Below are 54,495 nucleotides of genomic sequence, written 5' to 3'. Positions count from 1 at the left end.
GCCCGCTTGCTCGCCAACGGCCATCGGCATTTTCCGGGCCGGCGATTGTTCCGTCTGCAAGACAGGGATCCAGCGGCCCGGGCGTGTGCACGCCATGCCGCGCGGGCACGCAGTTAGGGTGGATCCATGAACCGTTCCTCTTATTCGGACACTTCAACAATCCGTTCGCGACTTGTGACGTCACTGGTCACCGGTGTGGCCAGCGGCGCCTTGACGCTCATTGACCCGGCCAAGCTGAAGCCGGCGACCCGGGGAACCCTCTACGCGGGGACGGGAATCGCTACCGCCACCCTGGGATGGTTCGGTCTCCAGGCAAACGCGGAAACCAGGGATCGCGCCGCCCTTCGCACAGCCGTCGCGCTGGGGCTGGGGACGTTGAGCGCAGCGGGCACCAAGTTCGGCTTTGTGATCGATGCAAGAATTCACCAAGCACTGCTCCGCCGCGGCATCCGGAACCCGCGTCCGGTCATGGCCATCGGTGCCGGGGTCCTCACGACCATGATGGTGCTGTTCGACTCCCCGCCCGCCGGAAAAGACACGGAGCAAGTTCCGGATCTCCCAGAAGAGGCAACCCAAGACCCGGGCTTGGCGTAGCCGTTCCGGACACCCCTCCTTGGGCCCGCTCGCGGAAGCCGGAGTGCCACGGGGCGTCCATTTTGGCCTGCCGTCCTTCCGGGGCAAGCGAGTAGCATGGGCGCCATGACGCGCTTTGCGATCGACCCACAGACCCTTTTGCATCTGGCCGAGATCGGTTACGAACTGGACCCGACGGACCAATTGGTTGCGCCGAATGCGATCCGTCCAGCGGCCATGGAGCTGCTCCTGCGCAAGGTGCGCAAGGGCGAGATCACCGAGTCCCGGGCACTGGAGATCCATGAATTCATCACCGCACTGAAGATCCGTGCGCTCGGGGACCGGGTGTCACGGCGCGTTGCGTGGGATCTTGCCCGCGAGCACGACTGGGAGTCGACCATGCTCGCGCAATACCTGTCCGTGGCCAAGCTGCAGGCAGATGTGCTTGTCGCCCTCGATCCGGAACTCATGGCAATCGCCGCCGGAATCGTTCCACTGGCCCCGGTCTCCGCATTGCTTCCCCGGTAACCCCGTCTATCGGTCCTTCGCGCGCATGGGTGCGAACCCGGTCGAGGGAATCAACGCCGGCCGGCCGCACCCAACGGCACGGGCGGCAACGCGGGCCCACACAGGTGGGCCCCGGCCGCTAGGACAATTCCTAAAGGCCCTTGCCGCTCGGCGAGACGAGGATCTTCACGGCCGTCTCGTTGTGGTTGATCAGCGTGTCGAAGCCCTCATCGATCAGGTTCTCCAGGGCGATCTTCCCGGTGATGAACGGCTTGAGGTCGATCTTGCCGCTGCCGACCAGCTCGATGACCTCGGCGTGGTCGCGCACATAGGCGATGGTGCCGCGCACGTCGATTTCCTTGAGCACGATCTTCTGCATGTCCACCGTTGCCGGATGGCCCCAGATGGAGACGTTGACCAGCACGCCGGTGGGCTTGAGCGCATCGAGCAGCGTGTCGAGCACCGCGTTGACCCCGGCGCATTCGAAGGCCACGTCGGCCCCGAGGCCGTTGGTGATTTCCAGGACGCGGGCCTTGACGTCCTCGGTGCTGGGATCCAGCACGTGGTCGGCGACCCCGCTGTCGCGCGCCTTGTCCTTGCGCGCGGCCGAGAGCTCGCTGACGATCACCGTTACTCCCATGCCCTTGAGCACCGCTGCGGTGAGCAGGCCGATGGGCCCGGCGCCGCCCACGAGCGCGATCTGGCCCTGGTGCACACCGCTGCGCACCACCGCGTGGTGCCCCACCGACAGGGGCTCGATCAGCGCCGCCTCGTCCAGCGGGATGTCCCCGATGGGGTGGACCCAGCGCGCGTCGACAACGATCTTCTCGCCCAGTCCCCCGCCGCCGCCGGCCAGCCCGATGAAGCCCATCTTGAGGCAGAGGTGGTAGTTCCCCGCCTGGCAGGAGGCGCACTGCCCGCAGGTGAAGTACGGCTCGACCACGACGTTTTGGCCAACGGCCAGGTCCATGACGCCCTCGCCCACCGCCGTGATGGTGCCGGAGAATTCGTGCCCCAGGGTCACCGGGGCTTCCTCGTGGGTCAACGGGTGCGGGTGGCCCGGGGACGGGATGAAGATCGGGCCCTCGAGGTATTCGTGGAGGTCGGTGCCGCAGATGCCGCACCAGGCGACGTCGATGGCCACCGCCCCGGGGCGCAGCTCGGGCTCGGGGATCTCTTCGATGCGGATGTCTTTTTGTGCGTAGAAGCGTGCAGCCTTCACGGCGGATCCTTTCTCGAACGACCGGACGCGGGGACACGCGCCCGTACGGGTACCATGCGGGCAAAATGGATTGTCCGTGCATGGAATCCGTTCATTCTCGACGCTACAGCCGAGCCGCGGCCGGTGGCTAGTGCCATGCCGACGGCTTTGGGCCCCGAGGCCCTATTTGCGCCCGGTGAAGTGCTCCATGGACTTGTAGACCCCGAACACGCGCCCGGCGACGACGTCCCAGGCCGCAAGCGGCAGCACCCCGCGCAGCGCGGTGCTCAGTTTCACGGTCCAGGGCATCATCAGCATCGGCTGGCCGTCCTTCATGGCCCGCCAGACCCGCTCGGTCACCGGCCCCGGTTCCAGCAGCGGGGTCAGCAGCGGCCCGCGGGCGCCGGCGAACATGCCGGTCTTGATGTAGGAGGGGCAGAAGGTGGTGACCTTGATGTGCGCATGCCCGGCCTGCGCCAGTTCCAGGCGCAATGAATCGGACCAACCGATCACTGCCCACTTGGAGGAGGAGTAGACGCTCATCCTGGGGTTGGCCAGCAGCCCGGCCGCCGAGGCGACGTTCACGATCCGGCTGGTGCGCCCGCCGGAAATCATGGAGGGCAGGAATTCGCGGGTGATGTGCATCAGCGCCAGGGTGTTGATGTTCATGGTCGCGGCGATGTCGGAGCGCTGGTCGTGCTCCCAGAAGTACTTGCCGCGCACGATGCCGGCATTGTTGATGAGGATGTCCGGTGCCCCGACCCCGGCGCGCACCGCCTCGGCGGCTTCCTCGATGGACTCAAGCCTGGACACGTCCACCACCATCGTGTGGATCCGGCTGCCACCTGTGCGCAGCTCGACGGCGGTGCGTTCGAGCTCCGCCGCGTTGATGTCCCAGAGGATCACGTGGCTGGCCCGGTCGCGCACGGCAAGTTGGGCATACATCTTGCCCATGCCCATGGCCGCCCCGGTGATGAGCACGGTCGATCCGGCCAGTGTGTCGATGACGGGGCTCATGGCTTCTCCTTGGTTGGTGCTGCGCCTTTGGCTGCGGGGATGAGTTTTCCGGGGTTCATGATGCCGCTCGGATCCAGGGTTTCCTTGATGCCGGCCAACACCGCGATGCCCAGGGCACCGATTTCCGCTTCCATGTAGGGTGCGTGGTCGGTGCCCACCGCGTGGTGGTGGGTGATGGTGGCCCCGGCAGCGACGATGGCCTCGGAGGCGGCCTTCTTGACGCGGGCGTTTTGCGCCGGCCCGTCCTGCTCCAGCCCGGCCAGGAACGTGAAGTAGAGCGAGGCGCCGTCCGGGTAGACGTGGGAGATGTGGGCCTGCACGTAGCCGGTTCCCCCGCCTTCGCCCAGGGCGTCGAGGATGGCGCCGCGCACCGCGGCGTAGGTGGCTTCGAGCCTGGTCCAGGTCGCGGCGGTTTCCAGGGTCTCGACCAGCACGCCGCGGGTCAGCAGTTCGTCGCGCAGGTAGGGGCCGGAAAAGCGCCCGCGCTCCCAGGCCCGTGCCGGCAGGGGTCCGACACGGATACCTCCGGCGGCGCGCAGGATCCGTGCGCTGCGCCGCTTGCGGGCGGCGGTTTCACGTTTCGATCCTTCCCAGACGAACAGGGCGAGCGCGGGCGTGTGCTGGCCGCGCAGCGCCAGGTACCTGGCCATGGCGGCGGTCTTGGGGCCGCCGAGCTTGAAGGTGGCGGCCGTCTGGTCGGTGTCGCTGAGCCTGCAGACATGGGGCATGTCCCCGCGGACGCCCTCGTGGCGCAGCCGGCGCAGGGCGGCGGCCCCGGCGGCGAAGGATTCGAAGGACCAGGCGCCGTGGCTCCTGGCTTCGGGCAGCGGCTGGACCAGCATCGTGGCGGAGGTGATGACCCCGAGGGTGCCCTCGGATCCCACGACGGCATCCAGGAGCTTCGGGCCGGCGGCGGTCCCGGGTGCCGGGGATCCGACGTCCAGGGGCCCGGCGGGGGTTTCCAGGTGGACGGCCTTGACCAGGTCGTCTGAGCGGCCGTAGCCGGTGGAGGCCTGGCCGGCCGAGCGCGTGGCGACGTAGCCGCCGAGGCTTGCCTCCTGGTGGCTTTGCGGGAAGTGCCCGAGGGTGAATCCCAGTGGTTCCAGGGCCGACTCGATGGCGGGGCCGCGGATCCCTGCCTCGAAGGTGGCGGTGCGCGAGAGCGCATCGAGGTGCAGCAGCCTGTCCATGCGCCGCATGTCGAGCGTGACGACCCCGGAGAAGGGGCCGCGCAGCGGTTCGACTCCCCCGACGACCGAGGTTCCCCCGCCGAAGGCGACCACGGCCAGGCGCCGACGAACGCACAACTCCAGGACCCGGCGCACCTCCTCGGCGCTGCCGGGGAAGAGCACCGCATCGGGTGCCTGCAGCGCGTCGCCGCCGCGGATGCGCAGCAGGTCGGGGGTGCTCTTGCCGCCGGCGTGGAGGATGCGTTCGGTGCGTTCACTCGAGACGTGTTGGGCCCCGCAGATCCCGCGCAGTTCCCCCAGCACCTCCTCGCCCAGGGCGGAAGGGGCCAGTGCGATGTCCTCGAAGTCGACTGGCGGATGCGTGGCCTTCACGTGCTGAAGCCCGAGGGTGGCGCGCAGGTATTCGAGGCCGCCCGCGGACAGCGGCTTGGCCCGGGCCGGGTCTCCCCAGCCGTACCAAACCGAGCGGGGAATCGTCACTGTGCTCTGGGTCACCATGCGATACAGTGTGACACATGACGTCACAACGTACCAGCAGCCCCGGCGACGAGGGCCTCCTGCTGGCCACGCGCGCCTCGGTGGTCCGCCACGGGGTGCGACGCACCACCGCGAACGACATTGCCGAACGGGCGGGGGTCTCCCGCATGACGTTCTACCGCCGGATGGGCTCGGTGGAAAACGCCGTGCTCGCCACCCTGACCCGCGAATTCCGCACCGCCGCCGCCGATGTCCGCGCCGCCTCCCCCGCCGGCACCGGGCGCGAACAGCTGGTGCACTTCAGTATCCAGGCCGTGCGGGTCTTTGCCACCTCGGAGCTCCTGGAATCGATTGCCGAGCGCGACCCCGAGTTCCTCATCCCCTACGTCACCGACAGGTTCGGTGCCAGCCAGCAGCTGATCCTGGCCCAGCTCGAATCGCTGATCGCCGCGGGGCTGGAGGATCGCAGCATCGAGGCGGGCGAGGCCACCGCCACCACGCTGCTGCTCGCCCTGCAGGGCGTGGCGCTCTCGGCGCGGCTGCTGCGCAAGAGCGGCACCTTCGAAGCAGCGCTCGCGGAGCTCGAGAAGATGCTCGTGCGCCACCTCACCCCCGGCGGGGAAGGCGCCCCCGGGGCAGGATCATGAGTGCCCGCCGGCCGACCTGGATCAACGACGCCACCCGGGCCCGATCGCTCGAACACCTGGCCGGGCGGGAAGTGGACGTGGCGGTCATCGGCGGCGGGATCACCGGGGCCGGCGTGGCCCTGGATGCGGTAAGCCGAGGATTGAGCGTGGCATTGCTCGAATCCCACGACTTCGGCTCCGGCACCAGCGGCTACAGCTCCAAGCTCATCCACGGCGGGCTGCGCTACCTGGCCCGCGGAGACTTCCCCGTCGCCTGGGAATCGGCGGTGGAACGGCGCCGGCTGATGCAGGACATCGCCCCGCACCTGGTCCGCCCGCTGGGCTTCATCATCCCCGACACCACCGGTGCCCCACGCACCCAGACCGCCGCGGCGGGGGCCGGCGTGCTGCTCTACGATGCGCTGCGCCGCGCCTCGGGCCTGGGATCCTCCATCCTGCCGCGCCCCCAGCTGCTCTCAAGGCAGGCCGTTGCGGCCATGGCGCCGGCACTGGACACGCCGGGGCTGCGCCGCGGGCTGCTCTACTGGGACGGGCAGGTCATCGACGATGCGCGGCTGGTGCTGGCCGTGGTGCGCACCGCCGCAGGGCTCGGCGCGCACGTGCTGCGCGATGCCAAGGCCACCGCGGTCACCGCCAGCTCAGTGGAGGCCATCGACACCCGCACCGGCGAAACCCTGGGGATCCGGGCGCGGAGCGTCGTCAACGCCGCCGGCGTCTGGGCCGCCGATTTCGATGCCAACCTGGAGCTGGTCCCGAGCCGCGGCACCCACCTGGTGGTGCGCGCCGCACGCCTGGGCAACCCGCATGCCGCCCACACCGTGGCGGTCCCCGGGCACTTCGGCCGGTACGTTTTTGTGCTGCCCCAGCCCGAGGGCACGGTGTACATCGGGCTGACCGACCAGGAGGACCGCGACGCCGACGGCCACCGCCCCGCCGTGCCTCAGCACGACATCGACTTCCTGCTCGGTGTCGTGAACCGGGTGCTCGATCCCCCGCTGGCCCGCACGGACGTGATCGGTACCTTTGCCGGCCTGCGTCCGCTGGTGCGCTCCGCGAGGGCCAACGGGCCCGACGGCACCGCGGACATCTCCCGCCGGCACTTGGTGAAGGATGTTCCCGGGGAACCGATCACCGTGGTGGGAGGAAAACTGACCACCTACCGGGCCATGGCGCAGGACGCGGTGGACGCCGCCGCGGCACGGCTCGGCGTTTCCACCCCGAGCCGGACCAGGCGGCTTCCGTTGGTCGGCGCCGCAGACCGCGACGCCCTGGCCGCGCTCCGGGCCCCGGCACGGCTGGTGGCCAAGTACGGCACGGAGGCACCCGTGGTCCACGCCCTCGCCGGGGAACACCCGCTGCTGGCCGAACCGCTCTTCGAGGGCACCGGGATCACCGGCGCGGAACTGTTCTTCGCCATCCGCGCCGAGGGGGCCACGGGCATCGAGGACCTGCTGGAGCGCCGCACCCGGCTCTCCCTGGTGCCCGCGGACGCGGCCCGGGCCGCCGGCCGCGCCGCCCAGGTCCTGGCACTGGCCGCCGACAGCCCGCCCGCGGAAGGACCGGGCGCATGAAGGCACCCTCGTTCGGACCGGCCCTGCTGCTGGTCAATCCGGCCTCGGGACGCGGCCGCGGCCTGAAACACCTTGAACAAACGGCCGCAGCCCTGCACGCGGCCGGATTCACCCCCTTCGTGCACATCACCGAAAGCCTGAAGGAGGCCACCGACCGGGCGCGCGCGGCCGCTGCCGGTTCGCTGGTGGCGGTGCTGGGCGGGGACGGGTTCCTGGGCGCCGCGGCGGCCGGGGCCAGGGAATCCGGTGCCATCCTGCTCCCGCTGGCCGGGGGCCGGGGCAACGACACGATCCGCCGCCTCGGGCTGGACCTGGACCCGGCCAAGACCGTGAGGGAGCTTCCGCGGCTGCTGGTGCGGGAGCTGGACCTGGGGCTGGTCAACGGCCGCGCCTACCTCGGGGTCGCGAATGTCGGCTTCGACGGGCTGGCCAACGAATACGGCAACGGCGCCCGGATCAACCTCGGACCCTTCGTCTACCTCTACGGCGGGCTGAAGGCCTTCCTCCAATGGCGCAACGTCACGTTCACGCTGAACGTGGACGGGGTGCGAAGCATCGTTCCGGGCTGGTTTGTCGCCGTGGGAAACGTCGGCCAATACGGCGGGGGACTGCACATCTGCCCGCAGGCCAGGGCCGACGACGGCCTGCTGGACGTGGTGTCCCTGGGACAGGCCACGATCCTGGGCGTGGCCCTGACCTTCCTGCGTTCCTACCGCGGCACGCACCTGCGCCAGCGGAACATCACCTTCAGCCGCGGCCGGGAGATCACCATCAACGCCAGCAAGCCGCTGAACATCTATGCCGACGGGGAAAACGTCGGCCCGCTGCCGGCCACGATCTCCATCGCACCGGCAGCCGTCAAGGTCCTGGTGCCCGCCGATTCCCCGGTGTTTGGCTGACCCGCCGCCGGGGCCCTCCTAACTTTTCAGGAAGGCCAGCAGGATCCGGTTGACCTCCTGCGCATGGGTCCAGAGCATGCCGTGCGGCGCTCCCTCGATCTCGTGGAACTGCGCGGCGGGAAGGGCCTTGGCGAAGCGGCGCCCGGTGTGTTCGATCGGCAGGATCCGGTCCGCGGTGCCGTGCACGATCAGGGTCGGCACCTTGATCCCGGCAACATCCTCGCGGAAGTCGGTCAGCCAGGTCGGCTGGGCGGCGACCGAGGCAAACGGCGAGGCCGCATAGGCCACATGCTTGTTGGCCTCCAGCGCCTCCGGGCTGAGCCGGTTGCCCAGGAACTGATCGGTGTTGAAGAAGTTCTTGAAGAACTCGGTGAAAAATGCGTAGCGGTCGGCCTTCACTGCCTCGAGCAGGGGTTCGAAGGTCGAGGCGGGCAGTCCCTCGGGATTGTCCGCGGTCTGCAGCAGGAACGGTTCCAGGGAACCGAGGAACACGGCCTTGGCCACGCGCGCGGCGCCGTGGTTCGACAGGTAGCGGGCCACCTCCCCGGTGCCCATGGAGAAGCCCACCAGCACCGCGTCATACACGTCGATGGCTTCCATCACGGCGTGCAGGTCGGCGGCGAAGGTGTCGTAGTCGTAGCCTTCGGTGGGCTTGGAGCTCTTGCCGAAGCCACGGCGGTCATAGGTGATGACCCGGTAGCCGGCCTCCAGCAGGGCCGCGGTCTGCTTCTCCCACGAGGTGCCATCCAGCGGATAGCCGTGGATCAGCACCACCGGCTGGCCGCTGCCGTGGTCCTCGTAGTGCAGTTCGATTGGCTTGCTGTTCTCGGTTCCTACGCTGATGGTTCCCATGGGGATCTTCCTTTCACCGTGCCGGGGCGCGCGGCGCAACGCCGCACTGCTTCCCACGCTATGCAGGCGGGGTGCGGCTTGGCAAGGACGCCGCCGCACCACCCGCCACTCCCCGCCCGGATCCCGGGGGTCGCAGTGCCTAGCTTTTTTGCTCGACGAGCAGCTCGGTGTGGCCGTGCAGGGTGCCGGTGGCGAAGCCGATTTCCACCGGTTCGGGGGTGCCGCAGCAGGACCCGGCCACAGGATCGGGGGTGCCGGTGGCGAATCCGATTTCCACCGGTTCGGGGGTGCCGCAGCAGGATCCGGCCACAGGATCGGGGGTGCCAGCTGCCGGTGCGTCGCAGGATCCTGCCAGGTCGGTGGAACACACCCCGGTGTCCGGCAGCTCCAGTTCCACTGTCTCGGCTGCGGCGCGGTCCCCGGCCAGGGCGGCGGCGATGGAGCGGACCTGCTCGTAGCCGGTGGCCAGCAGGAAGGTCGGGGCCCGGCCGTAGCTCTTCATCCCGGCGATGTAGAAGTCGGTTTCGGGGTGGGCAAGCACGGAAGCGCCGTGGGCGGAAACGGTGCCGCAACTGTGGAACTCGGGATCGATGAGCGGGCCGAGCTGACGCGGTGCCTCCACGGCCTGGTCCAAGTCCAGGCGCAGCTCCGAGAGCATTCCCAGGTCGGGGCGGAAGCCGGTGGCCGGGACCAGCAGGTCCACCTCCAGCCGACGTCCATCGGCCAGAACCACGCCGAGTTTCTCCCCGCGTTCCAGGGTGGTGACGGCGACGTTTTCGACGATGTCGATGTCGCCGTGCTCCACGAGGCGGCGCAGCGAGGTGCCCAGCTGTCCACGCGCCGGCAGCTGGTCCGCCGGTCCTCCCCCGTACATGCGGATCGGGTTGGCAGCCCCGCGCAGGCCCCACAGGATGCGGGTGTCGGGGTGGCGCTGGCGCAGCCGGCCCAGGCTGATCAGGGTGTTGGCCGCCGAGTGCCCGGCGCCCATGACCAGGATGGTTTTGCCGGAGAACGGCTCGGCGTCGGCGCCCAGCGGGTCAGGCAGCGGAGAGGTGATGAGCCCCGCCGCGTGGGCTTCGGCCTCGCCGATGGCCTCGATGCCCGAGCGGCCCACCGGGTTGGGGGTGCCCCAGGTGCCGGAGGCGTCGATGACAGCACGGGCCAACACGTCCTTGGTTTCGTCTGCGGTTTCGGTCCTGACCAGGAAGAGGGAATCCTCACGATTCTTGGAGCTGGTCTTGTCCACGCCTGCGCCATCCGCCCGGAGGCGGGTGACCTTGGCGACCCGGTGGCCGTAGCTGATGTGCGCGGCCAGGGCCGGGTGGGCGGCCAGCGGCTCGAGGTACTGGGTCACCATCTCGGAACCCGTTGGGAGGCGGGTTTCCCGGGGTGCGTTCCAGTCGCCGGCGTAGGCCGCGGTGGGAGTTTCGAGCAGCCGGCGGGCGGCGGCGTCGATGTTCCAGCGCCAGGTGGAGAAGAGCCGGATGTGCCCCCAGTTGCGGATGGCGGCTCCGGCACCGCTTCCGGCCTCGAGGACGCGGACGTCCTGGCCGCGTTCGAGCAGGTGCGCCGCGGTGGCCAGCCCGATGGGTCCGGCGCCGATGACGATGATCGGGTGGCTGTGGTTCATGGTCTTCCGGTCCTGGGGGTCGAGGGGTTTCTTACCTGGCGGCGGGCAGCAGTTCGGAGATCAGGGTTTCGATGCGCGCGCGGATCTCGTCGCGGATCGGGCGCACGGCCTCAACGCCCTGGCCCGCGGGATCCTCCAGCACCCAGTCCTCGTAGCGCTTGCCCGGGAAGATCGGGCAGGTGTCCCCGCAGCCCATGGTGATGACCACGTCCGATTCCTTCACGGCCTCGGTGGTGAGGATCTTGGGGGTTTCGCCCGCCATGTCGATGCCCACCTCGCCCATGGCCGCGACGGCGGCAGGGTTCACGGTGTCCGCCGGGGCGGAGCCGGCGGAGCGGACCTCGATCTGCCCGGCCGAGAGGTTGGCCAGGAAGGCGGCGGCCATTTGGGAGCGTCCGGCGTTGTGCACGCAAACGAACAGGACGGAGGGCTTGGTGGCGGTGTTCATGCTTGCGCCTTTGCGGGGTTGACGGAGGGGAAGAACTTTCGGGACCAGAGCGCGACGTAGACCAGGGCCACCAGCAGCGGCACCTCGATCAGCGGGCCTACGACCCCGGCCAGGGCCTGGCCGCTGGTGACCCCGAAGGTCGCGATGGCCACCGCGATGGCCAGCTCGAAGTTGTTGCTGGCCGCGGTGAACGCCAGGGTGGTGGTGCGGGCATAGCCCATGCGCAGGGCGCGGCCGATGAGCATCGAGGCGCCGAAGACCACCAGGAAGTAGACCAGCAGCGGCAACGCGATGCGCATGACGTCCAGCGGCTTGGCGATGATGTTGTCCCCCTGCAGGGCAAAGAGCAGCACGATGGTGAACAGCAGGCCGTAGAGCGCCCAGGGGCCGATCCTGGGCAGGAACCTGTCCTCGTACCATTCCCGGCCCTTGGCCTTCTCGCCGAAGGTCCGGGTGAGGTAGCCGGCCACCAGCGGGATGCCCAGGAACACGAGGACCGAGAGCGTGATGGTCCAAATGGAGAATTCGGCGCTGGTGGTGGGCAGCCCAAGCCAGGACGGGAGCAGCTGCAGGTAGAACCAGCCCAGGGCGCCAAAGGCGAAGACCTGGAAGACGGAGTTGATGGCGACCAGCACGGCGGCGGCCTCACGGTCCCCGCAGGCCAGGTCGTTCCAGATGAAGACCATGGCGATGCAGCGGGCGAGCCCGACGATGATCAGCCCGGTGCGGTATTCGGGCAGGTCGGCCAGGAAGATCCAGGCCAGCACGAACATGAAGGCGGGGGCCAGCACCCAGTTGATCACCAGGGAGGTGACCATGAGCTTTTTGTCGCTCAGCACGGCACCGGTCTCGTTGTAGCGGACCTTGGCGAGCACCGGGTACATCATCACCAGCAGCCCGACGGCGATGGGCAGGGAGATGCCGGCGACCTGGATGGAGTCAAGGGCCGCGCCCAGCGAGGGAATGAGCCGACCCAACACCAGCCCGAGGGCCATGGCCGCCAGGATCCAGACGGCCAGGTAGCGGTCCAGGGTGGAGAGCTTGGCGGTCAGGTGCCGGGTTTCGGCGGGCGGGGCGCTAGGTGTCACGTCGGGTTCACTCCAAAAGGCTAGGCATCGACGAGTGTCGATGTATCGAGTATCGTTGCATATATCGACGATTGTCAATCTCCCGTCCGGGAGCCGAAGGAAAGCGAGGCAAGGCACATGCCCACACCGGTTGCCACCCCAGTCCGTCGGGAATCCCCCGTGGTTCCCGTCCAGGAATCCGAAGCCCCGTGCTGCGTTCCCTCCCACGGGCAGGAGTCCCTGCTCGCCGGCGAGGCCGAGGCCCTGGCGGCGCGCTTCAAGGCGCTCGCCGACCCCAACCGGCTGCGCATCCTCTCGATTGTTTCCTCCTCGCCGGAGGCCGAGACCTGTGTCTGCGACTTGTCAGAGCCGCTGAACCTGGGCCAACCCACGGTCTCCCACCACCTGAAGATCATGGTGGAGGCCGGGCTGCTGACCCGCGAAAAGCGCGGCGTCTGGGCGTACTACTCGTTGGTCCCCGGCGCGCTGGACTCGCTGGCGGCAACGCTCAGCCCGAAGGCCAGCCGATGAGCTTCGAGCCTTCGCAGCCCGGGCGTCCCGCCGTCCTGTTTGTGTGCGTCAAGAACGGCGGAAAATCCCAGATGGCCGCCGGCCTCATGAAACTCGAGGCCGGCGACCACATCACCGTCACCTCGGCCGGCACCAAGCCCGGAACGGCCATCAACCCGCTCTCGGCCGAGGTCCTGCTGGAGATCGGCGTCGACATCGGCAATGAAAAGCCCAAGGCGTTGACCGAGGAAAACATGCGGGCCGCCGGGCACGTCGTGGTGCTGGGCACCGAGGCCAACGTTCCGGCCATTGACGGCGTCCAGATCGAGGTCTGGGAAACCGACGAGCCGTCCCTGCGCGGGATCGAAGGCCGGGAACGCATGGAACTTATCGCTAATGACATCCACGCACGCATCAAGGAACTCAAGCACCGCCTTCTCGACTCCCGCTAGACCCACACGCATCGCTTGATCAGGAACGCCAACACATTCCGGCAAGCTGCGTCTTGGGATGCGAATCCCGGAGCCCCTTTGAGCGCGACGGAACCCCCTACGGGCGAAACAGCTGGTGGGCCAATGTCGCCACGCACCAGGAGCGCCACTGCCCCGGCGTCCACCCGTACTCTGCCACGAAGCTCTGGTACGTCGTGGGGCTCATGAGGACCATCATGATGTCGGTGGCCCGTTCGTGGTCGAGTCCTTCGGCCAGGGTCCCCAGCGGCTCAAGCTTGCGCAACATCCCGCTCCACGCGGTGCGGCGCAGTGCTTCATTGGTCCGACGCACCTTCGCCGCCTCCGGGTCCGAGGCGGCCGCCCGCACGAACTCGTCAAGCGGGGCGGTCCGGGCCAGGACGGTCGCGGTGTTTTCCACCATGGTTTCGAGCGCCGCGCCCAGGGTCCCGGTGCGCCCCAAATCCCTGAACCAGTCCTGCTGCTCCGGGGGAAGCGAACCGCTCACGCCATAGACGGCATGCTCGTACACGTGCTGCAGCATGCTCTGCTTGGATCCAAAGGAGAAATACAGCGTCTGCACCGCCACACCGGCCCGCTCGGCAATCTCGGCCATGGTGGTGTTGTGGTATCCGGAGGCCACGATCAAGTCGTAGGCTGCGCCCAGCATTCGCTGCCGGGTGGCCAGCGCGGACTGCGCCCGATTCATGCGAGATGCCATGAAATTTCCTCCGCCCACCTCTTGACTCAACGCCGCTTCAGGATCATTCTACTAGTAGCTTCACTAGTGATAGTTCTAGTGAACTACCTGGGAGATGTCAACCATGAAAACCCAACCATTCGAAATCCCCACGCCGGTGGCACCCTCCGACGGTGAACCCGTCCCGGCATTGAACATGGTCCACAAGGTCAATTATCCCGATCTCGGCGGCCTGCTGCTGGTCATGGAGGGAATACTGACTCCCGGTGCCTTTGTTCACCCGCACACCCACACCCGGGAGGATGAGTGCACCTACATCCTCGAGGGCACCTTGACCTTCCTGGTCGGCGAGCGCGTAAGCACCCATGGCGCCGGAAGCTACATCCCCAAGCCCCGCGGGATCCCCCACGCCTTTTGGAACTCCTCCACGGAACCGGCCCGGGCCATGGAAATGCACACGCCGGCGACTTTCCAGCGCTACTACGACGAACTGGGCGTTGTCTTTTCCACCCACCCGGAAAACAGCCCCGGATTCTTCGCCGCATTCGACGCGCTGGCCGCCAAATACGGGCTGTTGATGCACTGGGACATGGCCAAGGACCTTCAAGCCCGATACGGCGCAGGGCTGGTGGCGACATGAACAACCAGGCCGGTGCCCCGATCTTTGTCACGGGCGGTTCGGGAATGCTCGGCTCCCGGGTCGTCACCGCCCTGGTCGCGGAAGGGTACCCGGTGCACGCACTGGCCCGCAGCGAGGCCGCCGGCAACAAGGTCGCGGCACTGGGTGCCCTGCCCTGCGCCGGGGACCTCCACGACGAAGGGGCCCTGCTGGCGGGATTGGTCGGATGCGATGCCGTCATCCACTGTGCCGCGGCCACCGGCGGCGACGGCGCAAAGCACGACTATGTCCGGGACAACCTGGAAGGAACCCGGAGCCTGCTTCGCGCATCGATGTTGGCCGGTGCCGGACGGTTCATCCATGTTGGGGCGGCGATGTGCCTGCTCGGCGGTCGCCCCGTCGACGGAGCCGACGAAACCTGGCCGCTTCACGAGTCGCGTTTCTCGGGATACATCACGACCAAGACCCTGGCCGACCGGGCGGTCCGGGCGGCGGCCACCGAACGCTTCGCGACCACGGTGATCCGCCCCGCCTGGATCTGGGGTGCCCCCGGGGATCCCCAGCTGCAGGGCATCTGCTCGGCGATCCGCAGCGGCAGGATGCGGATGGTTGACGCAGGTCGCCATCGCATTGTCACTTCGCATGTCGACAATGTCGTTTCGGCCCTGCTGCTGGCCTTGCACCATGGACATGGTGGGGATGCCTATTATGTGTTCGACGAGGATGCCCTACCCATCAGGGATTTTCTCGGCGGGTTGGTCGCCACGCAGGGCCTTGGGCTTCCACCGGCAAGCATCCCTGCGCCGGTTGCCAAGTTCCTGGCCTCGGTGTTGGGCGGCTTGTGGGCATTGGCACGCAAGCCCGGTCCCCCGCCCCTGGACCGGTTGGTGGTCGAACTTAACGCCCGGGATTTCCTGGTGTCGGACCAGTTGGCTCGGGACGTGCTGGGCTACCGGCCGCCGGTGACACGCGCCGAAGGCTTGGCGCGCCTGAGGCGCGACAGCGCACCGTCACCCCAGGCATCACGGCATCCCGCCTGAACAAAGCGCCCGGGAAAACCGACTGGATTCCACGGTTTGGTCGCCGGCGCACAGCGTGCAGAAAGGTTACGGTGCGGTTCTGGGTTCGGCGGCACCCGTGCGCCGGCCCGGCATTGCCCTTGGCCGCGGAAACGGGATCACCCCCAGCGCCAGCATGCCGTTGAATATCCATGCCGGCAGGGAAATGATCGGCCCGCTGCCGGCAACGATCGGGATCGTGCCTGCAGCGGCCAGATGCTGGCGCCGGAGGACCCACCAGTGTTTGGGTGAACCGGCGACCGGAGGTGCGACCTGCATGAGCCACTCATGGCCGTCACGGTCGTGAAGTGTTCGTGGACGGGCGGGCCGGGAAAACGAACGGGATCTACCTGTTGTTGCGACTTGGAAAAAGCACGCGAAGTATTCTTTGCGACAATCGGTTCCGGTCGCGTTCGAGAGACTCGTTGACGTCATCCACGAGCTGCTGCAGTTCGCTAATGGTCTCGGGGCTCAGATATCTGTGTGGCTGTTCAGCCTCATGATTCTTCGTCATTTTCGTTGGCCTCTCTCGTAGTATCCATGCTACGTGTGATTGCCGGTTGTCTCAGCAATGGCTCGGCTACCTTGTTGAACAGCTTCAGATCGCTGGCATCGACGATCCTCGCGCGGAACCATCTTTGTCGTTCGTGCTCATCCCTGAGATGTCGCAGCATGCCCGTCCCCACCATTACCAACAAGTCGTTCTCGGACGCCAACTGGTCCAGCCCAACTGCGTTCGCTTCCACCATTCGGTCCTGGCGTCGGCTGCACGCTTCTGCCGCAGAGCCAAAAAAGCAATCAGCGCGGCACCTGCCGCCACCATCGGAGTCACCAAATGCGCGGGGATCGACAGCACCCAGCCAGCAATCGGGTCCATGACAAACCGTTTGCCGGCATCAATCAGTGTGCCGCCGAATGCAACGAGCCCGAGAACGACCAGTACCCCGGCAATCCCCACCAACGACCACGCCAGCACCGTGGATCGCTGCTCGGCACTCATGTGACGGACGCAGAAGCACCGGCTCCACCGTGCCATGCGCGTGCCCGGTTGCAGGGGCGCAACCTGCGTTTCCACCAGCGAAGTCGACCGAGGAGGAACAATCGATGGGCCCTTGGGCGCCTTCCCGATTCCAGCACGCGTGTTCGTGGCCCTCCGCCGCCTGCGCTTATTGCTCTTCATCCATCCACCGTAGGTACGAGCCACCACCGGCGACAAGTGCGGACGACACGCTGTGGACAACAGCCTTGTTGGCAACCCGGCGATTTCGCCCCGGTTGGGAAAATCCCCATGTCCACGGCCGATTCCCTGGTCTTGGTTGTCGGCGTACGATGCAAACGGGCCGTCCACCCGGATGCCGCAGAACCAATGATCCGTTCCGAATCGGAAGGTGGCCCCCCATGTCCTCCACAAAGGTAGCAAGCGTTGCCCAACTCAACGAGGCCTTGGCTTCCGGCGCCAGCGACATAGAGATCACCGGGACGCTGCGGGGCATGCCGTCACTCACCCTGCCGCCGGGGGTCGCCCTGCGCGGCGGCGGGCTGGTCTTCGGCGCCAAGGGCCTGAAACTGACCAGCGACAACACCATCTCGGATCTCACCGTGCGCACCTCCACCCACGAGCTGGCGATCTACAACGACCCCGCCGTGTCCGACATCGGCACGCTGCGCCTGCGCAACGTCACCACCCACGGGCAGGTCTACCTCAGCGCGGCGGGCAACATCCACGGCCGGAGCGCCCGGCCCACCGGGTTCGGTGTCGAGGCCATGCAGGGCGCCTTCACCCTGTGGAACCGGCAGCCCGATCCCGCCGTCACGCTGTCGGCCAGGCTGGAAAACATCTCAGTGGGTTCCGCCGCTTCCCCGGTGCGCGGCGGCGGAGTCTTTGTCGGTGGCCACGGGGACACCGCGGGCACGGCAGATGGCGGAACGGTCGAGCTGGAGCTGCTCAGCACCGGAGACGTCTTCTCGGACGGCGGGATCGCACCGGGCACCCCGGACCTGATCTCGGGCGGCGTGTTCATCATCAGCGGCGCCCGCGCCGAACGGGCCCTGAACCTGGGCACCACCACCACGTACGGGCAAAACGACATGGTCCTGGACAACTGGGGCCGGGTCACGAACTTGACTGCCAAGGCCGCTGTCACCTCGCACGGACCCAGCGGCATCGGATTCGTGAACTTCGGCGACATCGATGTGCTGTCGATCCAGGCGCCGATCATGACCACCGGGCTCGGGGCCCGAGGATTCAATGTCTATGACGGATCGCTGAACGAGGCCGGTTTTGAATCCATCACCACCACCGGCGACAGATCGGTGGGCGTGCAGGTCAGCCGCGAGCTGCCGAAACTCACCATCACCGGCAATCTGTCCACCTCCGGCGGCACCGGCGAGTCCCTGGTCAAGGGAGTGCTGATGCCACTGTCGGCGATCGCGTTGAGCGTGAAGCCCTCGGGCCACATCGGAACCGTGAGCGTGGGCGGGGACATCGTCACCACCGGCGACGGCGTGGCCACGGTGGATCTGGAGGGACCGGTGGACACGCTGTCGGTGCGCGGCAAGGTCGTTGCCCACGGCAGCGGTGCCACCGCGGTGCGCACCGGCAGGGGAAACCGGACCGAGGTCGGGCACCTGGTCCTCGAGGCACCGAACGGCACGGCCCGGACGACGCCGTAGCACCGGTTGGCTTCCGGAGCGATGGTGCCGACTGCTGCACGGGCTATTCGACGCCGTCTCGACACCGGCAAGGTGGCTTGCCGCAGGGACAACGCGCTCCCGGTTGCCTCAGGCCGTGTTGCTGCCGACTCCGGCGACAGCCGCAGCCAGATCGCGGCCAGTGAGGACCGCAGGGCGGTAGGGCTCGATCGCCCCGGCCTCGATAAGGCCGATGGCACCGCGGGCAAACTCCCCCGGATCCCTGACGTCAAGCTGGTTCAACGCGGTCGGCGAATAGTCCCACCAGGCGCTGCGCCGCAGCTCATTCACGGTGCCCTCGTCGAAGCGTTGCCGAATGATCTTGGCGGGCACCCCGCCGACCACCGCGTAGGGCGGCACATCGCGGGTGACCACCGAGTTGGAGGCAACCACTGCCCCGTCGCCGATGTGCACGCCATGGCCCAGCTTGACGTCTTCGCCGATCCACACGTCATTGCCGACCACCACGGGGTCGGGTGCATAGTCGAACTCCCGGTAGGCGGGAGTCTCTCCCCGGTCACGCTCGAAGGTTTCCATCATGAGCCGGCGGTTGTAGAAGACCGGGCTGGTGGAGGCCCATTCGTGCGGATGCATCGCCCCCATGACCTTCACGCCCTTGGCGATGGAGCTGTAGCGGCCCACCTGCGTCGACAGCGGCAGCCGCGAGTGGGTGTAGGAGAAGGAGCCCAGGCCCACCAGATGCCGGCCGCTTCCCGCCCAATAGGTGGCGTAGGGCTCCAATCTCAGGTCAGGGGTGAACTTGATCAGGCTGTCCTCGCCGTAGCTGGCCCCGGTCGTCTCGATGGTCTTGGCCCCGGGACCCATCAGGAAGATCCGGCTCGAAACCAGGTGCGGGCGAAGTTCACTCAGGCGCAAATGCATCGTACGACCCTAGCCACCGAACCCTGTGCCTTCGTGGGCGTTTGCTGGCAAGACCATGGCCGCCGGTGTCGCCGGTGCAGCTTCCCGCACGGGTTTGCCGGCCAGGTGCTACCGCACACTTCAATCTCCCGCCCAGCGCCTACCGGCCGACCCTGGGGCACGGGGCACCGGGGCTGCGGGCCGGCCGGAGGCCTACTGGCGGAACCTGACCATGCGCCGGGACCACGGAGGGCGGGCCGGGGACACCGCAAAAACGCGACAATCCCGGCCCGCCCTCCGACGAAACCCTTGCTACTGGCCCACGGCCACGCGCAGCTGGTTGTGCCACGGATCCTCGAAGCGCAGCTCGGCTCCGGTGTGGTGGCTGGAGATCCCGGCGACCTTGAGGCGGTCGGCCAGCGCGCCGATCTCGTCGGCATTGGGCACGGTGATGACGACCTCGCCCAAGCCCAGGGTGTCCTTGCGCGGGCCGGCGCCGCGGGAATTCCACACGTTCATGGCCATGTGGTGGTGGTAGCCGCCGGCGGAGACGAACAATGCCTGGCCGTGGAAGCTGGTGGTCTTGGCGAAGCCCAGGGTGTCGACATAGAACGTCTCGGCGGTCGCGACGTCGCCGACCTGCAGGTGCACGTGGCCGATGCCGGCATTGGCCTGGACGAGCCCGGAAACGGCCGCCTCGTTCAGGTGCGCATTGAGGTAGTTGTTCGGGTCGAGGTGGATGGTGTCCATGGCCACGGTGCTTCCGTTCCAGGTCCAGGTCTCGCGCGGGCGGTCCCAGTAAAGCTCGATGCCGTTGCCCTCGGGGTCGTTGAAGTAGAAGGCCTCGGAAACCAGGTGGTCGGAGCTGCCGGTGAACAGCGAGCCGTCGAACTGGGCGGCGGAGAGCACGGTGGCGGCCAGGTCCGACTGGGTATCGAAGAGCAGCGCGGTGTGGAACAGCCCGGCCTCGCCGCGGCCCGGAAGGTCCAGGCCCTTGCCGTCGGAAAGGTGGACGAGCTCGAGTCCGCGGCGACCCAATCCGGTTCCGGCCGGCCCCTCGGAGAGCACCTCAAGGCCCAGGGCCTTCTGGTAATAGTCGCTCATCTTCTTCATGTCCCCGACCTTGAGCATGACGGTGCCCATGGCCAGTTCGGCGGAAAGTTGATCCTGGGTGGTCTTGCCCATGGTGGTTACTCCTTGGAGTCAGGCGTTGGATTGGTCTTGGTTCAAGTATGACACCGCTTACTTGAAGCTACAACCTTTAGTTTCGTAAATCACGTCCAAAAAGAAGGGAAGCGGATTGCGCCCCGGCGACCATGGTCAATCCGGTCCGCCCGCGGATACGCTCGTGGCATGGCGAAAAGCGAAAAGCACACGGTCAGCATCGAACTCGTCGTGAAGGTCGTCGACAAGGCGGCCCTGAAGGCCCACGCCGAGGCATTGATGCGCGCGGACTACGCCGATGACCCGGACATGCTGCAAGACGAGCTCGGCGAACTGCGCCACGGGCACACTTCGGCGCTGTCCATGGCCCTGGATCCCGAACACCTGGCCGCCGGTGTCCCGGGAATCAAGATCACCGAATCCCGGTTCTCGGTCTCCGAGGACCCGACCGAGGCATTCGAACTCGAAGAACCTCCCACCACCACGGGAGAACGGCAAGACCAAGCGGCTCCATCCCCCGGGGTTTCGACGATCGAGCGATTCGCGGCGCTGGGCTCGAAGGTGCGCATCCTGGCCCTGGAGGACTACGCCAAGGAATTCGAGGACGGCGACCCCGACGCGGAGGACTTCAAGCCGAACCCGATGCTCGCAGGTGCACTGCTGTGGTCCTACGAGGTGCTTGTCGATCAGCTCCTTGAGGACATCACGATGCTGCGCACCGGCATGGCCGGGATCGAGGACGCCGCGTGCCTGGCCGAGTTGCCCGAGCTCTACCGGATGCACTACACCCCGCTCTTTGCCCAGCGATACCTGGCGGTCACCATGGACCTGGGAACCAGCCTGCTCACAGGCTTCTCCTCCCCCAGCTGCGTGGCGCAGGAACTCGCGCTGCGCCTGCTGTTCAACGGCGTGGAGATACTTCAGGACATGTATCCCGAGCTCGAGCTGCCCGATGGCTGGCGGCCCATGCTGGAGGACTTGATGTTCGAGGACCTCGACCACGAGTTCCTCTACGAACCGGGGCTTGACGGGATCGCCGGCGATTCCAGCCTGGGCCACCTGCGGATCGTGAACCTGGATGTCGCCCACTGGTTCGCCCCGTTCCACCAACACACGGTCAATCCCTACGCCCACGATGCGGGCATCATCGAACCATGAGCACGGCGCTGGCGATCGGCTGCTATGTGGCGGTGCTGGGCGCCGCCTCTGCCGCGTGGCAGTTCGGCCCACCGCGGACCCAGGCGTCCCGTTTCAGGCCGGTGGCCACGGTCGCGGCGCTGCTCGTCATCGGGATTCCGTCGCTGCTGCAGCTGACTCTGGCACCGGGCCTGCTGGAAGCACTGGAACGGCAGGGGGCCGGCGCCGCGGCGGCGCAACCCTGGCGCATCGTCACGGCATTGGTCGTGCAGGACGGCGGATGGCCCGCGGCGATCACCAATCTTGCCGCCCTTGCGTGGATCGGCTCGATGGCAGAGCACGCATGGGGAACCCGCCGCTGGCTGGTCATTGCCCTGGGCGCGGGAATCGGTGCCCAGCTGTGGGGATTCCTGGTCCAACCGGTCGGGGCGGGGAACTCGGTGGCGGTCTTCGGGCTTGCCGCTTCCCTTCTGGTGCGCGCCTGGATCGGCACGCACCTCACGGCAAGGATGGCCTCGGTGGTCGGGTTGGCCGCTGCAGCCGTGTTGCTGGTGGGCGGGGACCTGCATGGGGGCGCAGCGGCAATCGGCTCCGTGATAGCCATGCTCCTGCTGGGACTGAAGGCGCGACCACACACGCGAAACCAAAAACAGCATCGCTGACCGCGCCGCGGCGGCACCACTCGCGTGCCACCAAACCTTCCGCCTTCAAGCAGGCAAGAACCCGGGGCACCCCAGAAGGCAGGGACAAAAGGACACCCTTCCTTTCCATTGACAATAGTGTGTCTGACACAGTATCGTGTGAAGCATGATTGACGAGGACGTGCTGGCCGGACACCAGCAGGAGCTGCGCCGCGGCACGGTTGTAATGGCCGCGCTGGCAACGCTTGAAACCCCCGGCTACGGCTACGGACTGCTGGCGGTGCTGGAACATTCCGGCCTGAGCGTGGATGCCAACACCCTCTACCCCCTGCTCCGCCGTCTGGAAAGGCAGGGGCTGCTCGAAGCCGAGTGGGACACCACCGAATCCCGTCCCCGCAAGATGTACAAGACCAGCGACAGCGGACGGGCACTGCTCAAGCGGCTCGAATCCGAATGGAACGCGTTGGCCGGATCCCTCAACAACCTGCGCACCACCGACCCAAGGAAAGCCCTCAAGGAGTTGCCATGAGCACCCTCACCAGCCGCTACATCACCGCGGTCTCCCGCGCCGTCCCCGATTCCCAGCGAAGCGATGTCGAGGCCGAAGTCGCCGCCGCCATCGCTGACCTGAGCGAAGCGAAGCTCGACGCCGGCGCCACCCCGGAGGAAGCAGAACGTTCGGCGCTGCTCGAGCTCGGGGACCCGATGCGCCTGGCCGCGGACTACTCCAACAGGCCGCTGCACCTGATCGGCCCAGACCACTTCCCCACCTACGTCCGCCTGCTCAAGGTCCTGGCCGCCACGGTGCTGCCGATCGCCACGATCGCAGTGATCGTGGCCAAGCTGCTCACCGGCGCCGACGCAGGGCAGGTCGCCGCAGCGGCGGTGACGACACTGCTGCAGCTGGCGATGCAGCTGGCCTTCTGGGTCACCGTCGTTTTCGCGATCATCGAGCGCAGCCCCGGGTCCAAGGTCATGCACCCCAAGTGGGACCCCTCGATGCTGCCGGATTCCCCGACCGGCCGGGCACGTTTGGGCGACACCGTGGTCTCGGTGCTGCTTGCCCTGGGCGTTGCCGCATACCTGCCGTGGCAGCATTTCCGCTCGCCCTTCACTTCCTCGGACGGCTCTCCGATTCCGACCCTGGACCCGGGATTGTGGCAATCCTGGATTCCGGTGCTGCTGGCCGCGATGCTGGCGATGGCCGTGCTGGAAATCCTGCGCTACCGTGCCGGTGGCTGGTCCTTGAAGTTCGTTTTCGTAAACGCGGCACTGAACCTGCTCTTTGCCGTTCCGGTGATCTGGCTGGCCGCGGCCGGGTCCCTGCTGGAACCCGCGTTCGTGCAGCGACTCGTTGATGCGGGATGGGCCAACGCAGACCTCCAGCTCAACGCCACCATCATCGTGGTGACCGCCGGAGTTGTCCTCTGGGACGTGGTGGATTCGCTGCGCAAGCTCCCGGGCGACGCCGCGGCGCTGGCACTCGGCACCCCGGGTCAGGGCCCGGCCATACCGGGCTGAGCCTTCATCATGCCGAACCACGATCATCCGCAGCCCATTTGGCAATCCTCCGATTCGGCATCACGCCGCCGGCAGCCGAGAACCATCGGTAGGCAGGCACGGCTGGGCGGATGCGGCATTGCACCTGAACGTGATGGTCATCGTGATCACCGCCGGCGTGCTCGCCTCGAACCCGATCGACCCGCTGCGCAAGGTCCGCATCGACACCGCAGCCCGTGCCACACACGTTGACAACTTCGGATAAACCCACGGCTCCCGGTAGCCACCGATATTGGGCGAGAGAAACACGGCGGAGTTTCACCCGCGCGGTACACGCTCCCCCGAGCCCATGGCCTCGTGCACCTGGAACGCCAGCCACAGCTGGGCGACCGCCGAGGTTTCGGCCATATCAAGGCCGGTGAGTTCGCTGATCTTGCGGATGCGGTAGATGATGGTTTGCCGGTGGACAAAAAGCAGCGCGGCGACCTTCTGGGCCGAACGCTGGTTGTCCAGGTAACTGCGCAGCGTGGCCATGAAATCCGTTCCATTGAGCCGGTCATGCTCAATCACCGGACCCAGCAGCCGCTGCACGAGCTCCGCGCCATCGCGATGGCCGCCCAGCCCGAACCACGGAGCATCCTCCGAGTATCCAACCCACCGCACGCCCCGGGCGGTCGCCTGACCCAGCGCCCACAGGGATTCGCGCAACCCGCGCGCGATCGCCTCGATGCCCACGGGCGTACTCATTCCGATGGGCAGCGAGGGATCAAAGACATGCAGTAGCTGGTCCTCCGGGCAATATTCGGAGACCATCAGATGCAATTTATCCTCGCCCACCACGCAGACGCTGTTGATGCCGTGGCGCCACAGCGCGCTGTGGACCTGGGGCAAACCGACCTCCGCCTGGGCCGGGATCGAAAGCAGACGCAGGTCGCCGGCCGTAAACCCGAAATCCTCGAGGCGGCGGGCGGCCTCGGCGGCCCCGATGCGTCCCTCAAAGGACTGCAGCAGGAATTCGCCGCCGGAGCGGTAGCGGCTTTCCATTGCCAGGGCCGAACGCGAAAGACCCAGCCCCAGTACGGTGGCCGAGTGCAACAAGACCACCCCGTCCGGCTGCCTTCGGTCTTCGGGCAAGATGACCAGCAGTGCATGCGGATGGGTCGGAATTTCCATGATCAACATGGATTCCCCGCCATCAACGGTCCACAGAAAGTGCCGGGTCTCCGCAGTGGATTCGGAGGTGACCTTCCGCACCCGCACCAACACGTCCTCGGGCAGGGCTGCGTCGCCGGGTTGCCAGGGATGTTGGCAGCGGTCATCCACCACGTAGAGCCGCGCGCCGATTTCCTTGCCGATCCCCGCCAGCAGCTGGCTCCAGGTCTCCCCCGGCGTCGTCGCCTTGCGCAGCAGGTCGTAGATGCGGGCGGTTTGCTTGATCCGCCGTGATTCCTCGAGCAGGCTCGCTTCGGCAATGGACCGCGAAATGGCCATGAAGGGCAACGGGTAGGGAACCGAGACCAAGGGAAGCGGAAGTGCATCGCAGGCCGCGAGGAATTGATCGGAGAACTCCGGGGCATGCATCTTCTCGCCGACCGCCAAGGCGACCGCGCCGGCCGCCACCAGTGATCGGGCCAAATGGACCTGTGCCTCGGGCTCGGCGGGGATCGAGAGCCCGTTGGTCATCAGCAGCACCCCTGGCGAGACCCATTCCCAGAGCTGGGGCAGGTCCGAGGTGTGGGACCAGGTGACCGGATGCCCCAGCCCGTCCGCGCCGGCCAGCAGCCGCAGACCCAGCTGCGGCTCGTCCAGCAGTTCCTTGACCGTCATGGCCATTGGGCATTCCCCTTCCACTTTCCGGCGTCCAACGCATTGCCGCCGGGCACCCGTCCATCAAACGTGAACTCTCATACAAATGTCTAGTGCGTGTCTGCGAAAGTTGACACTTGTCGATTGTCGCCGTGACGCCGATCACGAATGATTGAAACACACCACAAGCCAGCCCGGATTACCCGGGCACCTAGAGAGAAAAGAGCCCGCAATGAGCACCTCCGTTCGCCTCATTGACGATGCGCCACTGACGCGGTTCCACAAGAAGCTGACCGTGTTTTCCTCCGGCGGCCCCTTTATCGACGGCTACGCGCTGTCCATTATCGGGATCGCGCTGATCACCATGACCCCGGCCCTGGACCTCGGCCCCAAGGAAATCGGCATGGTCGGCGCAGCCAGCCTGGTCGGGATCTTCTTTGGCGGCGGGGTCTTCGGTTGGGTGACCGACAAGGTCGGCCGCCACACCATGTACATCCTGGACCTGCTCGCCCTGGCCGCCTTCTCCATCCTCAGCGCCTTCTCCACGGACATCTGGCAGTTGGTGATCTGGCGCTTCCTGCTCGGCGTGGCCATCGGCGCCGACTACCCGATTGCCACCTCGCTGCTGGCCGAGTTCCTCCCCCGCAAGCACCGCGGCCGCCTGCTCGGGGCCACCTTCGTGGTGTGGGCCGTGGGTGCCGCGGCGGCCTTCGCCGTCGGTTACGCGATGCGCGGCTTCGGACCGGACGCCTGGCGCTGGATGCTTGCCAGCCCCGCGATCTTTGCCGTGATCACCCTGCTCTTCCGCCTGGGCACCCCGGAGTCCCCGCGGTGGCTGCTCTCCCGCGGCCGGGTCGACGAGGCCCGCACCGTGATCAAAAAGGTCTACGGCAACGACTACGACGTCGATTCCCTCGGTGAGGACGAAGACACCGGCAAGCGCGCGGCAACCTTCACCGACATCTTCAACAAGAAGTTTTGGCGCCGCACGCTTTTCGTCTCCATCTTCTGGACTGCCCAGGTAATCCCGCTCTTCGCGGTCTACACCTTCGCCCCGGAGCTGCTTGCCTCCTTTGGCCTGGACGGGGATGCGAACCTCTACGGCGGGTCCCTGCTGATCTCCCTGCTCTTTGTCGTCGGCGGCATCCCGGGCCTGTGGCTGGTCGAGCGCATCGGTCGGCGCAAGCTGCTGTTGTGGACCTTCGGCATCATCGTGGTGGCGCTGGCGGCCCCGGCCTTTGTCCCCGGGGTTGGCCCCAAGACGCTGTTCACCGCCCTGGCGATCTTCGCCCTGGCCTCCGGGGCCTCCAGCTTCCTGGAGGTCGTGTACCCCAACGAACTGTTCCCCACCGAGATCCGGGCCACCGCGGTCGGCTTCGGCACCGCGATCAGCCGCGTGGGCTCCGCCGCAAGCACCTACCTCATGCCGGTGGCCATCATCAGCTTCGGCGCCTCTGGCGCCCTGCTGATCGGCGCCGGGATCTCCCTGGTCGGACTCGTGGCCACATTCATCCTGGCCCCGGAGACCGCCAACCGCTCGCTGGCGGACATCTCCGGCGGCAGCACCACGAACAAAACCAAGACCAACGCAACGACCAAAGAAACGAAAGCAGAAGGAACCCTCGTATGAGCAAGCACCAGCCCATTGGCCCCGTCGAAGCCACCAAGGTCCCCCGGTTCGCCGGATTGGGCACCTTCGCCAGACTCCCGCAGATCGATGCCGTCCCGGACTACGACATCGCGGTGCTTGGCGTTCCCTTCGATGGCGGCACGTCCTTCCGCCCCGGCGCCCGCTTCGGCCCCGCCGCGGTCCGCGAGGCCTCCCGCCTGCTGCGCCCGGGCTACCATGTGGAGCTCGATGTCACCCCGGTCGAGGCCGTCCAGGTCGTCGACGCCGGCGACGTGGCCTGCACGCCGTACGACATCGCCAAGGCCGTGGAACAGATCGAGGAGCAGGCCCTGCCCCTCATGGCCAAGGACAAGCGGGTCATCGCTGTCGGCGGGGACCACACCATAGCCCTGCCGATGCTGCGGGCCGTCAACAAGGTCCACGGACCGGTGGCCCTGCTGCACTTCGACGCCCACCTGGACACCTGGGACACCTACTTCGACGAGCCGATCACCCACGGGACCATGTTCCGCCGGGCCTTCGAGGAGGGCCTGCTGATCGAGGACAAATCGATGCACGTGGGCATCCGCGGCCCGGTCTACGACCAGGACGACTTCCTGCGGGACCACGAATTCGGCTTCCAGATCATCCGCAGCACCGACATCGACGACATTGGAGTGCCGGCGGCCATCGCCAAGGTGCGCGAGCGCCTGGGCGATACCCCGGTATACCTCTCGGTCGACATCGACGTCTTGGACCCGGCCTTCGCCCCGGGTACCGGCACCCCCGAAATGGGCGGCCTGCACTCCCGCGAACTGCTGCGCCTGCTCCGCGGGCTCAACGGCATCAACATCGTCGGCGCCGACGTGGTGGAGGTCGCCCCGGCCTACGACCACGCGGACATCACCTCGCTGGCTGCGGCGACCGTGGTTTTCGACATGATGGGCCTGATGGTCAACTCCGGCAACCTGCGCACCAACGAGGATGACCACCGTCTCGAGGCCGCGGCCGTCTAGAAAACAAACCAGGATCCCAACCACACGCAGTCCGGCCCTGCCCATTCATGGGCCGGGACGGACCGCTTGTGCGCCAAGGGCAACTTGGCGAGGAGGCTGGGACAGCTCGGGACCCCACGATGGCCCAGGAAGCCGAAGACCATCAGCACAGCGCCCGAACGGCCGCTCAACGCCCTGTCGCCACAGGCCATTTTCCACTGTGTCCGACATTGCGCAAGATGCCGCCACTGGTCAATTTCAGTGGCCGTCAGCTGATAGGTTCAATTCGAGGACCATGCACAAATTGGCGATCACCACACCGAAACCGACCCCCGTTGATTGGGCCACCGAATAGGTGGTTGCCCCTATGTAAAACCAGCCGGAATCGTCTGCCTCAACTTACACATGTCAAGAGATCATCGACAGTCCCGTCTGCCCTACGCCGGCTTGCCCATCCCTGCGCTATTAAATTCCGCCCGATTCCATGAGCGGCACTGTTCCAAGACCCCGCGACATCGGGGCGGCACGGTGCCACCTGGATTCGCGATTCCGGACGCAGGTCTTCGTGGCACATGCGGCGGGAAAAGCCGCAGTCGGATGAACTTCCGAGCAGGCCGACGGCAACAGCCACCCGCCGAAGGATCCGCTCGGGCGTGGAGGCATGGTTAGGATGAGTCATGGACAAGGACTTCGATCCCCCGGAAACAGCGGATCCATCCGACGGCTCGACGTTCTTCGATGTGGTTGATTCCGGCTATGACAAGGGCGGGCGCATCGGCCGTCGCATCATCCTGACACTCGTGGCGCTGTTCGTCTTGGCATCCCTCGCCAATGTCTTCGGCATGGACACCACCTCCACGGGCGGTTCCCCGGGCTACGAGCTCACTGTCTCCGCCCCGCGGACCAGCAGGGCGGGCATGGACGGGAAGATCACCGTCACGTTGCACGCGGCGCAGAAGATCTCCGGCCCGATCACCGTCAAAGTGGAGCAGGACTACCTGGATGCCTTCACGACGTATGGCATTTCCCCCGCTCCGGACGGGGAAAGCAGCGACGGACACCTGCTCGTGCTCGATTACGACGCATCCGATGAAAAGACTTTCCGCCTGGACATCGACGGCACGGTCAGTGAAGACAGCGACCTGCGGGCCCACGGGAATGTCCAGGTCTACATCGACGGCGATCTGGTGGCATCCACGAAACTGAGGCTTTGGAAGGTGTTCTAATGGAAATCGTACTTCGCGCTGCAGTGACATTCCTGGTGCTCTGGCTCATTACCCGGGCCGTGGGACGATCAACGCTGGGTGAACTGAGTTCGTTCGAACTATTGCTGTTCATCACCATGGGCGACCTCGTCCAGCAGGGCATCACCCAAGAAGACCATTCCGTGGCAGGGGGGCTGATGGCCGTTGGCACCATGGCGTTGCTGACGGTGCTGTTGGGTTGGGCAAATGCACGCTGGCCCAACCTCAGTCGACTGGTCCACGGGGCTCCCGTGGTCATCTTGCACGAAGGCCGCCCGGACACCAAGGCGTTGCGTGCCGAACGGATGGGCTCGAACGATCTGATGTCCGCTGCGCGTGGACAGGGATTCCGGAATCTCTCGGACATCGACCTTGCGGTGCTCGAACCCAATGGCAAGATCTCTTTCTTCGCCAAGGATCACGCGCCATCGGACGGTTCCCCCGAAGAGCCCGAACCCGGATGACCACATGTCCATACCAGCGTGCCGGGCCCCGGCACGCTGCAAATCCCCGCGATCCACGCGGAACCTCACAATCGTGGGACGGGATGCCCAACAGCCCTGTCCCCCCGGAGAAGCCCGCTGGGGCCAACAACCAGTCGGACAGCGTGGTCGAAAAGGCCAGCGACGGCACAACGGCAGGTGCACCACACCGGCCGCGCCGGTCCACCCCGCCGGCCGCTGCCGTCCATTGACGTGGAGGAGACGTGGCACCGGGAGGGACCTGCGGCGCTTCTCCCCCCGCGGACACCGGGAGTGCACCCGGCGCAGGTGGACGCCGGGGGCCAGGTATCAAAGTCCCCTGGACCCCGTGGCAGAGGCATACCGCCCCGGCACCGGACCGCTTTTCGCCTTCCGGCCGTACGCGGAACCGTGGTCCGACGGACACCGGGAGAAGCCCGGCGGGTCCGCAAGCCATACAGCGTGCCGGACGGGCAAAGGCCGCCGGCCATGGCGCGGCTCCACGCGGCGCCAGCAATGTGGAACTCCGGCTCGGAGCCAGGTCCAGGTTACTCGTCGTGCCCCTGGTCATGGCTCATGGATCCTTCGCCCGGGGGCGTTTCCCCGGGAGGAACGCCTCCGCCCGGTTCCAGGCCGGTGATTTTCTGCTCCACGGGGTCTGGGTTGGAGGTGGAGGATGCGTCGGGGCCCTTGGCCTGGTCTTCCTCCTCGTTTCCCCCTTTGCCCATTTTCTGGTTCTTCTCGGGGATGGATTTCTCGCCCATCGGGTCCTCTCCGATCTTTTCTTGGCTCCCGGGTGGCGCCGGGCCGCTGGGTGTGAAGGCTCCTCAGGGAGTCGACTTGCCGCCGTTGACATTCAGGGTTTCCCCCACGACGTAGCTGGATTCGGCCGAAGCCAAAAAGACATAGGCAGGGGCCAGCTCGACCGGCTGTCCGGCACGTCCCAGCGGCACGTTGTGCCCGAACTTGGGCAGCTTGTCCTTTGGCTGGCCGTCCGACACCTGCAGCGGGGTCCAGATCGGTCCCGGAGCCACGGCGTTGACGCGGATGCCACGCGGTGCCAGCTGCACGGCCAGCCCCTTGGTGAAGGCATTGATCGCCGCCTTGGTCGAGGCGTAGTCCAGGAGAGTGGGTGAGGGATCGTAGGCCTGGACCGAGGTCGTGTTGATGACGCTGGCCCCGTCCGGAAAATGCCTCAGGGCCGCACGGGTCAAGGAAAACATCGCCAGGATATTGACCTGGAACGTCTGCATGACCTGTTCGTCGTCCAGGTCCTCGAGCTTGTCGACGGCAATCTGCTTCCCGGCATTGTTCACCAGGATATCCAGTCCGCCCAGTTTCTCCGCTGCCTGGTCGACCAGCGAATTGCGGTACCCCGCGCCCAGCAGGTCTCCGGGCAGGCCGATGCCCACCCGGCCTTCGGCCTCGATCACCGAGATGACCTTGCGTGCGTCTTCTTCCTCCGCGGGCAGGTAGGCGATGGCCACGTCCGCGCCTTCCCGGGCGAAGGCAATGGCCACGGCGGCGCCGATGCCCGAGTCCCCGCCGGTGACCAGTGCCTTGCGGCCCTTGAGCCTTCCGGTGCCGACGTAGGACTCCTCGCCGTGGTCTGCCCGGGGCTCGAGCTTCGCGTCGAGGCCCGGCTCGGGCTGGTCCTGTTTCGGCGGGGATATCTTCGGGTGGCGCTTGACCGGATTGTCCAGCGACAGCTGGTCGTCGGAATCCGGGATGCTGGGGTCTTGCATGTGCGTTCCTCCAGTTGCCTTGGCATGGACGATTCGGGTCGTGTTTTTTACGCTACGACACACCACGGGCCCTTGGCAACGAATCCGCATCGAGCACCGGGGCGGCCTTGGCGCAACGGCGGGCGGTGCCTACTGGCGCCCTGCCGACCCGGCTGCCTCGTCCCGCGGCTCGGACGAGAAGGGAGCACCCGGGGAGGTGTCCTGGTTCAGGCCCGGCTTGATTTCTTCCTCCGTCGACGGCACATCGTCGGTGTCCGGACGGGCGGATTTTTCGGCCGCCTTGTTGTTCTTCGGCGGCGGCGGTTCCTGTCCCGGTCCGCCGCGGCCTTGGTTTCCTTGGTGTCCCATGGTGTGTTTCCTTTCTCTGGTGTGGTTCCGGTGCAGCGTCGCCTGCCGGTGGTTGCAGGCGGCGCGCTACCCTTTGTGGGACAGCTTCCCGGTCCAGCGCTTGGTCATGGCCTGGATGATGGCAGCGCTGGCGCCCGAGATTGCCGCGAACGCCAGGGCCTTGCCCAGGGTTGCCCGTTGCTGGACCTCCGGATTGGCCGGCGTGGGCGGATTTTCTCCGGTGGCACCCTTCCAGATGCTGCCGATGAGTTTGGCTCCGAGAAGTCCGGCCGCGATCGAGACCGCCGTTCCGAGTACCTTGGCTAGCAGTTTCATGGTTGTTCTCCCTTGTGTTTCACTTGTGTGTTTCGCTTGTGTGTGCGCTTCGCTTGCTCCAAGTCCAGTCAGGCTCCGGGCGGGAACGTTGCGGGCGGTTCGCCGTCCCGCTGCCGGAACCGTGCCGCCCCGGCGGTCCCCTGGGCTAGTCATCCCTGGCAGCCTCATGTTCCGTGTCCTCGTCCAGGGTTATTTGCCGCCGGTCATATTCCCGGCGACTGAATGTCGCCTTGCGTACGGATTGCTCATCGTCGAGACTCGACCCGACGGCACCGGCAATGGTGCCCAGCGACGACGCCAGCCAGGACAGGTTCACATACTCCCCGAAACCGACGTCGTGGCCCAGTTCGATGGCCAGGAAACGGGCGTCGATGATGACCAGGGCCCCGACAAGGATGATGGCAAAAAGGGCCAGATACATCAACAGGATGGCCAGGAAGATGGTTGCCAGCGTCGCCACGTTGTACACCACGCGTTTTTCGGTGTGGCGGGCCCCGACAGGGGTCTCCCACAGCCCGTTGTGCAACACGAGCCAACTGCCCATGACCAATATCGAAAGCACGCTGATGGTGGCCAGGCGTTGGGGCGGCAGGTAGTCCGCCATGCTCCAGATGCTGGTGTAGAAAACGCCGAATGCGCCGGTGGCCAGCGCCGCGGCCATGGCCGACGACAGCCGCGGCACCAGCCGCCACGGCTGGTTGCTGCGCACCATGCCCACCAGCAGCAGGAGTCGGCCCCGCAACCCCTTGTTGGTCTGAAAGGCATCCTCGCCCGCGTCGGCGGGCTCGATCCGGCGTTCGACGGAGAACGGGTCCGCCTGGGGATCCAGCCGGCCATCAGCATCAAGATACGGATCCTTGACCCCGTGCAGGGAGGCCAGCGCCTGCACCACGGCGCGGCGAAGGCGGTTGCTGCGGACAAATCCCAGTGCCGGCAGGACGACGACCGCGGAGCCGTATCCGGCGTTGAGGCCGGTGGCCAAGGGTTCCCCGTTCTCGAACTTGGGCAGGTCGGTCAGGTAGACCAGGTAGTCCCATCCGTTCAGTTCGCGCAGCCGGCCCGAATGGGCATTGAGCTCCACTTCCCCTTGGTCGTCCAGTGGCAGGGAGAATTCCTTGACTTCCACTTCCCAGGGCATGCCGGAGTCGAGTTCGCGTTCCAGGGTTGCGGGAATGGATGTCTTCAGTCCCAGGGCCAACGACAGCGGCAGGCCGGGATCGGCGATGAGCCCGACCACGATTTTTCCTCCCGGTACGGTGGGCATCGGACTATCCAGCGTCGAATCGGTCCGCGTCCTCGTCGGCGGAATTGGATCCCGGGCTGCCGGCGGGCCGATCCGCTGCGAACCGGTCCGTGTCGGACCCGTCGGAACCGGAGCCATCTGCGGCCCCGGGAACCAGGGCCTCGCCATCTGGCAGCCGAGCGGCCAGCATCTCGGGGTCCTGGAATGGATCGACGGTGCCATCGGCGGTCGCTTTGCCGCCGGATGCGTCCCGGGCACCCTGGGGGGTCTGCCCGGCCTGAACGAGTTCTTCCTTGCGTGGTGTCGTTGACAAGTCGTGCTTCCTCGTTTCTTCGTGCGGTACGGGTTCCACGCATTCTGCATGCGTGGAACCCACGCTACTGTCCCGGCGCCGTGCCGCCAAGGCTTCTGCATGCCCACGCCGCGGCCCGGGGACCGCGGACAGCCGGCTGTGAGGCGGCTGTCCCGCGGGGGCCTTGCCGGTCTCCAGGAACAATTCCCTGCGAGCCCGGGGCGCGTTTCACGGGGGTTTGCAGACCCGTTCCCGAAACCGTGCCTTCAGCGAGCGGCGGCAGCTCGAGGACCGACGGCCCGCTCCCCGACGGTCGAGCCCGGCCTGCAGGAAGAAAGCCGCCGGCAACTGGCTGCACCTGGTCCTGGCTGTCTGCATGCTGGCGCGGGGCCTCCAGGTGACCAGAACCGACCGCCACGGACCTGCCCACAATCGCTCGCGCCAGGGTGCCGAGGCCCGCGAACGAATCCGGGGTCGGGCAGAACCAGCATGGCAGGACCCCAAATGTCGTCAAGACCGGGCCGAGGCCGGTCGCTTGCTTCTCCATGCCAACGTCAAGGGCACCTTGCCCAAGCAGGAGGGCTTGCTGGGCCTCCCAGCCGTTCAGCCGCCCGCATCCTTCTGGAACGCCGCCTGAAGTGAATGGGCACGGGCACCCTGTGTCTCAAAGCACCGTGAAGGCCGCCGGCAGGTGGCAACGGCCGGTGGCGGCGAGAAGGATCGGCCCTGCCAGGCCCCCGGCCACGGCGAGTTCGGAGACAATCCTGAGTGCCTGCGTTGCAGCAGTGTCGGGAATCTCGACGGGCAATCCGAGTGCCGTGCGGAGATCAGCCGTGTGCACGGCCAACTCGAAAGTGCGGCTGGGCAGGTAGTCATGGAGCCTCATTCCACCTGCGATCGTTGTGATTAGCTCGGTGCCTTCCTGGGCATCGACCAGTTTGAGGACGCGTGCGGCGATCTCCTCCACCGTGCCCTGGGGGTCGGCGCCAAGTGCGGTCCCCGCATTGCGTCCGCGCGTTGCGACGTCTGGGCCGGCGGCTTCGGCCTAGGTCGCCTGGAAGTATTCTGCGGCGGAAGCCACGTCGACGGCCTGGGCCGGGCGGGCCAGGTATGTCTCAACCGTCAGCAGCGCGCGGCTCGTGTGGCCGACGAGCGCGCGGACATCCCATTCGCCCAAGCCAGGCTGGTCCCGGCGTCCACGCACCAGGGCGGACGTTTGCACGAACCACTGCGTGGCGTCGGCAAAGGCCTGACGTGAGGAATCCCACGAAGCAGTCATGCGACCAAGCATAGTCTCGTTCGGCACCACCGGCGTTGGTGGCCTCGCAGCTGTTGCTGCACCGGACCCGTCCCGCTCCCGATCGCTGCCAGACCCGCGGAACGTCGGGCCGGGAAAGCCGGTAACCGTTGCTGCCGAGACGAGTCCAACACCTGTGCCGTTCCGGAACGCGGCGCCCCCACGCTGGCATCTGCCTGCTGCTTCTTCCGCAACAAGCCGAGCTGAACGTGGTAAAGACCGCCCCGCGGCAGGAGGGCGTCCGGGCCCCGTGCGCCGGCTCGCAAACCCCCTTCGAGGCGCCCCCGCCCAGGGCGCTGGTCTCGGCGCGGAAACGACGTCACCCGCGGCCGTGCCCAAGAGTTTCACCGGCGATTCGGTCGGCGAGGGATTCGAGGGGCCCCCGAGACGGGTGTCGGCACAACGCCACGGACCGGGCAACCTCGGTCGTCATTTGCCCGAGGAGGCGCTTACGCGCAGCATTGTCTGAAAACTGGCGGGCATGTGCCGCGTCCCACTTCCGAATTCGAAGGTCGACGGGCTCTTCGCGACCGGAGCATGGCCGCGTGGCGGGACCCGACCATGTCTGTGGCCCCGGTCCGAAGACCGGGGCCACAGGCGCACAACGCACAGAATGACCGCAAATCAGGTGGCAGCCTTGTTGCGTCCGGTAATGGCTCCGTAGACACCGGCCACAATGAGCCCGCCAAGAATGGCCAGCAACCAGGAGCCGAGGCTCCAGAAGCTCATCTCGCCGTCGTTGAAGAGCGCGTCGCCGATCCAACCGCCCACGACGGCACCGACCACGCCGAGGATCAGGCTGGTGACCCAGCCGCCCCCGACTCTTCCGGGAAGAACCATCTTGACGATGGCCCCGACGATCAATCCAAGAATGATCCATCCGATGAAACCCATGATTTCTCCTCTACCCATTCATTGGGCGCAGCGGCAGCCGAGCCGCGGCGCAGCTACTTTGTTTTCTTTGCTGCAGTCTTTTCGGTCTCGGCTCCGGCATGTTCAAGCACGCCGCTTGGGTATTCCAAGTGGGCGCGCATGAACCATTGGAAGAGTTCGAGCTGCGCGCATTGGGTGATGAGCATGTCCTCGGTGACCGGATCGAGCTTTCCGGTTTTTTCGATGGCCTGCCGGTGGCTGGAAATCACCCCGTTGTAGACGAGATCCAGGGCAGCCAGGTGCTCCGCAGTCTGGGCCCGGCCGATGGAATAGTCGTCCCAGTCCCGCTCCTTGACCAACGCGCCGGGCAGCCCGTTCGGCGACATGCCCAGCGTGGCAATGCGTTCGGCGATTTCATCGATCATGGCCCGCACCAGCAAAATCTGCGGATCCAGCATCTGGTGTACGCCAATGAAGTCGCGGCCGACCACGTTCCAGTGTGCATGCTTCAAGGTGAGCTGCAGGTCGTTGAGCGAGTGCAGCCTCGTTTGCAGGACCTCGGCGATCTTTTGTCCGTCCTGCAGGGAGAGGCCCGGAACCGTGAAGCGAGGCCGGACGGTGTTCTTTGCTGCCATGGTGAACCCCTTCGATGGTTTCGCTCGGGCCGCCGGCGGCCCGAAACCGTTCAATTCACGCTAGCGGCTCCCGGTGCCACTGTCCATGGTTTGACCTGCGGTCTCATCCGTCGTTTTCACGGCCGTTGGTTCGCGGAGAGCTGCCTGGCCGTGCCCCCGCCTGGAGCTGCGCACGGCCCTGGAGGGATCGGTCAGGGCCCCTGCGGAGTGGTCGTCGGGGTCGATGCCCTGGGTCCGCGAACCGCGGGTGCCGGGTTCCGGGACAGCCAGTCCGCGCTGCCGCCCGGCTCACCGCCGCACTGGCCGCCCGGGAACGGTCCGCACCGACTGCGGTTTTGGCGATGCATGTCGTTTTCTGCCGGCGAGGGCCTCCCCACACAGGTCAGTGCAAGCTTCTTCGTGCTTGGGGCGGGGCTGCCGTTTTCGGGGAGGGACCGTGCCGTCAAACACTTGGGATCGCCACGCCGCCGGCCCTGGCCAGGCCCACCGCCACCGTCTGCCCCTGCCGCGCCGTGCGACGACGTTGGTGCCCTGGTTCCTGCGGGAAGCTTCCGGCCTGTGGGCCCCGGCGCGTACCTGTGCCCATGCGGCTGCCGGACAGGTCCTAGCCCGCACCTGGCAAATACACCTGCACGCGCTCATCCTTGACCCAGACCGCGAAGGACGCGGCGGGCGCCGTGGCGGGGCCGCGGACGACCTGCCCGGTGGACAGCGAAAATTCGCTTCCGTGCCACGGGCACCTCACGCAGGTATCGGCTTCCGTCCCTGTCACCGTGCCCTCGTGCAGCGGGCCCGACAGGTGCGGGCACTCGTTGGAGATCGCCGAGATTTCGTCGCCCTCGCGCCAGAGCAGCAACGGCACCCGTCCCAGCATCCGCCGGTGCAACTGCCGCTCGGGGATCTCCTGCAGCAGCCCAAGATGGGACCATCCGGCTGGGACCAGGTGTGGCACGGCCTCAACGTGGTTGGCGCCGGACGCGAGCCTGAACGACAGATGCCCGCCCAGGAAACCGGCAGCGCCCAGCACCGCGAGTCCGGCCAGGGCAGAGACCCTGCCCCCGCTGCGACCGCTGATCCGTGCCGTCAGCGAATAGGCGAAGCATCCGGCCGCCACGACGTTGCCCCCCGCATGGACCAGCCCCACACGCAAGTGCTGCGGGTGTCCCTCGGCCCAGTCCGCCAGCCCCGTGGCGATGGCAGGCGGCATTGCGAGCAGGCCCGCGGCGAGCAACGTCCGTGCCGCCCGTTCGGCTCCGGGCACCGCATCGAGCAGTACCGCCGCGCCCAAGGCACCGGTGGGCAACTGGACGAGAAAGGGGTGGGCCGGGTGGCCGAGCGGAACACCGTGGAGCAGGTCTGCGGCGTCGGAAGTCCCCAGCACACGGCGCACCACGCGCTGCACCGGGGCGACCATCGCATCCAGGGATTCCAGCCGTTCCAGCAGTTCCACGGCCTTGAATGGCTTGAGGGTTTTCATTGCGGTGCTCCTTTGGCATGGGTGGATGGCGGTTCCCTGAACATGATGAATCCGCTGTGCGGGTCCGCGGGCGCCTTGTGCAGGGAAATGCTCAGGTCCTGGACCGGCACCTTCCAGGAATCCTGTGCGGCCAACAGGCCGATTGCCTCGGCCAAGATCCCCAATGTCGCTTCCTCCCCCGGGCAACGGTGTCCTTCGGCAACGTTGCCCGCGCCCTGGGGAACCAACTCGTTGGGACCCGGCTGCCGACCCATGAACCGCCCGGGGTCGAATGCGGCCGGGTCGGGCCACAGGCGCCGGTCGTGGTTGGTCCCGTAGAGGTCAAGGAGCACCCACTCTCCGGGGGTGAATTGGTGGTCTGCGAAGGTGAAGGCCCGTTCCACCGTGCCTCCGACAAACGGGAAAAAGGGGTAGCGGCGGCGCACCTCCTGGGCAAAGGCCTCAACGGTGCCGTCCTGGCCGGAGGCGATGCGCCGACGCCAGGACGGATTTTCCTCGAGCGCCACCGCGGAGAACACGAGGTACCGGCCGATCGCGACCACGGGGCGCAGGAGGTTGAGCAATTCCACGGCTGCCACTTGCGTTTCCAAGGGTCTTCCTGCCGTATCGAGGTGCCGTGCCAGTCGCTGCACGACGTCCCCGGACCCGCCTTCGGCGCTCCGCGCCGCCTGGATCTCCGCTGCTGCCCAGCGCTCGCTGTTCCGGCGCAACCTCCGGGCGTTCCAGTTGGCCGGCCCGAAGGACCCGGCGCGGTTGATCATGGCTGTAAGCTCGCGGGTTCGTCGCCGCAACGCTGCGGATCCCAGCTCCAAGCCGGCCCATTGGCAGGCGGTGCGGGTCAGGATGCGCGCGGCAGCATCCTGCAGCACCATTTCCTGGCCGCTTTGGGCCAGTTCTTCCATCCAGCACCGCCTGAAGATGCTGCGCAACCGTGCCAGGTCCGAGGGGCCGAGCAGGTCCAGAAACATTTCCTTGCGTTGGCGGTGTGCCGCGCCTTCAAGGGTCTGCACGCTCCCGGCGTCCTGCAACAGGTGCTGCACGGAGGCCGGCATGGCGTTGGCCCGGCTGAAGCGCTCCCCCTCGTAGAAAAGTCGTGCGGCTTCCGCCCCGCGCATGCAGGTGACCCTGCGCAGCGCAATGCGGGTGGTGAACACGTCGGTGTCCATTTTCTCGCACCGGGCCGCGATGAAGGCATACCCTTCGCGCAGCAGTGCCACGGTGCTGTCCGGAGTACGCCACTGCATGGGGAATCAGACTGCCCTTCGTCGTTGCGCTCAGGCTAGCACCGGGCTTCGGCGTCGGTACATGGTTTTGCGACCGGCACTCCCGGATTTGCACCCGTCCATGGCCCGGGCCGGTGGCTTTGCAGGTCCTGGCCGCCGGCGATCCGGGCGGTACCGCCCCAGGCAGGTTCCCGCCCACGGGGGAACACCTTGGTCGCCTGGCCCATCAATGGTTGCCCCACAGGGACACGATGGGTGCTTCGCCGTCCATCAAGAGACCAGTGGCGCCGCAGCAGGCAGCAATGGGTGCGGTCTTGCGTGTGGCGGGACGCCACGAGACGGTGGGCGGCAGCGCCTGGTTCCCGGCATGGACGACCGGCAGGCTCCCGCAGGTTCAGCGGCCTGCCCGCGGCCCGTCATGCCGCGGGTGCGCTGCCTCCGCCCTGGCGCGGGAGCCGAGGGCCCGATTCAGCCCTCTTCGCGATCGGCGTCGCCCGCGATGCCGTCGTCGCCCGGCTCGCCGGTCTCACCGGAATCCGTGTCACCACGCGATTCCGACGATTCTTCTGCCTGGCCATTGTCGAAGCCGCCAATGCCCGTGTCGCCGCCGAACGCGCTCTGGTCCGCGGCACCCAACCGCCCGGATTCGGAGCCTTCGGGATCCTGGCCGCCCTCCGCTTCCGATTCGACCTCCATGCCCGATTCCCTCTCGGGGTCGTACTGGGTGTCCTGCGATCCGCCCGAGGCCCTGCTGCCCCCGTAGCCGCCGGTGCTCACGACGCCGGCCGCCGCCTCGCCTTCGGAACCGAACTGGTCGGCATCCGAGGCCCCGCCCGCGGGGTTCTTGGCTTTCTCGCCGGGCCCACCGCTGTTTTCGTCAGCTCCGAAGTTGTTTTCGTTTGCCATGGTTTCTCTCCTTGTCACGCTTCGGCCCCCTGTCCCAGCGGGATGACATGACCAAACTTAACGACGCGGTGTGCAAGCCGCAAGCCTTTTGCATTTCCACCCGAAATGTTCGTTTGGGTGCCGGGCGCTGTTCGGGGTGGGTCCGGCCGCGGGGTTGCTACCCAGCAGTGTCCCTTGTCTCCGGCGAACCCGCTAGCGGAAAACCTGCTTTGGACCACAGTCCACGTGCCGGCGTGCGCAGCCCGGGCAGCAGGATCATGGCAGAGGCGCAAATTCGTGGCCGCCGGCTTCTTTTTTTGGAAATTCCGGTTCTTCAGGCATCGGAAGACCTTGCCGACCCGGTCACCAAGTCTGCGGAACCGAGTGTGGGGTATGCCGAAGGAGGGGAAGTTGATCGGAGCGTGGGAGGCTGGCGGACACCCATGCGTTCGGGTCCGGCCAGGCGGTGATGCCCTTCCGGCTCGCCGTCGCGGGAGGCATCCGGCACCGTACAGGTAAGGGCCAGGGTCTTCGGCTGGTGCTTCGCCGGCGGAATGAGAGCCATTTGGAGCGGATCGATCGCATTCGGGCTGGTCAATGTGCCGGTCAAGGCCCATGGCGCGACGACCGACCGCGACGTGGAGCTGCACCAGGTGCACGCCGCAGACGACAGGCGGATCCGCTACCAGCGTCGCTGCGAGGTGTGCGGCAAGAAGGTCCCTTACGAACGCATTGCCAAGGCCTACGACGACGGCGACCGGACCGTGGTGCTGACCGACGCGGAGATGCGGGCGCTGCCCGCGGAGAGTAGCCGCGAGATCGAGATCGTCCAGTTTGTGCCCAGCGACCAGATCGACCCCTTGATGCTCGAGCACAGCTACCACCTCACGCCCGATTCACGTTCCGCCCAGTCCTATGTTCTGCTGCAGCGGACGCTGGAGGAAACCGAGTTGGCCGCGGTGGCTAAATTCGCGCTGCGGCAAAAGACCCGGCTGGATGCCCTGCGGGTGCGCGGAGGCATGCTGGTGCTACAGGGGCTGCTGTGGGCCGACGAGCTGCGCGAGGTCGAGGTTCCCAAGGCCCTGGCGGACAGCAAGGTCTCGGCGCAGGAGCTAAAGATATCCGCGACTCTCGTCAAGCAGTACAGCGCCGATTTCATGTCCGGTGATTTCGAGGACGCCTACCAGGTCCAGCTGCGCGCGCTGATCGAGAAGAAGCTCGCCGAGGGCGACGCGCTGGACACCGGGGAAACCTTCTCGGCGGCGGGCACCGGGGCGGCAACGGCAGGCGCCGGGGAGGTGGTCGACTGATGGAAGCGCTCAAGCGAAGCATCGCCCGCAAGCCGGGGTCCGCGAAGGCAACCGGCACGGGGAGCCAAGGTGCGGCCACCGCCAAGAAAAAGGCCACGAAAAAGGAATCCGCAAGCAGCACCAGGAAGACGGCCGCCAAGAGCAAGAAACCCGGCACCACGCAGAAGGCAACGGGCCCAAGGTCCGGAAAGGGTGCCTGGATGCACGATGGCCTCAAACACGTCGAGCCGGGCAGCGGCGGCTTTCGTCGCAGGGCCGCAGGAGGCGGTTTCAGCACCACGGGGCCGGCGGGCGGCGCCTCGGTTCGCCGCGGACGCTCGAATGCATCCGGAAACTGGCCATCCCCCCGGTCTGGACCGACCTCTGGATCTCGGCTTCCCCGGAGGCCCACATCCTGGCCACCGGGGTGGAGGCCGCCGGCCGTACTCAGTACATCCACCATCCGCGCTGGCACGAGGCCCGCGGGGAGGCGATGTTTCTCCGGTCGCCGGCCTTCGCCCGCCGCCTGCCGGCGATCCGCCGTCGCGTGTCCCTGGACCTGCAGTCAACCTCCGATCCCCGGTTGCGGGCGTTGGCGGCGGCGGTGCGATTGATGGACCGGCCGGCTTGCGCGTGGGCGGCGCGGTCTATGCCCGGGAGAACGGATCCTTCGGCGCCACCACGTTGCTCAAGCGCCACGTGAAATGCACGGGCGACAAGGTGTACTTGAGGTTCACGGGCAAGTCCGGGGGAACCTGGGGCGTGTCGTTCCGGGACCAACGGCTGGCCAGCTACCTTGCCGCGCTGCCGTGCCGCCGGGCGTCGGGGCCAGCCATCTGCCACCCGGCGGACAGCGGACGGGGGGAAGAACTGGCTTCCCGTCACCGACGCGGAGGTCAATGCCTACCCCGGCCGGATTGCGGGCCACGGATTCACGGGAAGGACTTTCGCACCTGGCAGGGCACCGTGGTGGCAGCCCTGTCCCTGGCCCGTTCCTTCCGCTCGGGGCAAGGTTCTCCTGCGGCCGTGACGCCCGCGGTCCAGGAAGCTGTCGACTGGCTCCACAACACCCCGGCGGTGGCGCGGGATTCCTATGTTGACCCGCGGGTGATTGAGCTGTTCGACCACGGGAAGGCGGCCGATGCCCGGCGGCAGCCCGACCGTGCGGTATCTACCCTCCCGGTGCGGGGGCAAAGCGCTGCACCGCGCTGACTCCCCGCCCGGCGTCCCGAACGGTCGCGGAATTGCGGGGCTCCCGACGCGAACGGGCGCAGCCGCAGGGAAGAATGCTCTGCCTTGTTCCCCTCCACGACGACCCCGCGCCCGCGCGTGTTGAAACCCTTGCCTAGCCGGAAGCGCGGTGTGCATAATCATGCTATCGATGGGTCGGCGGTGTTTGCGCCGGCCGCACGTGGTTTCCCCAGACCCGGGAAACGCTCTCTCCGTTGCAACATTTTCGGAACTTCGAGGATCGGGCTCATGAAAACCCCACATGAAATGGATCCGGCGACGGGACGCAGCGAACCAACCGCTGACATCCCCGTCGCGGCAAGGGTAAACCGGGAGTCCCCGGCGATCTGCGGACGATGCCATAGCGACCAGTACCTGGTCTATGAAGAGGTGAAGCCGGTGCCACGGCAAGGCACGAACCCCCCGCAATGGGATGTTGAATGCTGGTGCGGCCAGTGCGAGGAGTACCAGGGATTTCGCACCACCACACCACCGGCGATGCCGCACCGAATTTTGCTGCATGGTGACGGTGCGGAGGCATGGTCCATGGGCACCTGACGCCCCCTCCGGGTCCAGCTGGCCTTTCCGCCCGAGCTCCGCGCAAACCCTGTGGACACGATGCGCAGGTTCCGGCCACGGACCGGCGCGTTGCCGACGAAGGCAGCCAGCCGCTGGCGGCACCGGACGCGGAGCCGTCACCGGCATCGGCAACCAAAGGTGAAGCAACGTGCCAAGACGCTTGTGCCTGGCGCAACGTCATGTCCATAATCAACGGTGCAACGGTCTGTGAATCATTCGGCCGGCCGCACGTGACTTCTCCAGCCTCCGGGAAACACGTTCTGATTCCGTGCTCCACGAAGGATCGAACCCCTGATTTCCCCTCCGCGCATTGCGCCTCCCCAAAAAGCTTGCCACAAGGCCGCCGCAAATCCTGCAAACATCCTTGCGGCACCCGCCGTGCCGGAAAACCCGCCGGCCGTCATCTGCGAAACGTGCCACAGCAGCGACTACCTGGTCTACGAACGGGTGACCCCCGTGCCGGCCACAGGCTCAACACCCGCGGCATGGGACGTTGAATGCTGGTGCGGCAGCTGCGAGGAATTCCACGGCGTGCGCACCACCCGGCCGCCTTCGGTGCCGTATTCCGTCCTGCAGCAGGGCTACACTCCCGGCGGGTAGGACGCCGGCGCAGGCTACGTCTCGAAGTGGGTCTTGGCTCCGGTACCGTTCAGGTTCTCCTCGAGCCCGGCGGCCACGGTCCGCGGTTTCTGGTTTCGGTTGGATGCCGCCCGCGAGAGGAACGTGAACGCCTCATCCTGCGAGCAGCGCTGCTGCCCCATGATGATGCCCACCGCCGGGTCGATGGCGGTGCGCGACTCCATGGCCGCTTCCAGGTCTTGCGCGACTTGAGCCTTGGAAGTGATCCGCCGGGCAAGCAGCAACGCCTTCCGGGCATGGTGCCCGTTGCGTTCGGCTCCTCGGACCACGATCCCGGTGAATGCTTTCGGGTCCGCGGAATAGAGGCCAAGGACCGCCACGGCTCCCTCTTCCAGCACGAGCGGAACCGCCAGGACTCTACTCACCCCCTCGTCCAGCAGCGCGGCGGCGCATGCCGGACAGCGGGAATCCTCCGCGGCCTTATTAAGCAGAACTCCCCGGGTGCCCTCAAGTGCGGCCGAAACGGGGCCTTCGCCCGGGCCGGACTGCAACTGGGCCAGGGTCCGGGCGGCTGAGGCCCCCGGCGTGCAGCATGGCACGGCGCCGCTGCTTCAGCGTCACGGTGCAGGCCAGCTGCGGCAGGGTCTCCCCCGCGGCCAGTGCCGCCGAGAATCGGGAAAGCTCGGTGAGGAAGTCCTCGAGGTCCACACTCCCCAAGACCAGGTCTTGGAGTCTCTTCGCAACGCCTGGATCGAAGTCCGGGCCGCCTGGCACGGCCACTCTTCATTGCGCGAAGGCCTCGGCACGGCTGCACTTGTCTTGGACCATGATCACTGCGACCGCGCCGTCGACCAGTCCGCGCGCCGGCAGTTCGATGCCCAGGTCCGAACCGGCAAGCGCCGGCAGGGGGAAACCCAGGGCCTGGCGCAGGATGCGCGAGATCGGTCCGGTCAAGGCCTCCACCGCCGTGACGAATTCCTCGTCCATGGTTCCATGGGTCGCGGGCGTAGCAGTTGAGTGCCGCCCGGGTGCCGCTGCCGGCTTCCACGGGGACCGCCAGAATGGAATGCACGCCGCTGGAGGCGATTTCCCCGGCCCAGCGCCCCCATTGCCTCGATGTGTGAAGGTCCGGAATGAAGACCACGCGCTGCCGGCACAGCGCGGTCAGGCAGGGCCCGTCATCGAAGCCGTACTGCCGCTCGTCCAGCGCCATGACGGCGAGCTCGCTGCACCGGGGATCCCACCCGGGGACGAGCGGGCCCCAGGCGGCGCCGGCGGAGCATTCCGCCCTTGGGCCTGGATGCGCCGGCCGCCCGGAGTCCATGCCGTCACGGCCATAACCCAGCATCCGGCCGACGGCCGTTCGGTTCGCCAGGGTTGCGTGTCCCGGCGGGAAGCGTTCCATGCACCGTGGAATCGGACGGGCAAGCGAACCGGACGCCGGTGCAAGCATTCATGGTTCCAGCAAGAGCCCGAGCGTGGCGCGAGCCGCTGTGGGGCACGCCGGCAAGCCCGGTCGTTTTCCGGCTGCTTGCAAAAAGCTATCCCGATCCGATTTACGGCCATATCCTGAATCCATACCACGGGAACAGGCAAGCGGGCTTGCCTGTTCCTGAATGCCAGCACCAAGTGAAGGAGTCAGCTGCCGATGCGGATGCGCACGTGATACTCGAATCCCACCCCGCCGGCGGTCGACTCCGGATCGCCGTCCTGGCGCACCTGCACCACCCGATCGCCCCGCCCTTTGCCGGCGGCATGGAGTCGCACACCGCCCATCTGGCTGCCGGGCTGGCAGCCCGGGGCCACCACGTCACGCTTTTTGCCAAGGAAGGCAGCGTGGCACCATGCCGTGTGGAACCAGTGTTGCCGCAGTCCTACGCCGTGGCCGGGTATCCGGATTCCGATGGACGCAACCGCCAGCACGAGGCCCTGGACGGTGCCATGTCACGGGCAGCGACCTCGATCCGCGCCGGGTCATACGACGCCGTGCTGAACAATTCCCTCAGTCCGGTCCCCCACCGCGAACTGGTGGGGATTCCGACCCTGCACGTGCTGCATACACCGGTCCTGCCGCGACTGGCGGACATCTTTGGCGCCCCGGCTTGGGAACCGGATCCGCTGCACCGCCACGTGACCGTCTCCCACGCCAACGCCCTCGAGTGGCGTCGCTGGCTGCCGGACATCGAGGTGGTCCACAATGGCATCGCCCTGGAGAACTGGGGCACCGGCGTGGAACCGGTCCCCGGCACCGCCGCGTGGACCGGTCGCATCACGCCGGAAAAAGGAACCCACCTGGCGATTGCCGCCGCCCGGGCCACCCACACAAAACTGCAGATCGCCGGCCCCATCCAGGACGCCGAGTATTTCCGGGCCCTCATCGAGCCGGAACTGGACCGCGACGTCACGTACCGCGGCCACGTGGGGCAACACGAGCTGGGGAGGATGATTTCCTCCGCGCAGGTCTTCATTTCCTCACCCCTGTGGGAGGAGCCCTTCGGGTTGACGACCCTTGAGGCGATCGCCTGCGGCACCCCCGTCGCCGCACTTCCCGGGGGCGCCATGGCCGAAATCATCAATGGGGACGCCGGTGTCGTTGCCCACAGCCGGGACGCCGCCGCATTGGCCCGGGCCATCATCCAGGCCAGGGACCTGGACCGGGCCCAGGTGCGCAACAGTGCCCGCGCATACTCACTGGAATCAATGATCGAGGCCTACGAGAATCGCTTGGCCGCGGTGTCCGCGGTACGCCCCGGCCCGCAGGAAAGGCATTCGTGAGCTGGAAAGTGGCCTACTATGCCCACCATTTCGGCACCGGCCACCTGCGCCATGCCCAAAGGCTGGCGCAGCTGGAAGGCATCGAACTGCAAGTGGCCAGCACCGGTGCCCTTCGGCACGACCTCGTGCCCGCGGTGCGGGATTATGTGGCACTTCCGCCCGATGCCGGACCCGCGCAGAATCCGGGAAAAATGCGGCCCGGGGACCACCTGCACTATGCCCCCGTCGGCCAGGGCATCCAACGGCGCTTCACCGCGCTGAACCACGCCTGGGCCCGGTTCGCCCCGGACGTGGTCATGGTCGATGTCTCGGTGGAAGTGGCACTCTTTGCCCGGCTCAGCGGCTATCCGGTCGCGTTCCGTCGGATGCCCGGGGACCGGCAGGACCCCGCCCACCGGTTGGCCTATGCGATCAGCGATGGCCTCTTTGGGTATTTTCCCGAAGCGCTCGAGGACCCTGCCCACCTGGCGGCCTACCGCGGCAAGAGCCACTACCTGCCGGTGCCCGGAACCCTCCACGCGGCCGTGGCGGCCGCACCCGGGACCCCCCGCCCCCCGGGAAGCCGGCGACGGGTGGTGGTGCAGACGTCCCTGGCTTCCGCCATTCCCTTGCGGCACTTGGCGGCGGCGGCCGCCGGCTCGCGGAACTGGACGTGGGAGGTCGCCGGTGCCGTGGAGCGGGACGGGACCCCGTTGCCGGAGAACCTCACGTTGCTGGGGGTCTTGGCGGATCCGGCCAGGACCATGCGCGGCGCCGATGTCCTGGTCAGCTCCGCGGGGCACAACGCGGTGGCCGCCGCGGCAGCCTGCAACCGGCCGGTGCTGTTGGTCCCGGAGGAACGCCCGCATGGCGAACAACTGCATTTTGCCCGTGCCTTGGAACGCGCCGCGGGAATCCCGATGCTCGAATCCTGGGCGGCTGCGGCCGATTGGCCGGCGCTGCTGCAACGGACCGCCGGTTCGGCGCCCGGGGCGCTGGCTGCCTGCCTGTTTGGCACCCGGGAGGGCTTCACGGCCGGAATCAACGCCCTGCTGGCCACATGCATCCAAGGCGCCCGCTCATGAGCCTGGGCTCAATAGGGGTCGGTGCTGCGTGCCGCGGCGATTTCCTTGGCCTCCGGGGACCGCAGCACCTCAAGCCGGCAGCCGGCAGGATCCCAGTCCAGCAAGCCCAGTCCGGCAAACGCCCCCAACCAGCCTTCCATCGGCCAGGTGCCCCAGCGGGCATGGAACCGCCGGGCATTGGCGATGATCGCTTCGAAATGGTTCAGCGGAGGCTTGTGTACCCCGTGGTGCTGGTGGAACAGGGCCTCGGGGACAAAGCACATCGGCACCCCGGCGGACCGCGCCCTGAAGGCGAAGTCGGTGTCCTCGGCCCCGTACCCGGTGAACCCCTCGTCAAATCCGCCCAACCGGGCAAAGAGTCCGGCCTTGATGGAGAAACCCAACGACCAGAACATCTCATGGCGCAAGCCGGACCCGTTCCGGTCCAGTTGCGCGCGGGCCCGGTGGGGAACGGAAGCGGCACGCAACGCCCTGTCGTCCCTGCCGGATCCGGGCTCCAGCGGAGCCCGGAGGTAGCGCGGCTCGGCCATGGCCAGCACGTCGCCGCCCGTAATCGCATCGACCATCGCGGTGAACAACGGGGCGGCGGGAATGCAATCCACATCCAGGAACACCAGGTAGGGACAGGCCGCCGCGGCGGCGGCGGCGTTGCGGGCCCGGGCCAGCGGCAGACCCGCTTCGCCCGGGCGCGAAGCGACATGGTGGATCCGCAGCGGCACGGAGCACGGGAGCGGCTCGGGGTCAGGCTCATCCATGTAAACGACCACGACCTCCTGCGGCAGTTCGGCCGAACGCTGGACCCCGGCCAGCAATGCCCGCAGGTGCCCCGCCCGTCCGTGGACGATCACGAGTACCGAAAAACTGCGTTCTTCCATCGAACCCCCCGGGTCGCCCGCCTGCCGACATCCCGGGCACCGGATGCCATCCGCGGGGTTCCACCCAGCATACGTTCCCGTCCCATGGATCGGTGTCCAATATGTCCATAACCAAGGAGGAAAGCTTGAGCAGCACCCGCGCTGGCGCACCGGTCAGGGTAGCTTCCGTCCCGGCCAACCAGATCTACATCCGCCACCTGGAACACCCAAACCCCGGCGGCGCCCGCGAGGTGCTGCGACTGCCCGATCCCCGGCCCGCCGGCGGGGTCCGCTCCGTGCAGTCCCGCTGGTGGCCCCCGGCCATGCTGTCACCCGAATGGGTCAGGGCCAACCGCCACGCCTTTGACCTGATGCACATCCACTTCGGGTTCGACGCTGCGGACCCGGCCGAGCTGCGCGGCCTGGCAGCCGAGCTTCGCCGCTTCGGCAAGCCGTTGGTCTACACCGTCCATGACCTGGTCAACCCGCACCAGCCCGATCCAGGGGCGCACCGGGAACGGCTCGAGGTGCTGATTCCCGCGGCGGACAAGCTCATCACCCTCACCCCGGGGGCAGCACGGGAAATCCACGCCCGCTGGGGTGCCGAGGCCCAGGTGCTGCCGCACCCCCATGTGGTGGACTTCGCCTCCATGGACCGGATCCGCAGCTCGCGCACGCGTACTGCGCCTTCAAGGCCCCGCGCACCCAAGCGGATCGGCGTGCACTTCAAGGGCCTGCGGCCCAACATGGATCAGGGAATCCTCGATCCGCTGGCCCGCATCGTGGCCCGGTTGCCCGGCACCGTGCTCCAGGTCAATATCCACGCCCAACCACTGGATGCCCACAGTCCCGAGTACCAACCCGCCCTGGCGCGCAAGCTGCGCGCGGGGGCGGCCGAGGGACTGTGGGAGCTGCAGGCCCATGAGTACTTCAGCGAACCGGAGCTGTTCACCTACCTGGCCTCGCTGGACCTATGCGTGCTCCCCTACCGCTTCGGCACGCATTCGGGCTGGCTGGAGGCGGCCCTGGACGTGGGCACGCACGTGGCGGCCCCGGATTGCGGGCACTACGCCGACCAGCACCCCTCGATTGCCGAATTCCGGCGGGGGGCCGGCGGCGTGGAGGAGGACTCACTCCTGGAGGCGGTGGAGGGCTTGCTGCGGCGGCCCGGGCTGCCTGGGCTTGATGCATCCGCGCGCCTGGCCCAACGTCGGGATCTTGCAGCGGCGCACCGCCGGATCTATGCCAGGCTGCTGGCCGGCAGCTAGTTTGCCTGCGGCCAGCGGCGCATGTCTCCGCAAGCTCCCCGGCCCCGCGCGCAGACCACCACGCGGTACCCGCGGTTCCCGAGTTCGCGGGCCACGAGCGGGCCCAGGGACCGGGAGGCCCCGACGGCGAGCGCCAGCTTGCGGGTTCGGTCGTCCGCGAGGGACTGCACCCGGTGGCGGTATCCACCGTCAAAGGGCGAACCTGCCGGGTGTCGCCGGCGTGCATCCACCTCGGTGGCATCCCCCCTTGGAACGACAAGGAGGCATCGTGGGACTGCCCGCTGCACGGGTCGCGCTTCACGCCGACCGGAACCCCCGTTGCGGGCCCGGCGACCGACGACCTGAAGCCGGCCGACTGACCCCGGGGCAGGTCCGCTCCGCGGCCCTGCCCGACGTGCATTCTCTGGCCATGGTCGGGCGCGGGTGCTTGACTGGGTCCATGAGAGCAATATGGAGCGGATCCATCGCCTTCGGACTGGTCAACGTGCCGGTCAAGGCCTACGGGGCCACCGAGGACCATGATGTGGACTTGCACCAGGTGCATGACGCGGACGGCGGGCGGATCCGTTACCTGCGCAAGTGCGAGAAATGCGGGAAGAAGGTCCCCTACGAACACATTGACAAGGGCTTTGACGACGGGGAACGCACCGTCGTGCTCAGCGACGTGGAGATGGAAGCCCTCCCCGCGGAGAAAAGCCGGGAAATCGACGTCATCCAGTTTGTTCCCAACGACCAGATCGACCCGATCATGCTGGAGCGCAGCTACTACCTCGCCCCGGATTCGAAGTCGCCCAAGGCCTATGCCTTGCTGCGCCAGACGCTGAAGGAAACGGAACTGACGGCCGTGGTGAAGTTCGCCCTGCGGCAAAAGACCCGCCTTGGCATCCTGCGGGTCCGCGGTGACGTGATGCTCTTGCAGGGGATGCTGTGGGCGGACGAGGTTCGCGAGGCGGACTTCGCTTCCGCCCGCGCAGCCGGCAAGATCAGCCCGCAGGAGATGAAGATGTCCGCGGCCCTGGTCAGGCAGTTCACCACCGACTTCACCCCCGAGGCCTTCGAGGACGAGTACCAGGTGCAGTTGCGCACGCTGATCAGCGAGAAGCTCCAGCGGGGCGACGGCTTGGATACCGAGGCCACCTTCGGAGCCAGCGACACCTCGGACAACGGGGAAAAGGGGGAGGTGATAGACCTGATGGAGGCACTCAAACGCAGCATTGCCACCAAGCGAACCCCCTCCACACCAGCGGCGGGCCAGGCGGCAGGCGGCAAGGGCGGGTCAGGTTCTGAGTCCGCGCAGCCGGGCGCGGAAAAGAAGCAGGCCGACAAGAAACAGGCCCCGGCCAAGAAGAAGACGCCCACCACGGGGAACGCGTCCGACACCAAGGCAGCCCGGAAGAAAACTCGCAAGGGAGCCTAGGTGGACGAGGAACTGGAACATGTACGGCCCGGCACCAGGGGCATCCGCCGCCGGGTCGCGGGACGCGGATTCAGCTACGTCTCGGCCAACGGCCGCAGGATCCGTTCGGAGCGCCTGCTCGAGCGCATCAACGCACTGGCCATCCCCCCGGCGTGGACCCAGGTGTGGATCGCTTCCGCCCCCACGGCACACATCCAGGCGACCGGGGTGGACTCGGCTGGACGGCTGCAATACATCTACCACCCCCGGTGGCGGCAGGTGCGCGAGCACGAGAAGTTCGTTCGGTCCCTGGCTTTCGCCCAGCGCCTGCCCACGATCCGCCGGAGCGTCACCCGCGACCTCAAGCAGGTGCGGGACCCGCGGCGGCGGGCACTGGCCGCCGCCGTTCGCCTCATGGACAGGGCCGGGCTCCGGATCGGGGGCGCAGCCTACGCGAAGGAGAACGGTTCCTTCGGTGCCACCACGCTGCTCAAGCGCCACCTGCTCCTGGAGGGAGATACCGTGCAGCTGAAGTTCCGCGGCAAGTCGGCCGGTGACTGGGATGTCGCGATCACGGACAAGTTGCTGGCCGGGTACCTCGCTGCGCTGCCGCGCACTCCCGGTTCGGGCCCGGCGATTTGCCATGCGGTGACCGTGGCGCGGCGCAAGGAATGGAAACCCGTCTCGGACGGCGAGGTCAACGCCTATCTGGGAGAAGTGGCGGGGCACGGCTTCACCGCCAAGGACTTCCGCACGTGGCAGGGCACCGTCGTGGCCGCCCTGTCGCTGGGCCGCTCCCTGCGCGCCGGGGCCACCTCCCCGGACGCCGTGGCGGCGGCCATCGACGAAGCCGCCGCATGGTTGCACAACACCCCCGCCGTCGCCCGCGGCTCCTATGTGAACCCCCGGCTCATCGATCTTTTTGAGCGCGGCGTCGTGGCCGATCCGCGTCGCCAGGCCGACCGTGCGGTGCTCGCTTTGCTGATGGAGGGCATCCGGGAGCAACCCGGTTGAGACGGTGGCCGGCATGGCCGGCACGGCCGATGGCCCGGCTTCAGGTGGCCTGTCTTGCTTCGCTGCATCCTTTCCGCGTCGCCAGCGTCGTTGCCCTCCCGCCGAAGCGGCATGCCGGGACAGGCATCCAACCCGTCAGGGCCCCCTCCAGGGCCGCCAAGACCCATGGTCGAGGGGTTCGGCCGATACCACCAGCGTGCCCTGCACCCGCCCGAGGTGGCAGGTCCTCTCCTTGTTGGCACCTGTGGAATCCCCACGCCATCGGCCGCCCCGGGGCATCTTCCTGCCTTCCGAAGCAGGCCCCGTGCCACGGTGCGCCCGTTGCCGGCCGGGGACCGGAATACCCGCGCCATCCGTATCGCCCGCGTCGGCCGCATGGTCCAGGGACCGCGCGGAGGCCGCGCCGATTCCGCCGGCGCGGCTTTGGCCCGGGCACCGGCCGCGCCGCATGCCCGCAACCAATGCATCCGGCGGTGGGTGCGCATCCCGGCCCGGGCCGTCCTGGGGGCCGGCGGAATATGGCAACGCACGGCCGGGAACCAGCCGGGGCGGAACCGGCCGGACGCATCCGAAGACCCCTGTGCAAATCCTTGCCCGGCCCGGTGGGGCGTGTTTGACTTTGGGCCAGCGGGAAAACGTCCACGAAAGTCCATCGATCTCGAGGTGTTGGCATGTCCAGTAGAAGCGAATCCACGAGCGGAAGTGGAACCTACGCCAAGACCGCCCAAAAGGGCCGTTCGGCTCCGGCGCCCGACGACGAACGGAAGCCCGACACGCCCGCGGAGTTGGGCGGCGCATCGTGGCGCTATGTCCTCAAGCGTTCGATCAGGGAATTCTCCCGCGAGAAGTGCATCGACCTGGCCGCCGCACTGACCTACTTCGCCATGCTTTCCCTGTTCCCCGCCCTCCTGGCGCTGGTCTCGCTGCTGGGCCTGGTGGGCCAGGCCCAATCCACGACACAAACCATGATGCAGATCCTCGACGGCGTCGCGAGCCCGGAAGTCGCCAACACGCTGCGCCAGCCCATCGAGCAGTTGGCCAGTGCACCCTCGGCGGGATTCGCTTTCGCCGCCGGTCTGCTCGGTGCCCTGTGGAGCGCCTCCGGCTATGTGGGGGCCTTCGGCCGGGCGGTCAACCGGATCTACGACGTGCAGGAGGGGCGTCCCTTCTACAAGTTGAAGCCACTGATGCTGCTTCTCACGCTGGTCCTGCTGTTGATCGCCGTGGTCATGGCCATCCTTCTTGTCGTCTCCGGACCGCTGGCCCGGACCATTGGCGATGCTGTCGGGCTGGGCGAAACAGCTGTGGCGGTGTGGAACATCGCCAAGTGGCCCGTCCTGGTGGTTTTCGCTGTCGTGCTGGTTGCCGTGCTCTACTACGGCACCCCGAACGTGAAGCAACCCAAGTTCCGTTGGCTGAGCCCGGGCTCGGCCATCGCCCTGGTCGTCCTGGCGGTCGCGACCCTGGGGTTCTTCTTCTACGTCGTGAACTTCGGCAACTACAACAAGACCTATGGCGCCATCGGCGGGGTCATCGTGATGCTGCTCTGGATCTGGATCGCCAATCTCTCCCTGCTTTTTGGCGCGGTCTTCGACAGCGAGACCGAACGCGCCCGCGAACTGCAAGGCGGCATCGAGGCCGAGGAAACCCTCCAGCTGCCCCCGCGCGACACCAAGGCCAGCGACAAGCAGCAGAAGCAGGAAGACCAGGACGTCCGGGACGGCAGGGAGCTGCGCCTGGAAGCCGAAGCCAACGATCCGGTCCCCCCAACCGATGACAAGGACGGCAGATAGAAAGCACCTTCAGCGGTCCCCGCGGCGGGCGCATCGTGGCCGAACATGCGCAGTCGACCGCAACGACCAAGGAACCTCACACGCCGATTCCCGACCCGGAATTTCCGCGCCAGATACTTGCAACTCCGTGGGAGCAATGCTATAAAACTGCTGTATCCGCCGAAACACTGGTGGCGGGTGCAAGGGACATTGTCACCGAGAAGGAGTGAAAAACCATGTTGATGCGCACAGATCCGTTCCGGGACCTCAACCGGCTCGCCGAGCAAATCCTGGGGACCGCTTCCCGCCCGGCCGCCATGCCCATGGACGCCTGGCGGGATGGCGACGTGTTCCAGGTGGAATTCGACCTGCCCGGAGTCAGCCCGGATTCGATCGACCTGGACGTGGAACGCAATGTCGTCACCGTCACGGCCGAACGCGGGCCGCTGGCCGAGAACGTCGAGATCCTCGCCGCCGAACGGTCCCGCGGGCACTACAGCCGGCAACTGGTACTGGGCGAGAACCTGGACACCGGACACATCGAGGCCAACTACGACGGCGGGGTGCTGGCCTTGCGAATTCCGGTTGCCGAGCAGGCCAAGCCACGCAAGATCGCGATTACGGCGAAAAACAAGGAACAGCACCAAATCAACGCCTGAGTGCGGATCCCGACAGGGAACCTCCAGCCGGCGGGCACCCCGGGGGTGGGGGGGGGCGCGGGCCCCGCCCCCCCCCCCCCCCCCCCCCCCCCCCCCCCCCCCCCAACAACAAGGGGTGGTGTGGGAGAGGGCGGGGGGGGGGGCGGCCCCCGCCGGGTG

Annotated in this window: 60 protein-coding genes; 31 read left to right on the top strand and 29 right to left on the bottom strand. The window is 67.2% G+C overall.

Translation table 11 applies throughout. The features are described from left to right. The first annotated feature begins 126 nt into the window (after positions 1-126). Both J2T21_RS19490 and J2T21_RS19485 read left to right on the top strand, forming a co-directional pair. A complete protein-coding gene (locus J2T21_RS19490; RefSeq protein ID WP_307583738.1) occupies positions 127-594 on the top strand; it encodes a hypothetical protein in 468 nt (155 codons plus the stop codon). Between the two features lie 105 nt (positions 595-699). Next, positions 700-1,101 carry a hypothetical protein gene (locus J2T21_RS19485; RefSeq protein WP_307583736.1) on the top strand — a complete coding sequence of 134 codons (402 nt, stop codon included), beginning with the start codon at positions 700-702 and terminating at the stop codon, positions 1,099-1,101. A gap of 130 nt (positions 1,102-1,231) precedes the next feature. Here the strand turns inward: J2T21_RS19485 and J2T21_RS19480 are convergent, their stop codons facing one another. The 3 genes from J2T21_RS19480 to J2T21_RS19470 all read right to left on the bottom strand — a co-directional run bounded on the left by J2T21_RS19480 (position 1,232) and on the right by J2T21_RS19470 (position 4,986). Then, on the bottom strand, positions 1,232-2,302 hold the full coding sequence (locus tag J2T21_RS19480; protein WP_307583734.1) for a 2,3-butanediol dehydrogenase: 1,071 nt from the start codon (positions 2,300-2,302) through the stop codon (positions 1,232-1,234). A gap of 162 nt (positions 2,303-2,464) precedes the next feature. Further along, on the bottom strand, positions 2,465-3,298 hold the full coding sequence (locus tag J2T21_RS19475) for an SDR family oxidoreductase (RefSeq protein WP_307583732.1): 834 nt from the start codon (positions 3,296-3,298) through the stop codon (positions 2,465-2,467). Then, positions 3,295-4,986: an FAD-binding oxidoreductase gene (locus tag J2T21_RS19470; protein WP_307583730.1), complete on the bottom strand. Its 1,692-nt coding sequence runs from the start codon at positions 4,984-4,986 to the stop codon at positions 3,295-3,297. Before J2T21_RS19470 ends, J2T21_RS19475 begins: the two co-directional genes overlap by 4 nt. Positions 4,987-5,003: 17 nt before the next feature. Between J2T21_RS19470 and J2T21_RS19465 the strand changes: the two genes are divergently transcribed. From J2T21_RS19465 to J2T21_RS19455, 3 genes are read left to right on the top strand one after another with little or no spacing between them, the layout of a single operon-like run. Beyond that, the gene (locus J2T21_RS19465) at positions 5,004-5,612 is read left to right on the top strand and encodes a TetR/AcrR family transcriptional regulator (RefSeq protein ID WP_307583728.1); all 609 of its coding nucleotides are present in this window, start codon (positions 5,004-5,006) and stop codon (positions 5,610-5,612) included. Continuing rightward, positions 5,609-7,183 (top strand): glycerol-3-phosphate dehydrogenase/oxidase, encoded by a 1,575-nt coding sequence (locus J2T21_RS19460; protein ID WP_307583726.1) that lies wholly within the window; start codon positions 5,609-5,611, stop codon positions 7,181-7,183. The genes J2T21_RS19465 and J2T21_RS19460 overlap by 4 nt, the downstream gene beginning before the upstream one ends. Next, positions 7,180-8,082, top strand: coding sequence for a diacylglycerol/lipid kinase family protein (locus J2T21_RS19455; protein WP_307583724.1), 903 nt, complete (start codon positions 7,180-7,182; stop codon positions 8,080-8,082). Before J2T21_RS19460 ends, J2T21_RS19455 begins: the two co-directional genes overlap by 4 nt. A gap of 18 nt (positions 8,083-8,100) precedes the next feature. Here the strand turns inward: J2T21_RS19455 and J2T21_RS19450 are convergent, their stop codons facing one another. The 4 genes from J2T21_RS19450 to arsB form a co-directional block, all read right to left on the bottom strand. Beyond that, positions 8,101-8,934 (bottom strand): alpha/beta fold hydrolase, encoded by an 834-nt coding sequence (locus J2T21_RS19450; RefSeq protein ID WP_307583722.1) that lies wholly within the window; start codon positions 8,932-8,934, stop codon positions 8,101-8,103. Positions 8,935-9,073: 139 nt separating this feature from the next. Beyond that, positions 9,074-10,564, bottom strand: a complete 1,491-nt coding sequence (locus J2T21_RS19445) for an FAD-dependent oxidoreductase (RefSeq protein WP_307583721.1) — start codon at positions 10,562-10,564, stop codon at positions 9,074-9,076. A gap of 31 nt (positions 10,565-10,595) precedes the next feature. Then, a complete protein-coding gene (locus J2T21_RS19440) occupies positions 10,596-11,012 on the bottom strand; it encodes an arsenate reductase ArsC (protein WP_307583719.1) in 417 nt (138 codons plus the stop codon). Continuing rightward, on the bottom strand, positions 11,009-12,100 hold the full coding sequence (gene arsB / locus J2T21_RS19435; protein WP_307583717.1) for an ACR3 family arsenite efflux transporter: 1,092 nt from the start codon (positions 12,098-12,100) through the stop codon (positions 11,009-11,011). The genes J2T21_RS19440 and arsB overlap by 4 nt, the downstream gene beginning before the upstream one ends. A gap of 117 nt (positions 12,101-12,217) precedes the next feature. On the opposite strand from arsB, the gene J2T21_RS19430 reads away from it, so the two are divergent. Next, positions 12,218-12,610, top strand: a complete 393-nt coding sequence (locus J2T21_RS19430; RefSeq protein ID WP_307583716.1) for an ArsR/SmtB family transcription factor — start codon at positions 12,218-12,220, stop codon at positions 12,608-12,610. Next, a complete protein-coding gene (locus tag J2T21_RS19425) occupies positions 12,607-13,041 on the top strand; it encodes an arsenate-mycothiol transferase ArsC (protein WP_307583714.1) in 435 nt (144 codons plus the stop codon). The genes J2T21_RS19430 and J2T21_RS19425 overlap by 4 nt, the downstream gene beginning before the upstream one ends. A 97-nt stretch (positions 13,042-13,138) precedes the next feature. On the opposite strand, the gene J2T21_RS19420 is transcribed toward J2T21_RS19425, so the two are convergent. Continuing rightward, positions 13,139-13,759, bottom strand: coding sequence for a TetR/AcrR family transcriptional regulator (locus J2T21_RS19420; protein WP_307583712.1), 621 nt, complete (start codon positions 13,757-13,759; stop codon positions 13,139-13,141). A gap of 103 nt (positions 13,760-13,862) precedes the next feature. On the opposite strand from J2T21_RS19420, the gene J2T21_RS19415 reads away from it, so the two are divergent. Together J2T21_RS19415 and J2T21_RS19410 are read left to right on the top strand one after the other, a co-directional pair. Next, positions 13,863-14,378: a cupin domain-containing protein gene (locus tag J2T21_RS19415; protein WP_307583709.1), complete on the top strand. Its 516-nt coding sequence runs from the start codon at positions 13,863-13,865 to the stop codon at positions 14,376-14,378. Further along, positions 14,375-15,397, top strand: a complete 1,023-nt coding sequence (locus J2T21_RS19410; RefSeq protein WP_307583707.1) for an NAD-dependent epimerase/dehydratase family protein — start codon at positions 14,375-14,377, stop codon at positions 15,395-15,397. The genes J2T21_RS19415 and J2T21_RS19410 overlap by 4 nt, the downstream gene beginning before the upstream one ends. A gap of 706 nt (positions 15,398-16,103) precedes the next feature. Here the strand turns inward: J2T21_RS19410 and J2T21_RS19405 are convergent. After that, entirely contained in the window at positions 16,104-16,415 is a 312-nt protein-coding gene (locus tag J2T21_RS19405) for a hypothetical protein (RefSeq protein ID WP_307583705.1), read from the bottom strand. Between the two features lie 398 nt (positions 16,416-16,813). On the opposite strand from J2T21_RS19405, the gene J2T21_RS19400 reads away from it, so the two are divergent. After that, complete coding sequence (locus tag J2T21_RS19400) at positions 16,814-18,088, top strand: hypothetical protein (RefSeq protein WP_307583703.1); 1,275 nt, start codon at positions 16,814-16,816, stop codon at positions 18,086-18,088. Positions 18,089-18,196: 108 nt separating this feature from the next. On the opposite strand, the gene J2T21_RS19395 is transcribed toward J2T21_RS19400, so the two are convergent. Together J2T21_RS19395 and J2T21_RS19390 are read right to left on the bottom strand one after the other, a co-directional pair. Next, positions 18,197-18,988, bottom strand: a complete 792-nt coding sequence (locus tag J2T21_RS19395) for a CatB-related O-acetyltransferase (protein ID WP_307583701.1) — start codon at positions 18,986-18,988, stop codon at positions 18,197-18,199. A 291-nt stretch (positions 18,989-19,279) separates the two neighbouring features. Beyond that, on the bottom strand, positions 19,280-20,152 hold the full coding sequence (locus J2T21_RS19390) for a VOC family protein (RefSeq protein ID WP_307583699.1): 873 nt from the start codon (positions 20,150-20,152) through the stop codon (positions 19,280-19,282). Positions 20,153-20,320: 168 nt separating this feature from the next. Between J2T21_RS19390 and J2T21_RS19385 the strand changes: the two genes are divergently transcribed. The 5 genes from J2T21_RS19385 to J2T21_RS19365 all read left to right on the top strand — a co-directional run bounded on the left by J2T21_RS19385 (position 20,321) and on the right by J2T21_RS19365 (position 23,674). Continuing rightward, complete coding sequence (locus tag J2T21_RS19385; RefSeq protein ID WP_307583697.1) at positions 20,321-21,289, top strand: hypothetical protein; 969 nt, start codon at positions 20,321-20,323, stop codon at positions 21,287-21,289. After that, positions 21,286-21,930: a rhomboid family intramembrane serine protease gene (locus tag J2T21_RS19380; protein ID WP_307583696.1), complete on the top strand. Its 645-nt coding sequence runs from the start codon at positions 21,286-21,288 to the stop codon at positions 21,928-21,930. The genes J2T21_RS19385 and J2T21_RS19380 overlap by 4 nt, the downstream gene beginning before the upstream one ends. A 145-nt stretch (positions 21,931-22,075) precedes the next feature. Further along, entirely contained in the window at positions 22,076-22,438 is a 363-nt protein-coding gene (locus J2T21_RS19375; protein WP_307583695.1) for a PadR family transcriptional regulator, read from the top strand. Continuing rightward, complete coding sequence (locus J2T21_RS19370; RefSeq protein WP_307583693.1) at positions 22,435-23,430, top strand: permease prefix domain 1-containing protein; 996 nt, start codon at positions 22,435-22,437, stop codon at positions 23,428-23,430. Before J2T21_RS19375 ends, J2T21_RS19370 begins: the two co-directional genes overlap by 4 nt. Positions 23,431-23,548: 118 nt before the next feature. Continuing rightward, positions 23,549-23,674 (top strand): hypothetical protein, encoded by a 126-nt coding sequence (locus J2T21_RS19365; protein WP_307583691.1) that lies wholly within the window; start codon positions 23,549-23,551, stop codon positions 23,672-23,674. 53 nt (positions 23,675-23,727) lie between these two features. On the opposite strand, the gene J2T21_RS19360 is transcribed toward J2T21_RS19365, so the two are convergent. After that, positions 23,728-25,242: a PucR family transcriptional regulator gene (locus J2T21_RS19360; RefSeq protein ID WP_307583689.1), complete on the bottom strand. Its 1,515-nt coding sequence runs from the start codon at positions 25,240-25,242 to the stop codon at positions 23,728-23,730. A 205-nt stretch (positions 25,243-25,447) separates the two neighbouring features. On the opposite strand from J2T21_RS19360, the gene J2T21_RS19355 reads away from it, so the two are divergent. The 4 genes from J2T21_RS19355 (at position 25,448) to J2T21_RS19340 (ending at position 29,527) form a co-directional block, all read left to right on the top strand. Further along, a complete protein-coding gene (locus tag J2T21_RS19355) occupies positions 25,448-26,845 on the top strand; it encodes an MFS transporter (RefSeq protein WP_307583687.1) in 1,398 nt (465 codons plus the stop codon). Next, positions 26,842-27,840, top strand: coding sequence for an agmatinase (gene speB / locus J2T21_RS19350; protein WP_307583685.1), 999 nt, complete (start codon positions 26,842-26,844; stop codon positions 27,838-27,840). Before J2T21_RS19355 ends, speB begins: the two co-directional genes overlap by 4 nt. Before the next feature lie 656 nt (positions 27,841-28,496). Further along, the gene (locus tag J2T21_RS19345; protein ID WP_307583683.1) at positions 28,497-29,045 is read left to right on the top strand and encodes a hypothetical protein; all 549 of its coding nucleotides are present in this window, start codon (positions 28,497-28,499) and stop codon (positions 29,043-29,045) included. After that, positions 29,045-29,527, top strand: a complete 483-nt coding sequence (locus J2T21_RS19340) for a DUF421 domain-containing protein (RefSeq protein WP_307583682.1) — start codon at positions 29,045-29,047, stop codon at positions 29,525-29,527. The genes J2T21_RS19345 and J2T21_RS19340 overlap by 1 nt, the downstream gene beginning before the upstream one ends. A 545-nt stretch (positions 29,528-30,072) precedes the next feature. Here J2T21_RS19340 and J2T21_RS19335 read toward each other — a convergent pair. From J2T21_RS19335 to J2T21_RS19275, 13 genes are all read right to left on the bottom strand, one after another. Then, positions 30,073-30,252 carry a DUF6480 family protein gene (locus tag J2T21_RS19335; protein WP_373458079.1) on the bottom strand — a complete coding sequence of 60 codons (180 nt, stop codon included), beginning with the start codon at positions 30,250-30,252 and terminating at the stop codon, positions 30,073-30,075. Between the two features lie 99 nt (positions 30,253-30,351). After that, the gene (locus J2T21_RS19330; RefSeq protein WP_307583679.1) at positions 30,352-31,269 is read right to left on the bottom strand and encodes an SDR family oxidoreductase; all 918 of its coding nucleotides are present in this window, start codon (positions 31,267-31,269) and stop codon (positions 30,352-30,354) included. 129 nt (positions 31,270-31,398) lie between these two features. Continuing rightward, complete coding sequence (locus J2T21_RS19325; RefSeq protein ID WP_307583677.1) at positions 31,399-31,617, bottom strand: hypothetical protein; 219 nt, start codon at positions 31,615-31,617, stop codon at positions 31,399-31,401. 66 nt (positions 31,618-31,683) lie between these two features. Continuing rightward, positions 31,684-31,932: a DUF4235 domain-containing protein gene (locus tag J2T21_RS19320; RefSeq protein WP_307583676.1), complete on the bottom strand. Its 249-nt coding sequence runs from the start codon at positions 31,930-31,932 to the stop codon at positions 31,684-31,686. Between the two features lie 145 nt (positions 31,933-32,077). Further along, entirely contained in the window at positions 32,078-33,196 is a 1,119-nt protein-coding gene (locus J2T21_RS19315) for a hypothetical protein (RefSeq protein ID WP_307583674.1), read from the bottom strand. A gap of 4 nt (positions 33,197-33,200) precedes the next feature. Further along, positions 33,201-33,488, bottom strand: coding sequence for a hypothetical protein (locus J2T21_RS19310; protein WP_307583673.1), 288 nt, complete (start codon positions 33,486-33,488; stop codon positions 33,201-33,203). A gap of 643 nt (positions 33,489-34,131) precedes the next feature. After that, positions 34,132-34,434 (bottom strand): hypothetical protein, encoded by a 303-nt coding sequence (locus tag J2T21_RS19305; RefSeq protein WP_307583671.1) that lies wholly within the window; start codon positions 34,432-34,434, stop codon positions 34,132-34,134. A gap of 78 nt (positions 34,435-34,512) precedes the next feature. Next, positions 34,513-34,746 (bottom strand): hypothetical protein, encoded by a 234-nt coding sequence (locus J2T21_RS19300; protein WP_307583669.1) that lies wholly within the window; start codon positions 34,744-34,746, stop codon positions 34,513-34,515. A gap of 642 nt (positions 34,747-35,388) precedes the next feature. Further along, positions 35,389-35,658: a GlsB/YeaQ/YmgE family stress response membrane protein gene (locus J2T21_RS19295; RefSeq protein WP_307583667.1), complete on the bottom strand. Its 270-nt coding sequence runs from the start codon at positions 35,656-35,658 to the stop codon at positions 35,389-35,391. 53 nt (positions 35,659-35,711) lie between these two features. Beyond that, positions 35,712-36,272, bottom strand: coding sequence for a Dps family protein (locus J2T21_RS19290; RefSeq protein ID WP_307583665.1), 561 nt, complete (start codon positions 36,270-36,272; stop codon positions 35,712-35,714). A gap of 604 nt (positions 36,273-36,876) precedes the next feature. After that, entirely contained in the window at positions 36,877-37,749 is an 873-nt protein-coding gene (locus J2T21_RS19285; protein WP_307583663.1) for a Rieske (2Fe-2S) protein, read from the bottom strand. Beyond that, on the bottom strand, positions 37,746-38,993 hold the full coding sequence (locus tag J2T21_RS19280) for a cytochrome P450 (RefSeq protein ID WP_307583661.1): 1,248 nt from the start codon (positions 38,991-38,993) through the stop codon (positions 37,746-37,748). The genes J2T21_RS19285 and J2T21_RS19280 overlap by 4 nt, the downstream gene beginning before the upstream one ends. Positions 38,994-39,440: 447 nt before the next feature. Next, positions 39,441-39,878 (bottom strand): hypothetical protein, encoded by a 438-nt coding sequence (locus J2T21_RS19275; RefSeq protein WP_307583659.1) that lies wholly within the window; start codon positions 39,876-39,878, stop codon positions 39,441-39,443. Between the two features lie 533 nt (positions 39,879-40,411). On the opposite strand from J2T21_RS19275, the gene ku (J2T21_RS19270) reads away from it, so the two are divergent. The 4 genes from ku (J2T21_RS19270) to J2T21_RS19260 all read left to right on the top strand — a co-directional run bounded on the left by ku (J2T21_RS19270) (position 40,412) and on the right by J2T21_RS19260 (position 43,555). Continuing rightward, positions 40,412-41,167, top strand: coding sequence for a non-homologous end joining protein Ku (gene ku / locus J2T21_RS19270; RefSeq protein ID WP_307583656.1), 756 nt, complete (start codon positions 40,412-40,414; stop codon positions 41,165-41,167). A gap of 106 nt (positions 41,168-41,273) precedes the next feature. After that, entirely contained in the window at positions 41,274-41,849 is a 576-nt protein-coding gene (locus J2T21_RS20915; protein ID WP_373458078.1) for a hypothetical protein, read from the top strand. Between the two features lie 776 nt (positions 41,850-42,625). Then, a complete protein-coding gene (locus tag J2T21_RS19265) occupies positions 42,626-42,934 on the top strand; it encodes a hypothetical protein (RefSeq protein WP_307583654.1) in 309 nt (102 codons plus the stop codon). Between the two features lie 399 nt (positions 42,935-43,333). Further along, on the top strand, positions 43,334-43,555 hold the full coding sequence (locus J2T21_RS19260) for a hypothetical protein (RefSeq protein WP_307583652.1): 222 nt from the start codon (positions 43,334-43,336) through the stop codon (positions 43,553-43,555). Positions 43,556-43,569: 14 nt separating this feature from the next. Here J2T21_RS19260 and J2T21_RS19255 read toward each other — a convergent pair whose 3' ends face one another. Continuing rightward, on the bottom strand, positions 43,570-44,133 hold the full coding sequence (locus tag J2T21_RS19255; protein WP_307583650.1) for a GAF and ANTAR domain-containing protein: 564 nt from the start codon (positions 44,131-44,133) through the stop codon (positions 43,570-43,572). Between the two features lie 184 nt (positions 44,134-44,317). Beyond that, on the bottom strand, positions 44,318-44,521 hold the full coding sequence (locus J2T21_RS19250; RefSeq protein WP_307583648.1) for a hypothetical protein: 204 nt from the start codon (positions 44,519-44,521) through the stop codon (positions 44,318-44,320). Positions 44,522-45,163: 642 nt separating this feature from the next. On the opposite strand from J2T21_RS19250, the gene J2T21_RS19245 reads away from it, so the two are divergent. Then, on the top strand, positions 45,164-46,309 hold the full coding sequence (locus tag J2T21_RS19245) for a glycosyltransferase (protein ID WP_307583646.1): 1,146 nt from the start codon (positions 45,164-45,166) through the stop codon (positions 46,307-46,309). Next, positions 46,306-47,373 carry a glycosyltransferase gene (locus J2T21_RS19240; protein WP_307583644.1) on the top strand — a complete coding sequence of 356 codons (1,068 nt, stop codon included), beginning with the start codon at positions 46,306-46,308 and terminating at the stop codon, positions 47,371-47,373. Before J2T21_RS19245 ends, J2T21_RS19240 begins: the two co-directional genes overlap by 4 nt. A gap of 8 nt (positions 47,374-47,381) precedes the next feature. Here the strand turns inward: J2T21_RS19240 and J2T21_RS19235 are convergent, their stop codons facing one another. Further along, entirely contained in the window at positions 47,382-48,248 is an 867-nt protein-coding gene (locus tag J2T21_RS19235; RefSeq protein ID WP_307583643.1) for a glycosyltransferase family 2 protein, read from the bottom strand. A 125-nt stretch (positions 48,249-48,373) separates the two neighbouring features. On the opposite strand from J2T21_RS19235, the gene J2T21_RS19230 reads away from it, so the two are divergent. Next, positions 48,374-49,495, top strand: coding sequence for a glycosyltransferase (locus tag J2T21_RS19230; protein WP_307583641.1), 1,122 nt, complete (start codon positions 48,374-48,376; stop codon positions 49,493-49,495). Here the strand turns inward: J2T21_RS19230 and J2T21_RS19225 are convergent. After that, positions 49,492-49,665 carry a hypothetical protein gene (locus J2T21_RS19225; protein ID WP_307583639.1) on the bottom strand — a complete coding sequence of 58 codons (174 nt, stop codon included), beginning with the start codon at positions 49,663-49,665 and terminating at the stop codon, positions 49,492-49,494. The two genes, J2T21_RS19230 and J2T21_RS19225, sit on opposite strands and share 4 nt — an antisense overlap. A 3-nt stretch (positions 49,666-49,668) precedes the next feature. Between J2T21_RS19225 and J2T21_RS19220 the strand changes: the two genes are divergently transcribed. From J2T21_RS19220 to J2T21_RS19200, 5 genes are all read left to right on the top strand, one after another. Next, positions 49,669-49,854 carry a Rieske 2Fe-2S domain-containing protein gene (locus tag J2T21_RS19220; protein ID WP_307583637.1) on the top strand — a complete coding sequence of 62 codons (186 nt, stop codon included), beginning with the start codon at positions 49,669-49,671 and terminating at the stop codon, positions 49,852-49,854. A gap of 80 nt (positions 49,855-49,934) precedes the next feature. Then, positions 49,935-50,912, top strand: a complete 978-nt coding sequence (ku, locus tag J2T21_RS19215; protein ID WP_307583635.1) for a non-homologous end joining protein Ku — start codon at positions 49,935-49,937, stop codon at positions 50,910-50,912. Beyond that, positions 50,913-51,905, top strand: coding sequence for a DNA topoisomerase IB (locus J2T21_RS19210; protein WP_307583634.1), 993 nt, complete (start codon positions 50,913-50,915; stop codon positions 51,903-51,905). It abuts the gene before it with no gap. Between the two features lie 671 nt (positions 51,906-52,576). Then, positions 52,577-53,698, top strand: coding sequence for a YihY/virulence factor BrkB family protein (locus J2T21_RS19205; RefSeq protein WP_307583632.1), 1,122 nt, complete (start codon positions 52,577-52,579; stop codon positions 53,696-53,698). Between the two features lie 215 nt (positions 53,699-53,913). Further along, entirely contained in the window at positions 53,914-54,336 is a 423-nt protein-coding gene (locus J2T21_RS19200) for an Hsp20/alpha crystallin family protein (protein WP_307583630.1), read from the top strand. Positions 54,337-54,495: the final 159 nt, after the last annotated feature.

The sequence above is a fragment of the Paeniglutamicibacter psychrophenolicus genome (assembly GCF_030812255.1).
Taxonomy (GTDB): domain Bacteria; phylum Actinomycetota; class Actinomycetes; order Actinomycetales; family Micrococcaceae; genus Paeniglutamicibacter; species Paeniglutamicibacter psychrophenolicus_A.
Note: the sequence above shows the minus strand (reverse complement) of the source record. Positions and strands in the feature narration are given on the sequence as shown.

Excerpts from the sequence above, each read along its gene's own strand:
- J2T21_RS19425 (WP_307583714.1), top strand. The coding sequence starts at position 12,607 with ATGAGCTTCGAGCCTTCGCAGCCCGGGCGTCCCGCCGTCCTGTTTGTG.
- J2T21_RS19415 (WP_307583709.1), top strand. The coding sequence starts at position 13,863 with ATGAAAACCCAACCATTCGAAATCCCCACGCCGGTGGCACCCTCCGAC.
- J2T21_RS19450 (WP_307583722.1), bottom strand. The coding sequence starts at position 8,934 with ATGGGAACCATCAGCGTAGGAACCGAGAACAGCAAGCCAATCGAACTG.
- J2T21_RS19465 (WP_307583728.1), top strand. The coding sequence starts at position 5,004 with ATGACGTCACAACGTACCAGCAGCCCCGGCGACGAGGGCCTCCTGCTG.
- J2T21_RS19355 (WP_307583687.1), top strand. The coding sequence starts at position 25,448 with ATGAGCACCTCCGTTCGCCTCATTGACGATGCGCCACTGACGCGGTTC.
- J2T21_RS19200 (WP_307583630.1), top strand. The coding sequence starts at position 53,914 with ATGTTGATGCGCACAGATCCGTTCCGGGACCTCAACCGGCTCGCCGAG.
- J2T21_RS19490 (WP_307583738.1), top strand. The coding sequence starts at position 127 with ATGAACCGTTCCTCTTATTCGGACACTTCAACAATCCGTTCGCGACTT.
- J2T21_RS19335 (WP_373458079.1), bottom strand. The coding sequence starts at position 30,252 with ATGGGCAAAGGGGGAAACGAGGAGGAAGACCAGGCCAAGGGCCCCGAC.
- J2T21_RS19265 (WP_307583654.1), top strand. The coding sequence starts at position 42,626 with ATGAAAACCCCACATGAAATGGATCCGGCGACGGGACGCAGCGAACCA.
- J2T21_RS19405 (WP_307583705.1), bottom strand. The coding sequence starts at position 16,415 with ATGAGTGCCGAGCAGCGATCCACGGTGCTGGCGTGGTCGTTGGTGGGG.
- J2T21_RS19345 (WP_307583683.1), top strand. The coding sequence starts at position 28,497 with ATGGACAAGGACTTCGATCCCCCGGAAACAGCGGATCCATCCGACGGC.
- J2T21_RS19385 (WP_307583697.1), top strand. The coding sequence starts at position 20,321 with ATGGCGAAAAGCGAAAAGCACACGGTCAGCATCGAACTCGTCGTGAAG.
- J2T21_RS19380 (WP_307583696.1), top strand. The coding sequence starts at position 21,286 with ATGAGCACGGCGCTGGCGATCGGCTGCTATGTGGCGGTGCTGGGCGCC.
- J2T21_RS19235 (WP_307583643.1), bottom strand. The coding sequence starts at position 48,248 with ATGGAAGAACGCAGTTTTTCGGTACTCGTGATCGTCCACGGACGGGCG.
- J2T21_RS19470 (WP_307583730.1), bottom strand. The coding sequence starts at position 4,986 with ATGGTGACCCAGAGCACAGTGACGATTCCCCGCTCGGTTTGGTACGGC.
- J2T21_RS19475 (WP_307583732.1), bottom strand. The coding sequence starts at position 3,298 with ATGAGCCCCGTCATCGACACACTGGCCGGATCGACCGTGCTCATCACC.
- J2T21_RS19360 (WP_307583689.1), bottom strand. The coding sequence starts at position 25,242 with ATGGCCATGACGGTCAAGGAACTGCTGGACGAGCCGCAGCTGGGTCTG.
- J2T21_RS19410 (WP_307583707.1), top strand. The coding sequence starts at position 14,375 with ATGAACAACCAGGCCGGTGCCCCGATCTTTGTCACGGGCGGTTCGGGA.
- J2T21_RS19320 (WP_307583676.1), bottom strand. The coding sequence starts at position 31,932 with ATGAAACTGCTAGCCAAGGTACTCGGAACGGCGGTCTCGATCGCGGCC.
- J2T21_RS19330 (WP_307583679.1), bottom strand. The coding sequence starts at position 31,269 with ATGCAAGACCCCAGCATCCCGGATTCCGACGACCAGCTGTCGCTGGAC.
- J2T21_RS19445 (WP_307583721.1), bottom strand. The coding sequence starts at position 10,564 with ATGAACCACAGCCACCCGATCATCGTCATCGGCGCCGGACCCATCGGG.
- J2T21_RS19460 (WP_307583726.1), top strand. The coding sequence starts at position 5,609 with ATGAGTGCCCGCCGGCCGACCTGGATCAACGACGCCACCCGGGCCCGA.
- J2T21_RS19275 (WP_307583659.1), bottom strand. The coding sequence starts at position 39,878 with ATGGCAAACGAAAACAACTTCGGAGCTGACGAAAACAGCGGTGGGCCC.
- J2T21_RS19430 (WP_307583716.1), top strand. The coding sequence starts at position 12,218 with ATGCCCACACCGGTTGCCACCCCAGTCCGTCGGGAATCCCCCGTGGTT.
- J2T21_RS19300 (WP_307583669.1), bottom strand. The coding sequence starts at position 34,746 with ATGACTGCTTCGTGGGATTCCTCACGTCAGGCCTTTGCCGACGCCACG.
- ku (WP_307583656.1), top strand. The coding sequence starts at position 40,412 with ATGAGAGCCATTTGGAGCGGATCGATCGCATTCGGGCTGGTCAATGTG.
- J2T21_RS19395 (WP_307583701.1), bottom strand. The coding sequence starts at position 18,988 with ATGCATTTGCGCCTGAGTGAACTTCGCCCGCACCTGGTTTCGAGCCGG.
- J2T21_RS19280 (WP_307583661.1), bottom strand. The coding sequence starts at position 38,993 with ATGCAGTGGCGTACTCCGGACAGCACCGTGGCACTGCTGCGCGAAGGG.
- J2T21_RS19205 (WP_307583632.1), top strand. The coding sequence starts at position 52,577 with ATGTCCAGTAGAAGCGAATCCACGAGCGGAAGTGGAACCTACGCCAAG.
- J2T21_RS19400 (WP_307583703.1), top strand. The coding sequence starts at position 16,814 with ATGTCCTCCACAAAGGTAGCAAGCGTTGCCCAACTCAACGAGGCCTTG.
- J2T21_RS19370 (WP_307583693.1), top strand. The coding sequence starts at position 22,435 with ATGAGCACCCTCACCAGCCGCTACATCACCGCGGTCTCCCGCGCCGTC.
- ku (WP_307583635.1), top strand. The coding sequence starts at position 49,935 with ATGAGAGCAATATGGAGCGGATCCATCGCCTTCGGACTGGTCAACGTG.
- J2T21_RS19250 (WP_307583648.1), bottom strand. The coding sequence starts at position 44,521 with ATGGACGAGGAATTCGTCACGGCGGTGGAGGCCTTGACCGGACCGATC.
- speB (WP_307583685.1), top strand. The coding sequence starts at position 26,842 with ATGAGCAAGCACCAGCCCATTGGCCCCGTCGAAGCCACCAAGGTCCCC.
- J2T21_RS19390 (WP_307583699.1), bottom strand. The coding sequence starts at position 20,152 with ATGGGCAAGACCACCCAGGATCAACTTTCCGCCGAACTGGCCATGGGC.
- J2T21_RS19315 (WP_307583674.1), bottom strand. The coding sequence starts at position 33,196 with ATGCCCACCGTACCGGGAGGAAAAATCGTGGTCGGGCTCATCGCCGAT.
- J2T21_RS19375 (WP_307583695.1), top strand. The coding sequence starts at position 22,076 with ATGATTGACGAGGACGTGCTGGCCGGACACCAGCAGGAGCTGCGCCGC.
- J2T21_RS19325 (WP_307583677.1), bottom strand. The coding sequence starts at position 31,617 with ATGGGACACCAAGGAAACCAAGGCCGCGGCGGACCGGGACAGGAACCG.
- J2T21_RS19455 (WP_307583724.1), top strand. The coding sequence starts at position 7,180 with ATGAAGGCACCCTCGTTCGGACCGGCCCTGCTGCTGGTCAATCCGGCC.
- J2T21_RS19295 (WP_307583667.1), bottom strand. The coding sequence starts at position 35,658 with ATGGGTTTCATCGGATGGATCATTCTTGGATTGATCGTCGGGGCCATC.
- J2T21_RS19420 (WP_307583712.1), bottom strand. The coding sequence starts at position 13,759 with ATGGCATCTCGCATGAATCGGGCGCAGTCCGCGCTGGCCACCCGGCAG.
- J2T21_RS19440 (WP_307583719.1), bottom strand. The coding sequence starts at position 11,012 with ATGAACACCGCCACCAAGCCCTCCGTCCTGTTCGTTTGCGTGCACAAC.
- J2T21_RS19285 (WP_307583663.1), bottom strand. The coding sequence starts at position 37,749 with ATGAAAACCCTCAAGCCATTCAAGGCCGTGGAACTGCTGGAACGGCTG.
- J2T21_RS19290 (WP_307583665.1), bottom strand. The coding sequence starts at position 36,272 with ATGGCAGCAAAGAACACCGTCCGGCCTCGCTTCACGGTTCCGGGCCTC.
- J2T21_RS19485 (WP_307583736.1), top strand. The coding sequence starts at position 700 with ATGACGCGCTTTGCGATCGACCCACAGACCCTTTTGCATCTGGCCGAG.
- J2T21_RS19340 (WP_307583682.1), top strand. The coding sequence starts at position 29,045 with ATGGAAATCGTACTTCGCGCTGCAGTGACATTCCTGGTGCTCTGGCTC.